The 56,076-nt window shown below is 69.0% G+C and carries 52 protein-coding genes and 1 pseudogene (1 of these 53 only partly in view); 20 read left to right on the top strand and 33 right to left on the bottom strand.

The window, feature by feature from the left end; genetic code table 11:
* Positions 1 to 490 carry the 3' portion of an ethanolamine ammonia-lyase subunit EutC gene (eutC, locus tag ASG72_RS06335; RefSeq protein WP_056710267.1) on the top strand. Its footprint begins 290 nt before the window's first position, so the window shows 490 of its 780 coding nt (coding positions 291–780); the start codon falls outside the window, past its left edge; the stop codon is at positions 488 to 490.
* Between the two features lie 29 nt (positions 491 to 519).
* On the opposite strand, the pseudogene ASG72_RS06330 reads toward eutC, so the two are convergent.
* Positions 520 to 1,497, bottom strand: a pseudogene (locus ASG72_RS06330) (anhydro-N-acetylmuramic acid kinase); the annotation flags it as partial.
* A 225-nt stretch (positions 1,498 to 1,722) separates the two neighbouring features.
* On the opposite strand from ASG72_RS06330, the gene ASG72_RS06325 reads away from it, so the two are divergent.
* Positions 1,723 to 2,574: a hypothetical protein gene (locus tag ASG72_RS06325; protein WP_056710264.1), complete on the top strand. Its 852-nt coding sequence runs from the start codon at positions 1,723 to 1,725 to the stop codon at positions 2,572 to 2,574.
* Positions 2,575 to 2,657: 83 nt separating this feature from the next.
* Positions 2,658 to 3,584 carry a LysR substrate-binding domain-containing protein gene (locus ASG72_RS06320; RefSeq protein WP_056710262.1) on the top strand — a complete coding sequence of 309 codons (927 nt, stop codon included), beginning with the start codon at positions 2,658 to 2,660 and terminating at the stop codon, positions 3,582 to 3,584.
* Between the two features lie 16 nt (positions 3,585 to 3,600).
* On the opposite strand, the gene ASG72_RS06315 is transcribed toward ASG72_RS06320, so the two are convergent.
* A complete protein-coding gene (locus ASG72_RS06315) occupies positions 3,601 to 4,581 on the bottom strand; it encodes a TerC family protein (RefSeq protein WP_056710260.1) in 981 nt (326 codons plus the stop codon).
* Positions 4,582 to 4,878: 297 nt separating this feature from the next.
* Between ASG72_RS06315 and ASG72_RS06310 the strand changes: the two genes are divergently transcribed.
* Complete coding sequence (locus ASG72_RS06310; protein ID WP_056710258.1) at positions 4,879 to 5,838, top strand: sodium-dependent bicarbonate transport family permease; 960 nt, start codon at positions 4,879 to 4,881, stop codon at positions 5,836 to 5,838.
* Between the two features lie 98 nt (positions 5,839 to 5,936).
* Positions 5,937 to 6,380 (top strand): DUF3429 domain-containing protein, encoded by a 444-nt coding sequence (locus ASG72_RS06305; protein WP_056710255.1) that lies wholly within the window; start codon positions 5,937 to 5,939, stop codon positions 6,378 to 6,380.
* A gap of 28 nt (positions 6,381 to 6,408) precedes the next feature.
* Here the strand turns inward: ASG72_RS06305 and ASG72_RS06300 are convergent, their stop codons facing one another.
* Positions 6,409 to 7,080 carry a helix-turn-helix domain-containing protein gene (locus ASG72_RS06300; RefSeq protein ID WP_056710253.1) on the bottom strand — a complete coding sequence of 224 codons (672 nt, stop codon included), beginning with the start codon at positions 7,078 to 7,080 and terminating at the stop codon, positions 6,409 to 6,411.
* Positions 7,081 to 7,482: 402 nt separating this feature from the next.
* On the opposite strand from ASG72_RS06300, the gene ASG72_RS21395 reads away from it, so the two are divergent.
* Positions 7,483 to 7,617 (top strand): hypothetical protein, encoded by a 135-nt coding sequence (locus ASG72_RS21395; RefSeq protein ID WP_280137739.1) that lies wholly within the window; start codon positions 7,483 to 7,485, stop codon positions 7,615 to 7,617.
* Positions 7,618 to 7,751: 134 nt separating this feature from the next.
* Here the strand turns inward: ASG72_RS21395 and ccoS are convergent, their stop codons facing one another.
* The 9 genes from ccoS to ASG72_RS06255 form a co-directional block, all read right to left on the bottom strand.
* Positions 7,752 to 7,931: a cbb3-type cytochrome oxidase assembly protein CcoS gene (gene ccoS / locus ASG72_RS06295; protein ID WP_056710250.1), complete on the bottom strand. Its 180-nt coding sequence runs from the start codon at positions 7,929 to 7,931 to the stop codon at positions 7,752 to 7,754.
* A gap of 1 nt (position 7,932) precedes the next feature.
* Positions 7,933 to 10,131, bottom strand: a complete 2,199-nt coding sequence (locus ASG72_RS06290; RefSeq protein WP_056710248.1) for a heavy metal translocating P-type ATPase — start codon at positions 10,129 to 10,131, stop codon at positions 7,933 to 7,935.
* Positions 10,132 to 10,135: 4 nt separating this feature from the next.
* On the bottom strand, positions 10,136 to 10,684 hold the full coding sequence (locus ASG72_RS06285; protein WP_082540139.1) for a FixH family protein: 549 nt from the start codon (positions 10,682 to 10,684) through the stop codon (positions 10,136 to 10,138).
* Between the two features lie 9 nt (positions 10,685 to 10,693).
* The gene (ccoG, locus tag ASG72_RS06280) at positions 10,694 to 12,130 is read right to left on the bottom strand and encodes a cytochrome c oxidase accessory protein CcoG (protein WP_056710245.1); all 1,437 of its coding nucleotides are present in this window, start codon (positions 12,128 to 12,130) and stop codon (positions 10,694 to 10,696) included.
* A 4-nt stretch (positions 12,131 to 12,134) separates the two neighbouring features.
* Entirely contained in the window at positions 12,135 to 13,016 is an 882-nt protein-coding gene (gene ccoP / locus ASG72_RS06275) for a cytochrome-c oxidase, cbb3-type subunit III (RefSeq protein WP_056710242.1), read from the bottom strand.
* Between the two features lie 3 nt (positions 13,017 to 13,019).
* Positions 13,020 to 13,175 (bottom strand): cbb3-type cytochrome c oxidase subunit 3, encoded by a 156-nt coding sequence (locus ASG72_RS06270; RefSeq protein ID WP_056710240.1) that lies wholly within the window; start codon positions 13,173 to 13,175, stop codon positions 13,020 to 13,022.
* 11 nt (positions 13,176 to 13,186) lie between these two features.
* On the bottom strand, positions 13,187 to 13,957 hold the full coding sequence (gene ccoO, locus ASG72_RS06265) for a cytochrome-c oxidase, cbb3-type subunit II (protein WP_056710239.1): 771 nt from the start codon (positions 13,955 to 13,957) through the stop codon (positions 13,187 to 13,189).
* A gap of 12 nt (positions 13,958 to 13,969) precedes the next feature.
* A complete protein-coding gene (ccoN, locus tag ASG72_RS06260; protein ID WP_200939912.1) occupies positions 13,970 to 15,553 on the bottom strand; it encodes a cytochrome-c oxidase, cbb3-type subunit I in 1,584 nt (527 codons plus the stop codon).
* Positions 15,554 to 15,907: 354 nt separating this feature from the next.
* Positions 15,908 to 16,630 (bottom strand): cyclic nucleotide-binding domain-containing protein, encoded by a 723-nt coding sequence (locus ASG72_RS06255; protein WP_244488726.1) that lies wholly within the window; start codon positions 16,628 to 16,630, stop codon positions 15,908 to 15,910.
* 150 nt (positions 16,631 to 16,780) lie between these two features.
* Here ASG72_RS06255 and ASG72_RS06250 point away from each other — a divergent pair, with 150 nt between their 5' ends.
* The 5 genes from ASG72_RS06250 (at position 16,781) to ASG72_RS06230 (ending at position 21,978) form a co-directional block, all read left to right on the top strand.
* Positions 16,781 to 17,233, top strand: a complete 453-nt coding sequence (locus ASG72_RS06250; protein WP_162246200.1) for a hypothetical protein — start codon at positions 16,781 to 16,783, stop codon at positions 17,231 to 17,233.
* Positions 17,234 to 17,291: 58 nt separating this feature from the next.
* Positions 17,292 to 18,647 (top strand): oxygen-independent coproporphyrinogen III oxidase, encoded by a 1,356-nt coding sequence (gene hemN, locus ASG72_RS06245; protein WP_056710233.1) that lies wholly within the window; start codon positions 17,292 to 17,294, stop codon positions 18,645 to 18,647.
* A 79-nt stretch (positions 18,648 to 18,726) separates the two neighbouring features.
* Entirely contained in the window at positions 18,727 to 20,070 is a 1,344-nt protein-coding gene (locus ASG72_RS06240; RefSeq protein ID WP_082540138.1) for an efflux RND transporter periplasmic adaptor subunit, read from the top strand.
* Positions 20,067 to 21,293 carry an ABC transporter permease gene (locus ASG72_RS06235; protein WP_056710231.1) on the top strand — a complete coding sequence of 409 codons (1,227 nt, stop codon included), beginning with the start codon at positions 20,067 to 20,069 and terminating at the stop codon, positions 21,291 to 21,293. Before ASG72_RS06240 ends, ASG72_RS06235 begins: the two co-directional genes overlap by 4 nt.
* Complete coding sequence (locus ASG72_RS06230; protein WP_056710229.1) at positions 21,286 to 21,978, top strand: ABC transporter ATP-binding protein; 693 nt, start codon at positions 21,286 to 21,288, stop codon at positions 21,976 to 21,978. The genes ASG72_RS06235 and ASG72_RS06230 overlap by 8 nt, the downstream gene beginning before the upstream one ends.
* A gap of 7 nt (positions 21,979 to 21,985) precedes the next feature.
* On the opposite strand, the gene ASG72_RS06225 is transcribed toward ASG72_RS06230, so the two are convergent.
* From ASG72_RS06225 to ASG72_RS06215, 3 genes are all read right to left on the bottom strand, one after another.
* Positions 21,986 to 22,789 (bottom strand): ATP-binding cassette domain-containing protein, encoded by an 804-nt coding sequence (locus ASG72_RS06225; RefSeq protein ID WP_082540193.1) that lies wholly within the window; start codon positions 22,787 to 22,789, stop codon positions 21,986 to 21,988.
* A 69-nt stretch (positions 22,790 to 22,858) separates the two neighbouring features.
* Positions 22,859 to 24,748, bottom strand: coding sequence for a heavy metal translocating P-type ATPase (locus tag ASG72_RS06220; protein ID WP_082540137.1), 1,890 nt, complete (start codon positions 24,746 to 24,748; stop codon positions 22,859 to 22,861).
* A complete protein-coding gene (locus ASG72_RS06215) occupies positions 24,745 to 25,143 on the bottom strand; it encodes a hypothetical protein (protein ID WP_056710228.1) in 399 nt (132 codons plus the stop codon). The genes ASG72_RS06220 and ASG72_RS06215 overlap by 4 nt, the downstream gene beginning before the upstream one ends.
* A gap of 277 nt (positions 25,144 to 25,420) precedes the next feature.
* On the opposite strand from ASG72_RS06215, the gene ASG72_RS06210 reads away from it, so the two are divergent.
* A complete protein-coding gene (locus tag ASG72_RS06210; RefSeq protein ID WP_244488725.1) occupies positions 25,421 to 27,157 on the top strand; it encodes an alpha/beta fold hydrolase in 1,737 nt (578 codons plus the stop codon).
* A gap of 37 nt (positions 27,158 to 27,194) precedes the next feature.
* Here the strand turns inward: ASG72_RS06210 and ASG72_RS06205 are convergent, their stop codons facing one another.
* Positions 27,195 to 27,860: a GntR family transcriptional regulator gene (locus ASG72_RS06205; RefSeq protein ID WP_056710225.1), complete on the bottom strand. Its 666-nt coding sequence runs from the start codon at positions 27,858 to 27,860 to the stop codon at positions 27,195 to 27,197.
* Between the two features lie 170 nt (positions 27,861 to 28,030).
* Between ASG72_RS06205 and ASG72_RS06200 the strand changes: the two genes are divergently transcribed.
* The 6 genes from ASG72_RS06200 (at position 28,031) to ASG72_RS06175 (ending at position 34,184) form a co-directional block, all read left to right on the top strand.
* Positions 28,031 to 29,068 (top strand): 4-hydroxythreonine-4-phosphate dehydrogenase PdxA, encoded by a 1,038-nt coding sequence (locus ASG72_RS06200; RefSeq protein WP_056710223.1) that lies wholly within the window; start codon positions 28,031 to 28,033, stop codon positions 29,066 to 29,068.
* A 65-nt stretch (positions 29,069 to 29,133) separates the two neighbouring features.
* On the top strand, positions 29,134 to 30,129 hold the full coding sequence (locus ASG72_RS06195) for a tripartite tricarboxylate transporter substrate-binding protein (protein ID WP_056710222.1): 996 nt from the start codon (positions 29,134 to 29,136) through the stop codon (positions 30,127 to 30,129).
* A 109-nt stretch (positions 30,130 to 30,238) separates the two neighbouring features.
* Positions 30,239 to 30,727 carry a tripartite tricarboxylate transporter TctB family protein gene (locus ASG72_RS06190; protein ID WP_056710220.1) on the top strand — a complete coding sequence of 163 codons (489 nt, stop codon included), beginning with the start codon at positions 30,239 to 30,241 and terminating at the stop codon, positions 30,725 to 30,727.
* Between the two features lie 22 nt (positions 30,728 to 30,749).
* On the top strand, positions 30,750 to 32,261 hold the full coding sequence (locus ASG72_RS06185) for a tripartite tricarboxylate transporter permease (protein ID WP_056710218.1): 1,512 nt from the start codon (positions 30,750 to 30,752) through the stop codon (positions 32,259 to 32,261).
* A gap of 149 nt (positions 32,262 to 32,410) precedes the next feature.
* Complete coding sequence (locus tag ASG72_RS06180; protein WP_056710216.1) at positions 32,411 to 33,328, top strand: dihydrodipicolinate synthase family protein; 918 nt, start codon at positions 32,411 to 32,413, stop codon at positions 33,326 to 33,328.
* 88 nt (positions 33,329 to 33,416) lie between these two features.
* On the top strand, positions 33,417 to 34,184 hold the full coding sequence (locus ASG72_RS06175; RefSeq protein ID WP_056710214.1) for a 5-oxoprolinase subunit PxpA: 768 nt from the start codon (positions 33,417 to 33,419) through the stop codon (positions 34,182 to 34,184).
* Between the two features lie 6 nt (positions 34,185 to 34,190).
* Here ASG72_RS06175 and ASG72_RS06170 read toward each other — a convergent pair whose 3' ends face one another.
* Together ASG72_RS06170 and ASG72_RS06165 are read right to left on the bottom strand one after the other, a co-directional pair.
* Positions 34,191 to 35,189, bottom strand: a complete 999-nt coding sequence (locus ASG72_RS06170; protein WP_056710212.1) for a biotin-dependent carboxyltransferase family protein — start codon at positions 35,187 to 35,189, stop codon at positions 34,191 to 34,193.
* Entirely contained in the window at positions 35,186 to 35,914 is a 729-nt protein-coding gene (locus ASG72_RS06165) for an allophanate hydrolase subunit 1 (protein ID WP_056710210.1), read from the bottom strand. Before ASG72_RS06165 ends, ASG72_RS06170 begins: the two co-directional genes overlap by 4 nt.
* A 190-nt stretch (positions 35,915 to 36,104) precedes the next feature.
* Here ASG72_RS06165 and ASG72_RS06160 point away from each other — a divergent pair, with 190 nt between their 5' ends.
* Positions 36,105 to 38,441, top strand: coding sequence for a xanthine dehydrogenase family protein molybdopterin-binding subunit (locus ASG72_RS06160; RefSeq protein WP_082540135.1), 2,337 nt, complete (start codon positions 36,105 to 36,107; stop codon positions 38,439 to 38,441).
* A gap of 24 nt (positions 38,442 to 38,465) precedes the next feature.
* Here the strand turns inward: ASG72_RS06160 and ASG72_RS06155 are convergent, their stop codons facing one another.
* From ASG72_RS06155 to treY, 4 genes are all read right to left on the bottom strand, one after another.
* Positions 38,466 to 38,783 carry an NIPSNAP family protein gene (locus ASG72_RS06155; protein WP_056710207.1) on the bottom strand — a complete coding sequence of 106 codons (318 nt, stop codon included), beginning with the start codon at positions 38,781 to 38,783 and terminating at the stop codon, positions 38,466 to 38,468.
* Between the two features lie 78 nt (positions 38,784 to 38,861).
* The gene (gene glgX, locus ASG72_RS06150; RefSeq protein WP_056710205.1) at positions 38,862 to 40,952 is read right to left on the bottom strand and encodes a glycogen debranching protein GlgX; all 2,091 of its coding nucleotides are present in this window, start codon (positions 40,950 to 40,952) and stop codon (positions 38,862 to 38,864) included.
* A gap of 143 nt (positions 40,953 to 41,095) precedes the next feature.
* A complete protein-coding gene (locus ASG72_RS20265; protein WP_056710202.1) occupies positions 41,096 to 41,545 on the bottom strand; it encodes a DUF2934 domain-containing protein in 450 nt (149 codons plus the stop codon).
* 77 nt (positions 41,546 to 41,622) lie between these two features.
* Positions 41,623 to 44,232: a malto-oligosyltrehalose synthase gene (gene treY / locus ASG72_RS06140; RefSeq protein WP_082540133.1), complete on the bottom strand. Its 2,610-nt coding sequence runs from the start codon at positions 44,230 to 44,232 to the stop codon at positions 41,623 to 41,625.
* 153 nt (positions 44,233 to 44,385) lie between these two features.
* On the opposite strand from treY, the gene treZ reads away from it, so the two are divergent.
* On the top strand, positions 44,386 to 46,149 hold the full coding sequence (gene treZ, locus ASG72_RS06135) for a malto-oligosyltrehalose trehalohydrolase (protein WP_244488724.1): 1,764 nt from the start codon (positions 44,386 to 44,388) through the stop codon (positions 46,147 to 46,149).
* Between the two features lie 16 nt (positions 46,150 to 46,165).
* Here treZ and ASG72_RS06130 read toward each other — a convergent pair whose 3' ends face one another.
* The 11 genes from ASG72_RS06130 to ASG72_RS06080 form a co-directional block, all read right to left on the bottom strand.
* Complete coding sequence (locus ASG72_RS06130) at positions 46,166 to 46,435, bottom strand: hypothetical protein (protein WP_056710196.1); 270 nt, start codon at positions 46,433 to 46,435, stop codon at positions 46,166 to 46,168.
* A gap of 9 nt (positions 46,436 to 46,444) precedes the next feature.
* Complete coding sequence (locus ASG72_RS06125; RefSeq protein ID WP_056710194.1) at positions 46,445 to 46,681, bottom strand: hypothetical protein; 237 nt, start codon at positions 46,679 to 46,681, stop codon at positions 46,445 to 46,447.
* Positions 46,682 to 46,828: 147 nt separating this feature from the next.
* Positions 46,829 to 47,884, bottom strand: coding sequence for a DNA topoisomerase IB (locus ASG72_RS06120; protein WP_056710192.1), 1,056 nt, complete (start codon positions 47,882 to 47,884; stop codon positions 46,829 to 46,831).
* Positions 47,885 to 47,886: 2 nt separating this feature from the next.
* On the bottom strand, positions 47,887 to 48,363 hold the full coding sequence (locus tag ASG72_RS06115) for a DUF3833 family protein (RefSeq protein ID WP_056710190.1): 477 nt from the start codon (positions 48,361 to 48,363) through the stop codon (positions 47,887 to 47,889).
* Positions 48,364 to 48,431: 68 nt separating this feature from the next.
* Positions 48,432 to 49,856, bottom strand: a complete 1,425-nt coding sequence (locus ASG72_RS06110; RefSeq protein WP_056710188.1) for an ATP-binding cassette domain-containing protein — start codon at positions 49,854 to 49,856, stop codon at positions 48,432 to 48,434.
* Positions 49,853 to 50,677, bottom strand: coding sequence for an ABC transporter permease (locus ASG72_RS06105; RefSeq protein ID WP_056710187.1), 825 nt, complete (start codon positions 50,675 to 50,677; stop codon positions 49,853 to 49,855). Before ASG72_RS06105 ends, ASG72_RS06110 begins: the two co-directional genes overlap by 4 nt.
* Positions 50,674 to 51,618, bottom strand: coding sequence for an ABC transporter permease (locus ASG72_RS06100; protein ID WP_056710185.1), 945 nt, complete (start codon positions 51,616 to 51,618; stop codon positions 50,674 to 50,676). Before ASG72_RS06100 ends, ASG72_RS06105 begins: the two co-directional genes overlap by 4 nt.
* On the bottom strand, positions 51,615 to 53,150 hold the full coding sequence (locus ASG72_RS06095) for an ABC transporter substrate-binding protein (protein ID WP_056710183.1): 1,536 nt from the start codon (positions 53,148 to 53,150) through the stop codon (positions 51,615 to 51,617). Before ASG72_RS06095 ends, ASG72_RS06100 begins: the two co-directional genes overlap by 4 nt.
* A 120-nt stretch (positions 53,151 to 53,270) precedes the next feature.
* Complete coding sequence (locus tag ASG72_RS06090; protein ID WP_200939904.1) at positions 53,271 to 54,050, bottom strand: transporter substrate-binding domain-containing protein; 780 nt, start codon at positions 54,048 to 54,050, stop codon at positions 53,271 to 53,273.
* Positions 54,050 to 55,015: a 2-hydroxyacid dehydrogenase gene (locus ASG72_RS06085; protein WP_056710181.1), complete on the bottom strand. Its 966-nt coding sequence runs from the start codon at positions 55,013 to 55,015 to the stop codon at positions 54,050 to 54,052. The genes ASG72_RS06090 and ASG72_RS06085 overlap by 1 nt, the downstream gene beginning before the upstream one ends.
* Before the next feature lie 37 nt (positions 55,016 to 55,052).
* Complete coding sequence (locus ASG72_RS06080) at positions 55,053 to 55,877, bottom strand: creatininase family protein (RefSeq protein WP_056710971.1); 825 nt, start codon at positions 55,875 to 55,877, stop codon at positions 55,053 to 55,055.
* Positions 55,878 to 56,076 lie beyond the last annotated feature (199 nt).

Below are 56,076 nucleotides of genomic sequence, written 5' to 3'. Positions count from 1 at the left end.
GGGGCGGAATGCGCTGTCGGCGGCGCAGCGCCCCTGCGACCTCGCGATCATCCTGGCGGATGGGCTGTCGGCGACGGCCGTACATCGCCACGCCGCGCCGTTGCTCGCCGCGCTGCTGCCGCTGCTCGGCGGCCATGCGATCGCGCCCGTCGTGATCGCCTCGCAGGCGCGGGTGGCGCTGGGCGACGAGGTCGGCCTGCTGCTCCAGGCGCGGCTGGCCCTGGTGCTGATCGGCGAGCGGCCAGGACTTTCGGCGCCGGATTCGCTCGGTGCCTACCTCACCTATGCGCCGCGGCCGGGGCTGACCGACGAGGCGCGCAACTGCGTCTCCAATATCCGCCCGGAAGGGCTGGGCTATGCGCAGGCGGCGGCGCGGCTCGGCTGGCTGATCGAACAGGCGCTGGCCCGCGGGCTCTCGGGCATCGCGCTGAAGGACGATAGCGAGCGCGCTAAGCTCGCGGGCCAGAACGCGCCGCCCGGCATCGGGTAGGGCACGCCGGTCGTGGTCGGCAGGCTGAGCGGCAGGCCCAGCCTGGAGCGCACGGCGAGATAGCCGAAGAGCTGTGCCTCGATCTGGTCGCCGTCCCAGCCCTCCGCCTCGACCGGATCGACGGCGACACCGAGCGCGGCCGCGAGGCCCGCCATCAGGCTGCGATTGTGCCGGCCACCGCCGCCGACGAGCCAGCGCTGCGGCGGTTCCGGCACATGCTTCACGGCCGCGGCCGTGGCGGCGATGGTGAAGGCGGTCAGCGTGGCCACCGCATCCTCCGGCGCGAGCCCCGCGACCAGCCCGGCATGCGCATGAAAAGCCTGGCGATCGAGCGATTTCGGCGGCGGCAGCGCGAAGAACGGATGATCCATCAGCTGCGCCAGACAGCCGGAATCGACCGTCCCCTGCGCCGCGACGGCGCCATCGGCGTCGAAGGCGCGCCCGTAATGGCGCTGCATGAAATCGTCGATCAGGGCGGAGGCCGGACCGGTGTCGAAAGCCAGGATGCTGTCGCTGCCGACATAGGTGACATTGCCGACCCCGCCCCAGTTCAGCACCATTACCGGCTTGGGCAGCCGCGCGACCATGGCGGCGTGGTAGAGCGGCGCCAGCGGCGCGCCATGGCCGCCGCTCTTCACATCCGCCTGACGGAAGCCGTCGACGACGGCGATGCCGAGCTGCCTGGCCATGATGTCGCCGCGGCCGAGCTGCCGGGTGAAGCGGCGTTCGGGGCGGTGGAACACCGTCTGCCCGTGCAGGCCGATGAGGTCGACCGAAGCGGGCGCGATCCCCTCATCCGCCATGAAGCGCGCGATCGCATCGGTGAAGGCTAGGGTGACGCGCTCCTCCAGCGCGGTCAGCGGCTCGCGTTCGGCGATCGACGGGTCGGCCAGCAGAGCCTGCAGCTCGGCGCGCAGCTCCGGCGGATAGGGCAGGGTGCGGCCGGGGCCGGGGCGCACCCTGTCCCGCCCATCGGTCTCGATCAGGGCGATGTCGATCCCGTCCATGGAGGTGCCGCTGATCGTGCCGATCGCGGTGGTCAGCCTGTCCGTCATGCGAAGCGCTCCTGCCCTGCTGCCTTAGCCGCCAGCGTGCCTGCGCTGTCAAGCGTGCCCTCGAGCATGGAGGCTGGCTCGGCGCGCGGTTGAGGCGGCGGCGCAAGAGCGTCTAAGCTCGGGCGGTGGCGCAGCCGCTGCGACGCCGTCGCCCTCTCGCGCAAAGGATCTTCCGATTTGGCCCAGCACGAGCTCATCGTCGCCCTCGGCGACACAAGCTACCGCATCGAGCGGCCCTTCGGCTCCTGGCCCGCCAATGCGGGCTTCGTCACCGATGTCGCGGTGGACGGGCGTGGCCATGTCTTCGTGATGCTGCGCCAGGATCCGCTGGTGCAGCCGGCGGATCCGCGCATCGTCGAGCTGTCGCCGGACGGCACCTATCTCGGCGGCTGGGGCGGCGAGATGATCGCGGATTCGCATATGATGACCGTCGACGCCGAGGGGCGCCTGCTGGTGGTCGATCGCGACATGCATGAAGTCATCATCTGCTCGCTCTCCGGCGAGCGGATCGGCGGGCTGGGGCGAAGAGGGGAGCCGCTCTCTCCGTTCAATCATCCCACCGACGCGCATCTCTCGGCCTGGGGCGACATCTATGTCGCCGATGGCTATGCCGCGAGCCGGGTCCACCGCTTCTCCGGGGACGGCATCCTGATCGGCGGCTGGGGCAGCCAGGGCAGCGAGGCCGGGCAATTCGGCTGGCCGCATGCGCTCTGGACCTTTGCCGATGGCCGCGTCGTGGTGGTCGACCGGAGCCTGAACCGGGTGCAGGTCTTCGACAGGGACGGGCGCCACAGGCAGAGCTGGGACTGGTTCTACCAGCCGGTCGGGATCTGGGGCGACGAGGACGGCCATGCCTATGTCACCGACATGGTGCCCAGCCTGCAGAAGATCGGTCCGCAGGGCGAGAGGCTGGGGCGCTGCCGGCCGGTGCTGAACGGCGCCCATGGCCTGTTCGGCACGCCGGAGGGCGATATCCTGCTGGCGGAGGGCAATCCCAGCCGCATCACCCGCCTGAGACGGCTCGGCTGACGGCCGGCCGCCCGCAAGTTTGGCTGGCCAGGCGGAGAGCGACAGGGCAATCTCGGCAACCCAGCGTCAACCCGCGAGCCCCGATGCCGACCCCGCCGCCGCCCTTCGATCTCGACCTGCTGCGCAGCTTCGTCGCCATCGTCGACAGCGGCGGGTTCTCCCGGGCCGCGGACCGGGTGTCGCGCACCCAGTCGACCATCTCGCTGCAGATCAAGAAGCTGGAGGAGGGGCTCGGCAAGCGCGTCTTCGACAGGGTGGGGGGACGCGGCGGCGAGACCCATCTGACGCCGGATGGCGAGATCCTGCTCGGCTATGCCCGCCAGGTGCTGCATCTCTGCGACGAGGCGCGCTCGCGCATCATGGAGCCGGGGATCGACGGCGCGGTCCGGCTCGGCACGCCCGAGGATTTCGCCACCTTCCATCTGCCGGACGTGCTGGCGCGTTTCGCCAGGGCGCATCCGCGGGTAGCGCTCGACGTCAATTGCGACTTCACCGTCAACCTGCTCGATGGCTTCGCCAAGGGCCAATATGATCTGGTCCTGTTCAAGCGCGAGCCCCAGGGCGGCGGCAGCGGCCGTGCCGCTTCGGCCAAGGGCGTCGGCGTCTGGCGGGAGGTGCTGGTCTGGGTGGCGAGCCCGAGGCTGGTGATCGACGCGGAGGAGCCGCTGCCGCTCGTGCTGGCGCCGATCCCGGACGTCTATCGCCGCCGGGCACAGGCCGCGCTCGACCAGGCTGGCCGGGCGTGGCGCGTGATCTATACCAGCCCGAGCCTGATGGGGCTGCAGGCCGCGGTCCGGGCAGGGCTCGGCGTGACGGTGCTGCCCCGCGAAATGGTGCCGCCGGGGCTGATCGTGCTCGGCGAGGCGGAACGCCGGCTGCCGCCGCTGCCCGATACCGAGATCGTGCTGTACCAGGCGCCGGGGATATCGCGGGCCGCGGCGCTTCTGGCCGAGCACATCGTGCATTCGCTGGAGGCAGCCGGCGGGCCTGCGCCTGCGCCGGCTGCGTGAGGGTAGGCCCGCCGGCTCAGGCGGTGGCGGTGCTCCGCGTCTTCCAGAGCGAGACGCCGACGCCGCCGGCGATCAAGGCGAGGGTGACGCCCAGCGAGAGCGCGGGGTCGACCTTGCCGAAGAAGTAGCTCCAGAAGATCTTCAGCCCGATGAAGACCAGCACCAGAGCGAGCGCGTATTTGAGATAGGCGAAGCGGTGCACCATCGCCGCCAGCGCGAAATACAGCGCCCTCAGGCCGAGCACGGCCATGATGTTGGCGGTGAAGACGATGTAGGTGTCGGTGGTGATCGCGAAGATCGCCGGCACCGAATCGACCGCGAAGATCAAATCGGCGATGTTGATCACGACCAGCGCCAGGAACAGCGGCGTCGCCCACAGCACCAGCCGCCCCGTCGCCGGATCGGGCTGGCGCACGAAGAAGCGCTGGCCGTGCAGCTCCGGGGTCACCCGCATGCGCTTCGACAGGAAGCGCAGCACGGGGTTCTTGGAGATGTCGGTCTCGCCCTCCTTGACCAGCAGCATCTTGACGCCCGTGGCGAGGAGGAAGGCGCCGAAGAGCAGCAGAATCCAGTCATAGCTCTGCACCAGGGCGGCGCCGGCGCCGATCATGATGCCGCGGAGCACCAGCACGGCGAGAATGCCCCAGACCAGGGCGCGGTACTGGTATTTCGGCGGGATCGCGAAATAGGCGAAGATCATCGAGATGACGAAGACATTGTCGATCGAGAGCGCCTTCTCGATCGCGTATCCCGTGAAATACTGCATGCCGCTGGTCGGCCCCATCGACCACCAGATCCAGCCGCCGAAGGCGATGGCGACGAGAATGTAGAAGGCCGAGAGCTTGAGGCTCTCGGCGATGCCCATCTGCTTGTCCTCCTTGTGGAGGACGCCGAGGTCGAAGGCGAGCAGCACGATGACGATGCCGAGAAAGGCCAGCCAGAGCCAGGCCGGCTTGCCGACGAAATCGGACATGAGTAGCGACAGGACGGTGTCCATGGGTATGCGGCCCTCTGGTTGAGCGCTCCACGACGGGATTGCGCTTCGCGATGGATGCGATTGGTCCGACATCACGACCATGGGTCGCCAGAGGGGCCCGGACCGGCTGGTGCGGGGGATATTGTGGCGAGAAGGCGGTGAGACAAGGGGGCCGCCCTCAATCGATGCGATTGAAAGCGTCAATGCCGCCGGGCGACGATTGCATCGAATTATTTAATCGTATCATTCGATACTATTGGGTTTATGTTGTGCGGTCGTGAGGCTAGAGCCGCCCCGGTCCCTCGTCCGGAGCGCACAATGTCCTCTCTCTCCCTCGCCGCCACGCATCTGTTTTCGCCGATGACGCTGTGTTTCGTCCTCGGCGCCGTGGCCGCGGCCCTGCGCAGCGACCTCAAGCTTCCCGACGCCGCCTTCACGACCCTGTCGATCTATCTGATGCTGGCGATCGGGATGAAGGGCGGGGCCGATCTGGTCTCCGCACCCGCCGGCGACATCCTCTGGCCGGCGCTGCTCGCCATCGGCCTGGCGCTGCTGATCCCGCTCTGGGCCTATGCCGTGCTGCGCCGGGTGCTGGGCCTCGGCACCATCGACGCCGCGGCGCTGGCGGCGCATTACGGCTCGGTCTCGGCCGTCACCTTCCTGGCGGTGCTGGTCTATCTCGACGGCGCCGGCATCGGCTACGAGCCCTATGTCACGGCGCTGCTCGCGATCATGGAAGTGCCGGCGATCATCGTTGCCCTGCTGCTGGCAGGCTCCGGCACCAGCCGGCAGGGGCTGGGTCACGTCATCGCCCGCACCTTGACCAGCAAGAGCGTGGTGCTGCTGGTCGGCGGCCTGTGCATCGGCGCCATCGTCGGGCGGGAGGGCCTGCAGCCGGTGAAGCCGCTCTTCGTCGATCTGTTCCGCGGCGTGCTGTGCCTGTTCCTGCTCGATCTCGGCATCCAGGCGGCGCGGCAGATGGGCACGCTGCGGCGCGCCCATGCCGGCATCGTGCTCTTCGCCCTCGCCGCGCCGGTGCTCAACGGCGGGCTGGGCCTCGCTGCGGGCTGGCTCGCGGGCATGTCGCAGGGCGGGGCGGTGGTGCTGGCGACGCTCAGCGCCAGCGCCTCCTACATCGTCGCCCCGGCGGCCGTGCGGATGGCACTGCCGGAGGCCAATCCGGCGCTGTATCTGACCGCGCCGCTGGCCATCACCTTCCCCTTCAATCTGGTGCTGGGCATCCCGCTCTTCATCGCCCTGGCAGGCTTCCTCTATTGAGCGCGCCCGCGATGAATCGCCGGGACGCCGGGGTTTTCCCTTGTGGTCGCGCCGGGCTGCGCTAGGTCTGGCGCGATCAGAGGGAAATCAGCACAGCCATGTCATCGTCGAACAGGATCCCCACCAGCGCCCTTCTTCTCGGTTGCGCGGGCCTTCTCCCCTTCCTGGCCTGCACCGCAGCGCTGCATCTCGGCATGGCCCTGCCCGGGATCGGCGAGCCGCGCCGGGCGCTGATCGTCTACGCGGTCGCGATCCTCTCCTTCCTCGGCGGCGTGCGCTGGGGCGTGGCGCTGGGCTATGAGAACCAGCAGCAGGCGGGGCGCGACTATGCGCTGGCGGTGATTCCGGCTCTGGTCGGCTGGGCCGCGGCGCTGATGTCGGCGCCCGCCGATCTCTGGACCCTCGCCGTCGCCTTCCTGCTGGTCGGGCTGCTCGATTACGGGATGAGCTGCCGCACCGTCGCCCCCGAATGGTATGGCAATCTGCGGCTCGCGCTCTCCGCCGCGGTGACGCTGGCGCTGGCCGCGGCGGCGCTGGCCTGAGCCGCCAGCGCCGCGGCGTTCGCGCGCCTCAGCTATGGGCGAGCGCGGTCAGCTTATCCATGTCGGTGATCCGCATGGTCTTGCCGTCGAGATCGACGCCGTGATCGCGGATGACGTTGAACAGGCGAGAGAGATTGGCCGGCGACATGCCGAGCTCATAGGCCAGGGCCCGCTTGGAATAGGTGATGTTGAAGCTGCGCGTCGCGCCGTGCCGCTCGATCTCGGCGAGCACCCATTGCGCGAGGCGCTGCTCGGCCGTGCGCAGCTTCTGGTCGAGCAGGCGGTCGATCATGATCAGATTGACCTCGGAGGCGTGAACCAGGGCGGCGTGGCACAGTTTCGGATCGCTCTTGACCGCCTTGAGGAAGGCATTGGCGGTGATCGCCAAAGTCTCGGCCGGCTCGCGGGTCACGATGGAGATCTGCGAGGGGTGGTTGGTCATCGCGCTGGTGACCTCGAAAACCATCGGCGCGCAGGCCGTAGCGACGATGGTTTCTGCGGTCTTCAGGCGGCTCCAGCCTTCGATCGAGCCCGAGCGCAGGCAATAGATGAAACGCGGCACCTCGCCCACCCGGTTGATCTCGATGCCGGCCGAAAAGGCCTGGAAGATGCAGGTCGGGGCGAGTTCCGCGAGCGTCTCCTCCTGGGCGGTGGCGAAGAGCGGGATGCTCTTCAGGACGTCGATGATCGATTCAGGCATGATGGCTCACTCTCCGGACTGAGTTAACGGTTGCTCGTGAACGCGCGATCGCAGTTTTCGGATCGAAATCTGCGGCGAGCTTGGATTTTCAGCTTCTACTGTTGACTTACCGTGATCGTCCGAGAGTCGCCTGTCGCTTTCAGGAAAGGTTCCATCCAGAACAAAACTCACTCAAGGGCTGCATTGACCGTGGCCGATTTTCAATTTGCTGTAAATGCCCCTGCGTCATGCGCAGAGCCCACGTCAGTCGCGCAGCGGTAATTTCAGCCGGCCGCGAATGACATCTTAGAATCGCTATAATAAGAGAAGAAAATTCTATAAACCGGGCGAGACGGGCGGCTCAGAGGCAGGTTCGATGCGTCGGAGCGGCTGCTGCGAGAACCGGCTGCCGCGGAACCCATCATGACGAATTATCTGGAATTTACTTATATGCATCCCGCCTCGAGCAAGATGAAAACAATTCATACTGCGCTGAAGCGCATCGATGGCCGTCAAGAGCGCGGCAGCGCGCCCGGCGACGAGCTTCACCCGTGTTGAAACGCCTTGCGGCAGGGGCGCGGCATGGAGACGGCAGTCGCTCGCGAGCGCGGCTCGCCGATAGAGAAGCGCTGTCGAAGGCCGTGAGCCTACCCTGCGCCACGGCGCCGGGTCGGACGCGCCTGTCTCGCGGCTCAGCGCGGTTCGTGCGGCTCCGCCCGGGGATCCGCCCGGAGATCCTCATCGGACAGGACGCGCCAGCCCGGGCCTTCGAGATCGACGAACTGGCCGCTGCGCATGCACCAGAAGAAGGCCGCGAGCCCGGTGAGGCCCAATCCCAGAGCGAGCGGGAAGAGGATGACGAGAATGTCCATGTCAATCCTCCCGCTTGCCGGCTACGCCCCGGCCGGCGCGCAGCGCGTTCAGGGTCACGACCAGCGAGGAGCCCGACATGGCGGCCGCCGCGACCAGGGGCGTGGCGAAGCCGGCGACCGCGATCGGTACGGCCACGAAGTTATAGGCCACCGCGAACCATAGGTTTTCCAGCATCAGCGCCCTGGCCTTGCGCGAGAGGGCGACGCTCTCGGCGACAGGGCCGAGCGCATCGCCGAGAAAGACGATGTCGGCCGCGGCCTGCGCCAGATGGCTGGCGCTGATCGGCGAGATCGAGACATGGGCCCCGGCCAGCGCCGGCGCGTCGTTGAGCCCGTCGCCCACCATCAGCACCTTGCGCCCCGCGCGCGCCAGCTCTTCCAGCTGCTGCAGCTTCTCATCCGGCTTCAGCCCCGCCTGGAACTGGGTGATGCCGAGCGCAGCGGCGACGGGTGCCACGGCCTCCAGGCGGTCGCCGGAGACGATGCGCAGTTCGAGGCCGAGCTCGCGCAGCCGCTGCACGGTCTCCACCGCGCCGGGCCGCAGCCGCTGGTCGACGGCGAAGACGGTGCATTCCGCGCCATGGCGCCAGGCGATCAGCGAGGCCGTCGGGTGCTGCGCCGCGACGCGCGCAGCTTCGGCCTCGGCGGCGCAGAAGGCGATGCTGCCGAGCCGCATCTCGCGGCCGTCCAGGAGGCAACTGAGGCCGAGGCCGCGATGTTCGGTGACGGAGCCGGCCGGGGCCGGGGCGCCGGCCGCCTGCGCGATGGCGCGGGCGAGGGGGTGGTGGCTGGCGGCGGCGAGCGCGCCCGCTTTGGCGAGCCGGTCGGCCGGGATCGCGCCGCGGTCGATCAGCTCCGGCTCCGGCAGGGTCAATGTCCCCGTCTTGTCGAAGACGACGAGATCGGCCTCGGCCAGGCGCTCGAGCGCATCGCCCTGCTTCAGCATCACCTTGCGCCTGAACAAGGCGGATGCCGTCACCACCTGCACGGCGGGGATGGCGAGGCCGAGCGCGCAGGGGCAGGTGATGATCAGGACGGTGATGGCGATGATCAGGGCCTGCTGCCAGGCGAGGCCGAAGGCGATCCAGCCCAGGAAGGTCGCCAGGGCTGTCGCGTGGACGAGCGGGGCGTAGAGCCTGGCGGCGCGGTCGGACAGTTTGACGTAGCGCGAGCGGCTTTCGACGGCGCGCGCCATCAGCCTGTCGATCTCGTCGAGCAGCGTCCCCGTCGCAGCGGCCTCGACGCGCACGGTCAGCGCCCCGGTCAGGTTCATCGTGCCGGCATAGAGGCGGCCGTCGCGGGCGATCGGCTGCGGCGTGGTCTCGCCGGTGACGAGGCTGGCGTCGATCTCGGATTCGCCGGTCTCGACGATGCCGTCGACGCCGACGCGGTCGCCCGGCTGGATCAGCACCCGGTCGCCGGGCTGGATCGCGGCGATCGGCATCACCACCGTGCTGCCGTCGGCCAGCAGCCGCAGCGCCGTCTCCGCCTTCAGCGCCGCGAGATTGCCCGCGAGGTCGCGGGTGCGGCGGCGCATCAGCTGGTCGAGATAGCGGCCGATCAGCAGGAAGAAGATCAGCATGATGGCGCCGTCGAAATAGGCGTGCTCGGCGTGGTTCCAGGTTTCGACGACCGACATGCCGAGCGCCAGCAGGATGCCGAGCGTGATCGGCACATCCATGTTGACGGCGCCGGCGCGCAGGGCGCGGATGGCGCTCTCGAAGAAGGGACGGCCGGCGAAGGCGGCGGTCGGCAGGGCGATCAGCGCCGAGAGCCAATGGAAGAAATCGCGCGTCGTCGGATCGATGTCGCTGGCATTGCCGGACCAGACCGACACCGACAGCAGCATGATGTTCATCGCGGAGAAGCCGGCGACGCCGAGATAGCGCAGCAGCCGGCGCTCCTCCCGCGTGTCGCTGTCGCGCTCGCCGTCGGGGAGGAAGGGATAGGCCGTGAAGCCGAGCTTCGCCAGCCGCTCGATCACCGCCTCGGGCCTGAGAACGCCGTCCTTCCACTCCACCGTGACCCGCTTCAGCGCGAGGTTGACCCGCGCGCCCAGAATGTCGCGATCGGCGGCGAGGCCGTTTTCGATGGCGTGCATGCAGCCGGCGCAGCGCATGCCCTCGACGGCGAGTTCCATGCCGGCGACGCCGCCGGCGCCGTGGCGAACGAAGACCGAGAGGTCCTGGTGGACCGACATGGCGTCAATCCTTCAACAGAATGCGGCTGCGCGAGACGAAGAGCAAGTCGGCGCCGCGATGCGCCTGGAAGGCGAGCGTCCAGCCGCCGCCATGCAGATCGGCGAGGCTGGCCTCATAGCGGCCGGGGGCGGTCTCGATCAGCGCGGCGGTGCGGTCCTCGGCGCGGGTGGCCGGGTGCTGGAGCGAGGCCGCGACGCGCAGGCCGCGCACCGGCCTGCCGCCCTTGTCGGCGAGCGACAGCACGATGTCGGCATCCGCGCCGTTGCGCTGGACGCTGGCCTCGGCGTGCCAGCCGCGCTCGGCCTGGGCCTGCATGCGGGCGATCTCGTCATTGTAGCGCTGGCTCGCCTCATAGGCGCTGCGCGTATCGACGCCCGACATGGTGCGGATGGCGACGGTCATCATGATGGCGTTGACCCCGGCGACGACCAGGAAGAAGGCGATCATGCCGAACAGCACCATCCGCCCGGTGAGCTCGAAGGGGCGGGCCGGCGGCGGCGCGACGGGGGCTCGCAGGTCGATCGGCATGATGAAGGCTCCACAGCAGGACATGGCCTGTTCCTAGGGCGCGAAGAAGTGCTCTCGCACGCTGACCACCTCGCCCGCGAAGAGATCGGAGGCGGTGAAGGTGATGTTCTGAGACTTGTCGATCGCGGTCCCCGCCGGCACGGTGACGAGGGCGCGGACCTCGCGCGAGGCATCGGGATCGACGGTCACGATCGGGCGCAGATCGGCGGTGGCGGGCAGGCCCACCGTCTCGATCCTGATGCCGGGAATGCCCGAGACGGTCAGGGCGAAGGGCCGGGAATCCGGCCGCTTGTTGAGCAGGCGCAACGTGTAGGCGTTGCGGATCGAGCCGTCGCTCAGCGTCACGAAGAGCGGCGCGCGATCGTGCAGGATCGACATCTCCGCCGTGCGCCTCGTCGCCAGCTGGAAGATCATCGCGCCGCCGACGATGACGATCAGCCCGGCATAGATGAAGGTGCGGGCGCGCAGCGGCTGGTAGACCGGCGTCTCGCCCTTGATCCGGCGCTGGACATTGTCGTCGGTGTCGTAGGCGATCAGCCCGAGCGGGCGCTCGATCTTGGCCATGACGTTGTTGCAGGCGTCGATGCAGAGGCCGCACTGGATGCAGCCGAGCTGCGAGCCGTCGCGGATATCGATGCCCGTCGGGCAGACGGCGACGCATTGGTTGCAGTCGATGCAGTCGCCCGCCGGCTTGTTCTCGGCCCGCAGCCGCTGCGCCTGCTTGACGGAGACGCGCGGGTCGCCGCGGTCGTAGCGATAGGTGACGTTGAGCGCGTCGTCATCGGTGAGCGCGGCCTGGATGCGCGGCCAGGGGCACATATAGAGGCAGACCTGCTCGCGCATGATGCCGGCGAGCGAATAGGTGGTGAAGGTCAGGACACCGATCCAGACATAGGCGGTGATCGGCGCGGTCAGCGTCGCGAGCTGCTTCACCAGGGTCGGCGCATCCGCGAAATAGAGCACCCAGGCGCCACCGGTCCACCAGGCGATGAGGAGCCAGACGGCGTGCTTGCCGGTCTTGCGCAGCAGCTTGTCGGCGGTCCAGGGCGCCTCGTCGCGCTTGATGCGCTCGCGCCTGTCGCCTTCGAAGAAGCGCTCGACGGCGAGAAACAGATCCGTCCAGACGGTCTGGGGGCAGAGATAGCCGCACCAGACGCGCCCCGCGACGGCGTTCATCAGGAACAGGACGAAGGCCGCCAGGATCAGCAGCCCGGTGAAATAATAGACCTCCTGCGGCCAGATCTCGATGAAGAAGAAATAGAAGCGGTTATTGGCGAGGTCGAGCAGCACCGCCTGGTTCGGCAGGTTCGGGCCGCGGTCCCAGCGCAGGAAGGGCAGGAGGTAGTAGACACCGAGGCAGAGGGCCAGGATGACCCATTTCGCGCGGCGGAAGCGGCCCTTCACGCTCTGTGGATAGACCTTCTTCGTCGGAGCGAAGAGCGGCAGGTCCTCTGCATCGACGCTGGACATGGCGCTACTGGCCTCCGCCCAGCGAGTGGACGTAGACGGTCAGGGCCTTGATGGTGACCGGGTCGAGGCGCTGGCCCCAGGCCGGCATCACGCCGTTGCGGCTGTTGGCGATGGTCTCGGTGAGCGAGGCCATGTCCATGCCGTAGAGCGAGATCGCATCGGTCAGGTTCGGCGCGCCGAGCTCCTTGTTGCCCTTGCCGCCATCGCCATGGCAGGCGGCGCAATTCTCCTGGAACAGCTTGGCTCCGAGCGCCTTGTCGGCCTTCGGCTCCTGCGACAGCCCGGCCAGGCCGCGAACATGGCTGGCGACGGCGGTGATCTCGTCGCGCTTGAGCACGCCGTCGCGGCCGAAGGCCGGCATCTGGCTGATGCGGGTGTCGTTGTTGCCGGCGACGCGGATGCCGTTCTCGAGCGTGGTGTGGATGGCGTCCAGCGAGCCGCCCCAGAGCCAGTCGTCGTCGTTGAGGTTGGGATAGCCCTTGGCGCCACCGCCGCCGACGCCGTGGCAGGCCGCGCAATTATCGCCGAAGGCCGCCTTGCCCTGGGCCATGGCGATGCGGAACATCGCGGGATCGGATTTGATCTGCTCCAGCGTGGCGTCGGTCAGCCCGCTCGCCTGGGCGGCGCGCTGCTTGGTCAGGGCCGCGAGATCCTCCTTGATGGTGAGGCGCGAGGCATAGCCGATGACGCCTCTGGTCGCGTCGCTGACCAGCGGCCAGGCGGGGTAGACGATCCAGTAGCCGAAGGACCAGACTATGGTGACGTAGAACAGGCTGAGCCACCAGCGCGGCAGCGGCGTGTTCAGCTCCTTGATCCCGTCCCATTCATGGCCGGTGGTGCTGATGCCGGTGACGGCGTCGACGTCCTGGATGTGCTTGCTGTCCATCGCTCAGTCCTCCTGCAGCGGAGTACGGGCGGCCTCTTCGAAACGATCGCGATTGCCGGGCCAGAAGGCGTAGCAGCAGACGGTCAGGAAAATGCCGACGAAGTAGAGAAGTCCGGCCGATTGGGCGAAGCCCGCCAGCCATTGATAGGTGGTGTCCATGGCGCCCTCGCTCAGCGGATATTGGCTTTGTCGTCGTAGAGCTTGAAGTCGACCAGGGTGCCCAGGACCTGGAGATAGGCGATCAGCGCATCCGCCTCGGTCAGGGTCTTGGGGTCGCCGTCATAGTCGCGCGACTGGGCCTTGGGGTAGCGCTTCTCGAGGTCGGCCTGGCCGGGATCGTCCGGCGTCGCCTGGGCGACGAGGTCGCGCCTGGCCTGGGCGATCATCTCGTCGGTATAGGGCACGCCGCCGACACGGTTCGCCTTGAGCTGGCTGTCGATATCCTCGAATTTCAGCTCGGTCTTCGCCAGGAAGGGATAGCCCGGCATGATCGAATCCGGCACCAGCGAGCGCGGCTGGGCGAGGTGCTGGCGCTGCCATTCGTCGGAATACTTGCCGCCGACGCGGGCGAGATCGGGACCCGTCCGCTTCGAGCCCCATTGGAAGGGCTTGTCGTACATGCTCTCGGCGGCAAGCGAGTAATGCCCGTAGCGCTCGATCTCGTCGCGCAGCGGCCGGATCATCTGGCTGTGGCAGTTGTAGCAGCCCTCGCGGACATAGATCGACCGGCCCGCCAGTTCGAGCGGGGTATAGGGGCGCATGCCCGTGACCTTCTCGATGGTGTTCTTCAGGTAGAAGAGCGGGGCGATCTCGACGAGACCGCCGACCGAAACCACCAGCAGAACGCCGAGGATCAGGATGATCGAGTTGGTCTCGAAGATCTTGTGCTTGGACCAGAGCGACTTGCGCGGCTGCGGCGCGGAGGTTTGGATTGTCGACATGGTGCGCGTTCCTCAGACGGCGGGGACGAGCTGCGGCTGCAGCTTCGGCTGGGTCTCGGCCTCCGGGGCGCTCTCCGCCCCGTGCCGTACCGTCATCCAGAGATTGAAGACCATGATCAGCGCGCCGGCGAGGAAGAGGCCGCCGCCCATGGCGCGGATCACGTAATAGGGCTTCATCGCCGCGACCGTTTCGATGAAGGAGTATTCGAGGAAGCCCAGCGAGGTGTAGGCGCGCCACATCAGGCCCTGCATGATGCCGGAGACCCACATCGCCGAGATGTAGAGGACGATGCCGAGCGTCGAGACCCAGAAGTGCCAGTTCACCAGCTTGAGCGAATACAGTCCCTTGCGGTTCCACAGCCAGGGAACGAGGCAGTAGATGGCGCCGAAGGAGATGTAGGCGACCCAGCCGAGCGCGCCGGAATGGACGTGGCCGATCGTCCAGTCGGTGTAGTGGGACAGCGAGTTCACCGCCTTGATCGACATCAGCGGACCCTCGAAGGTCGACATGCCGTAGAAGGCGAGCGAGACCACCATCATCCGCAGCACCGGGTCGGTGCGCAGCTTGTCCCAGGCGCCCGACAGGGTCATCAGCCCGTTGATCATGCCGCCCCAGGAGGGCATCCAGAGCATGATCGAGAAGGTCATGCCCAGCGTCTGCGCCCAATCCGGCAGCGCGGTGTAGTGCAGGTGGTGCGGGCCGGCCCAGATATAGAGGAAGATCAGCGCCCAGAAGTGAATGATCGACAGGCGGTAGCTGTAGACCGGACGCTCGGCCCGCTTCGGCACGAAGTAATACATGATCGCGAGGAAGCCGGCGGTGAGGAAGAAGCCGACCGCGTTATGGCCGTACCACCACTGGAACATCGCATCCTGCACGCCCGACCAGAGCACATAGGATTTCGGCGAGAAGATCGAGACCGGGACGTTGAGGTTGTTGCCGATATGCAGGACGGCGATGGTCAGGATGAAGCCGAGATAGAACCAGTTCGCCACATAGATGTGGGGTTCCTTGCGCTTGGCCAGCGTCAGCAGGAAGACCAGGAGGTAGACCACCCAGACGATGGTCAGCCAGAGATCGGCATACCATTCCGGCTCGGCGTATTCCTTGCCCTGGGTGATGCCCAGGAGATAGCCGGTGCCGGCGATGACGATGAACAGGTTGTAGCCCAGGATGACGAACCAGGGGGCGAGCTCCCCCGCCAGCCGGGCCCGCGAGGTGCGCTGCACGACGTAGAAGGAGGTCGCGAGCAGCACGTTGCCGCCGAAGGCGAAGATCACCGCCGAGGTGTGCAGCGGCCGCAGCCGGCCGAAATTCGTCCAGGGCAGGTCGAAATTCAGCGCCGGGAACGCCAGCTGCAGGGCGATCACCAGCCCCACGGTGAAGCCGGCGATGCCCCAGAACATGGCGGCGACGGTGCCGAACTTGACCGGGCCCATATTGTAGTTGGGCTTGCCGTCGATTTCCTGCGGCGGGTTGCCGGGCTGGCCGCTGAAGCAGCGGTTGGCAATCAGGAAGATGGTGATGGCTGCGGCCACGACACCCAGGCTCACATGGAATGCATAGCCCGGATCGGTCGTCAGCGCGGCGATCATGATGAGCGGGAGGATCGATGCCCCCGCGATCAGGATGCCGGCTATCTCGCCCGTTGTCGCCTGCCTGATCGGATACCCCGTCGCGGACATGCGTCGTCCCTCATCGTTTGCCGCGGCGCACAATCCGCCCGGCTCAACAGGACGGTTACCGACACGGGCATCCCCCAGCCTTGATTCAGGTCAAGGTAGAGGGGGCGCGGAGGCTGGCATTGTGATCTCAGGCCGGGGGGCTGCAGCGCCGAACGCGGCGGGGACGTTCGGTGCTGCAGCGCCGCCGCGCGCGGCATCGCGCCGTTCAGGCGGCGTGCCTGCCAGGAATCGCCGTGGCGCAGGTTCGGCTTTGGGAGGTATGGCTCAGGCGGCGGCCATGTTCGCCATGCGCTGCGTATCCATCAGGCGCACGCCGTCCGGCACGATCAGGATCGTCTTGGTCTTGGCGAGCCTGGTCAGGGTCCGGCTGACGGTCTCGATCGTCAGGCCGAGGAAATCGGCCATGTCCTGCCGGCTCATCGGCAGCTCGATGGTCACGGAATCGCGGCCGATCTTGCTCCAGCGCTCGCGCATGGCGAGCAGGAAGCAGACGATCCGCTCCTCCGCGGTGCGCCGGCCGAGCAGCATCATCTGCTCCTGGGCGAGCGTCAGCTCATGGGTGGCGTAGTCGTGCAGCCGGCGCAGGAGATGCGGCTTGGTGTCGATCAGCGCGGAATAGGCCGCCCGCGAGAAGGAGCAGGCGGTGACGGGGGTGATCGCATCGGCGGAGAAACCGAAGGCGTCCCGCATGGCGAGGCCGAGAAAATCCCCCGGCATGGCGAAGCCGACGATCTGGCGGCGCCCATCGGGCAGCAGCTTGTAGAGCCGCACCATGCCGTCGGTGATGTTGTAGACGGTCTGGGCCGTGTCGCCCTGGGAGAAGATCGTCTCCTTGGGGGCGAAGCTCGTGGGATGCGCCAGGGAATCGAGCAGCGCCAGCTCGTCAGGCGCGAGCGAGGCGCAGACGCTCGCCAGCCTGACCTTGCAGGACATGCAGCGCTCGCCCGGATGTGCGGCGGTGGTGCAGCTCGGTCTGTTGCAATCCACGAAAATCACCTCGATCTGGCGCGCGCGTGTCGATGTCCGGCACCGGGGTGAAGCAACGTCCAGAACGCGGGCCGCATCATTGATCTGAATCAATGCAAAGCAACTTGTCGACGGCGCCCCATAGCCTCTGACCCGGAGGCCTGTAGCGACGTGACAGCGGAATTTTTCAGGGCCCAGCGCGTGACCTCTGCGGAAGCGGAGATCGCCTACAGCCTTGTCGCGATGTCCCACCCCCATGTCGGCCCCGCCGCCTGGGCGCGCTATCTGCGCGCCCATGGCCGTCACGCCAGCCGCGAGCGCGGCCTGATCGCGCTCAAGGACAGCCGTGGCTGCATGCATGGGCTGTTCGCCTTCACCGTGGTGCATTCGCTGGCCGGGGAGGCGACGCTGCATGTCACGGAGCTCGCGGCCGCGCGGCTGCCGGGCACGATGCTGATCGATTCGCTGGTCAGCTTCGCCAACAAGCTGGCGCTGGAGCTGGAACTGCCGGCGATCCAGCTCGACCTCCAGCCCTCGGCCGTCTGGGAGCAGGACCGCGAGGTGATGGCGGAGTCCGGATTCACCCTCGACCGGGTCACGATGCGCGGGCGCGCGACCGGCTAGGCGGGCAAGGTTTGCGCCAGATCAAAGCGCGGCGCGAGCCCTGCGCCATGCTGGTGGGATGAGCAGCACAGCCTCGACCGCACTCTATGAATCGCGCCGCGTCCCGCGCTTCACCAGCTATCCGACGGCGCCGCATTTCGGCGACGAGGTCGGGCCGGAGCTGCATGCGGCATGGCTGGCGGCGCATGATCCCGCGCAGCCGCTGTCGCTCTACGCCCATGTGCCGTTCTGCAGCGAGCTCTGCCTGTATTGCGGCTGCCAGACCACGGTGGCCCGCGGCTATGGTCCGGTCGCTGCCTATGTCGCGCTCCTGCACCGCGAGCTCGATCGCCTGGCCTCGCTGCTGCCCGCGCGGCCGCGCGTGTCGCATCTGCATTTCGGCGGGGGCACGCCGACCATGCTCGCCCCCTCGGATTTCAAGGCGCTGGTGGCGCGGCTGCGGCGGGACTTCGCCTTCGACGCCGATGCCGAGATCGCGGTCGAGATCGATCCGCGCACGCTGACGCCGGCCCATGTCGAGATGCTGGGGGATAGCGGGGTCACCCGGGCCAGCCTGGGCGTGCAGAGCTTCGATCCGCTGGTGCAGAAGACGGTGAACCGGCTGCAATCCTTCGCGCTGACGCAGCGCCTGACCGAATGGCTGCGCCATGCGGGGATCGAGGCCCTCAATCTCGACCTGATGTACGGGCTGCCGCACCAGACCGTGGCCAATGTGGTGGACTCCACGCGACAGGCGCTGGAATTGTCGCCCGACCGCGTCGCGGTCTTCGGCTATGCGCATGTGCCGTGGATGAAGCGCCACCAGGCGGTGCTGCCGGAGGATGCGATGCCGGATGCGGCCGGCCGTGCGGCGCAGTTCGAGGCTGCCGCCGCCGTGCTCTGCGATGCCGGCTATGTCCAGATCGGCCTGGATCATTTCGCCCGGCCGGACGATGCGATGGCGCTGAAGCTTGAGGCCGGGGCGCTGCGCCGCAATTTCCAGGGCTACACCACCGACGAGGCGTCGACGCTGATCGGGATCGGAGCCTCCGCCATCTCCAGCTTCCCGCAGGGCTATGCGCAGAACCAGGCGACGGTAGGCCCCTATCGACGCGCTCTGGAGGCGGGGGATCTGCCGACGGCGCGCGGTGTCGTCATCACCCGGGCCGACAGGCTGCGGGCCGCGATCATCGAGCGGCTGATGTGCGATCTCTCCGTCGATCTCGAGGCGATCTGCGCGGCGCACCGGGTCGATGCGGCGGAGCTGACACCCGATCTCGGCCGGCTGGCGCCGCTATTGGCCGATGGGCTGGCGGTGCGGGACCGGCATCGCATCGTCATCCCGCTGGAGGCCCGCCATCTGGTGCGGGTCGTCAGCGCCGCCTTCGATGCCCGCTCCGCCGCGGCGCAGGCGCGCTATTCGGTCGCGCTCTGAACCGGCCCCGCTTGCGCTGGATCAAGTCATTGCCGGCGGCCCGGCCCGATGATGGCGCAGGACAGCGTGCCCGGAAGCCATGACCGACGCCATTACATCGACGCAGGCGACGCGCGGGGCGGATGCCACCGATCTCGTGCCGCTGACACCGCCCGCCGTCCAGCGCGCCCGGAAGGAGCCGCCCGGCCGGTCCGGCGTGCCGGGCCCGCGCAGCCGGCTGGCCGTAATCTGGTCCTATCGCTGGTTCGTGCTGGTGGCGCTGGCGCTGACCGGTCTCGCCGGCTGGCAGGCGATGCGGAGCCTGGCCGGGCCTTCCGTGGCGGTGGATGTGGTGAAGCGCGGCGACCTCGTCCAGACGCTCGTCGCCAGCGGCCATGTCGAGACGCCGTTCCGGGTCGAGATCGGCAGCCAGATCACGGCCACGGTCGAGGATGTGCTGGTCGAGGAAGGGCAGGCGGTGGTCCAGGGCCAGCCGCTGGTGCGGCTGGAAGCGCGCGAGCTCGCGGCCGCGCTGAGCCAGGCCGAGAGCGCGGTCGAGCAGGCGCAGGCCAGGCTGCGGCAGATCGAGGAGCTGGCGCTGCCCGCCGCCCGCGAGACGCTGTCGCAGGCGCGCGCCGTGCTCTTGAACGCCGAACGCTCGCATGAGCGGCTCGATGCCCTGCAGCGGAGCGGCGCGGCGACGCAGGCGGCGCTCGACGAGGCGGTGAAGGCGCTCGACGTGGCGCGCACGCTGGCCCGGCATGCCGAGCTGCAGGTGCGCGCCTCGAGCCCGTCGGGCGTCGACCATGTCGTGGCGCAGACGCAGCTCGCCCAGGCCGTGGCGGCGAGGCAGAGCGCGCAGTCGCGGCTCGGCTATGCCGTCATCGCGGCGCCGCGCAGCGGGGTGCTGATCTCCCGCAAGGTCGAGCGCGGCACCGTGGCGCAGCCGGGCCGGACCCTGCTGGTGCTGGCGCCGCAGGGCGAGACCCAGCTCGTGATCCAGCTCGACGAGCGCAATCTCGGGCTGGTGTCGATCGGCCAGCCGGCGCTCGCCTCGGCCGATGCCTATCCCAACGAGCGGATGCAGGCCGTCGTCTCCTACATCAATCCCGGGATCGACATCGCCCGCGCGGCCGTCGAGATGAAGCTCGTCGTGCCCGATCCCCCGGCCTATCTGCGCCAGGACATGACCGTCTCGGTCGATATCGAGGTGGCGCGGCGGGACGATACGCTGATCCTGCCGGTGCGCGCCGTGCATGATGCGGCGAGCCGGCCCTGGGTGATGCTGGTCCGCGACGACCGCGCCCATCGCCAGCCGGTGCGGATCGGCCTGCGCGGCGTCACCCAGTTCGAGATCCTCGAGGGGCTGCGCGAGGGAGACCGGGTGGTCCCGGTCAATGCCGGGCTCGTAACCGGACAGAAGCTGCGCCCGGTGCCGCCGTGACGCGGCTTCTGTCCTTCGTCTGGATCGGCGCGCTGCGCTTTCTCTGGGAAGGCCGGCTGCAGACGCTCTTCATCATCGGCGGAATCACGATCGGCGTCGCCGTCATCGTCTTCATGTCGGCGATGCTGGCCGGGCTGGAGGCGAATTTCATCAAGAGGGTGCTGACCTCGCAGCCGCAGATCCAGCTGCTGCCACCCGACCAGGTCGCCCGGCCGCTGCGCGACGAGCCCGGCACCGTCGCCGATGCGATCGTCCAGCGCCCGAGCCAGCGCATCCTCTCCATCGACCAGTGGCGCACCATCCAGCGCCGCATGCTGGCCATGCCGGAGGTGACGGTGGTCGCGCCGGTGGCGTCCGGCTCGGCCCTGGCGGTCCGCGGCAGCGCCAGCCGCTCGGTCACCGTCACCGGGATCGAGCCCGACAGCTATCTGCAGATCGTCAAGCTGCCGGATTATCTGGTGGCGGGACGGCTGCGCCTGTCGAGCGACGACATCATCATCGGCGTCGAGCTGGCGCGGAATCTGGGCGTCGGCCTCGGCGACAAGATCGTGCTCAGCGCCGCCAATGGGCCGAGCCGGGTGCTGACGATCACCGGCCTCGTCGATTTCGGCAACAAGCCGGTCAACCAGCGCAATACCTATGTCGCGCTGCGCACCGCGCAGTCGCTGCTGAACATGATCGGCGGCGTCACCACCATCGATCTCGCCGTGCGCGACATCTATGCGGCGGAGGCGACGGCCCAGCAGATCCAGGCCTCGACCGGGGTGCAGGCCGATAGCTGGATCAAGACCAACGCCCAGTTCTTCACGGCGGTGCGGGCCCAGAAGAACACCAACACGCTGATCCGCGTCTTCGTCGGCCTGTCGGTGGCATTCGGCATCGCCGCCGTGCTGATCGTCTCGGTGATCCAGCGCTCCCGCGATATCGGCATCCTGCGTGCGATGGGCGCGACCAGGGGTCAGGTGCTCAGGCTGTTCCTGCTGCAGGGCGGGCTGCTGGGCTTTCTCGGCTCGATGATCGGCGCGACCCTCGGCGCTTCGGCGCTGGTCTATTGGCATTCGGTGACGCGGCAGGCGGATGGCAGCGAGATCTTTCCGCTGATCATCGAGCCCCGCCTGTTCCTGGCCACCGCCGTGCTGGCGACCCTGACCGGGGTGCTGGCGGCGATGGCCCCGGCTCTGCGCGCCGCCGGCCTCGACCCCGTGGAAGCGATCCGTGGCTGAGCCGGTCATCCGCCTGGAGCAGGTCCGCAAGGCCTATCAGATCGGGCTCGCCGCGGAGACGGAGGTGCTGCACGGCATCGATCTGCGGCTGGAGGCCGGGGAGTTCCTGGCGCTGGTCGGCCCGTCCGGTTCCGGGAAGAGCACGCTGCTCAACATCATCGGCCTGCTCGACCGGCCGACCAGCGGCCTCGTCGCGATCAACGGCCACGACATCGACGCGCTCGACGATGCCGGCATCACGCATCTGCGCGGCCATACCATCGGCTTCATCTTCCAGTCGCATCTGCTGATCTCGGCCTTCACGGCGCGGGAGAACGTGATGATGCCGATGCTGGTGGCGAAGGGCCGGCGGGACGCGGAGATGGAGCAGCGCTCGGCCGAATTGCTGGAACGCGTCGGGCTGAGCCATGTCGCCGACAACAAGGCGACCAACATGTCGGGCGGGCAGCAGCAGCGCGTGGCGATCGCGCGGGCGCTGGCGATGCGGCCCGATCTCGTGCTCGCCGACGAGCCGACCGGCAATCTCGATACACGCTCCGCCGAAACCGCCTTCCAGCTGATGCGGGACGAGAACCGCCAGTTCGGGACGAGCTTCCTGATCGTGACCCACAACATGGCGCTGGCCCGGCGCTGCGACAGGATCATCGCGGTGGTCGACGGGCAGATCGCGCCCGGGGTCGCGTAGCGCGCTCTCAGCCCGTGCCGGCCAGCCTGTCGGCGAAGATGGTGCGGCCGCGCTCGCCGTGGAAATAAGATTTGACCCAGGGGTGCTCCGCCTCGAGCAGGAGCTCGGGCGGGCCCGCCACCACCACCTTGCCGCCGGCGATGGCGGCGATCCGGTCGCAGGTGGTGTGCAGGCTGTTGAGATCATGCGTGATCATCATCACCGTCAGCCCGAGGCTGGCGCGCAGGGTGAGGATCAGCGTGTCGATCTCCCCCGCCGACACCGGATCGAGGCCGGAGGTGGGCTCGTCGAGGAAGAGGATTTCCGGATCCAGCGCCAGCGCCCGCGCCATGGCGGCGCGCTTGGTCATCCCGCCCGAGAGTTCCGAGGGGTATTTGGTCGCGGCATCGGCGGGCAGGCCGACCATCTCGATCTTCAGCATGGCGAGCTCGTCCAGCAGCGCGGGCGAGAGATCCAGGCATTCGCGCATCGGCATCTGGATGTTCTGGGCGACGGTCAGCGACGAGAACAGCGCGCCGTGCTGGAACATCACGCCCCAGCGTTGCTCCATGCGCCGGCGCTCGGCCGCCGAGAGATTGTCGACATCCTGGCCGAACACCTCGATCAGCCCGGCGCGCTTGCCGATCAGGCCGATCAGGGTGCGCGCCAGCACGGATTTTCCCGAGCCCGAGGCGCCGATGACGCCGAGGATCTCGCCGCGATAGAGGTCGAGGTCGAGGCCGTCGAGCACGAGCTTCTCGCCGAAGCCGACCTCCAGCCCGCGGATGCGGATCACGGGCTCGCCATTGGAAGGGGGTGAGAAGGCTCGCATGCGGATCATCCGGTGAAGCGCGACTGTCGCATGCCGGCGGCGGGAGCGGCCTTGCGCGACATCAAGCGGTCAGGCCTCGCCCAGCGCCCGCAAAGCGTTGAGGATGACGGCGACGTCGATCACCTCCTGCAGCAGCGCCCCCTGGACCGGGGAGATCAGGCCGAAGGCCGCGGCGATCATGCCGATCACCGACAGCAGGATGCCCGCGACGACGCTCTGCAGCGCGATGGCGCGGGACTGCCGGGCGATGGCGAGGGCGTTGACCACGCGGTCGAGCCTGTCGACCAGCAGCACCACATCGGCCGCTTCCGCCGAGGCGGCCGAGCCGCGCGCGCCCATGGCCATGCCGATATCGGCGGCCGCCAGCGCCGGCGCGTCGTTGACGCCGTCGCCGACCATCATCACCGGGCCGTGGCGGCGCTCCTGCTTGACCAGGTCGACCTTGCGCGCCGGGGTCAGATCCGCGAGGACGAGGTCGATATCCAGGCCCTGGGCGATGTCCCTCGCGACGGCCTCGCGGTCGCCCGTCGCCAGCACCAGGCGATGCACGCCCTGATCGCGCAGGCTTGCGAGCAGCTTGTCCGTACCCTCCCGCAACCGGTCCGAGAGGAGGATGCTGCCGGCATAGCGATCGTCGATCGCCACCGCCACGACCATCCCGCCCGCGGGGCTGTCCGCCGGCGCCTGGGCGGAGCGGCAGCTGCCGAGATGGCTGAGCACGAAATCATAGCTGCCGACCACGACGGCGCGTCCCGCCACCGAACCGCTCAGGCCCTCGCCCGGCGTCTCCTCGGTGTCCTCCGGCATGGAGAGGGTGATGCCGCGCCCCTGCGCCTCCGCCACCAGGGTCTGGGCCACGACATGCTGCGAGGCCTGGTCGAGGGAGGCGGCCATCGCCAGGACGAGCCCGGGGGTGAAGCCGGGCTGGGCCAGCACCTTTTCGATCTGCGGGCGGCCATCGGTGAGCGTTCCCGTCTTGTCGAAGACGATGGCGCGGATCCGGGCCAGCGCCTCCAGCGCGCCCCCGCCCTTGATCAGCACACCCTGTTTGGCGGCGCGCGACAGGCCGGCGACGAGGGCGATCGGCACGGCCAGAAGGAGCGGGCAGGGGGTGGCGACGACGAGCACCGCGACCGCGCGGATCGGGTCGCCGCTCACGGCCCAGGCGGCGCCCGCGAGCGCCAAGGTCACTGCCAGGAAGACGATGGCGTAGGTGTCCGCCAGCCGCGCCATCGGCGCCTTGGACCGCTGGGCCTCGTCGACCAGCCTGACGATGCCGGCATAGGCGCTGTCCGCGGCGCGCCGCATTGCCACGAGATCGAAAGCATCGCCGAGATTGCTTGCGCCGCTGGCGATCTCGGCGCCGGGGCCGAAGCGCCGGGGCAGGGCCTCGCCGGTCAGGGTCGATTGATCGAGCACGGCCACGCCCGATGTCACGATGCCGTCGACGGGGGTGACGTCGCCGCGCCTTATCATCAGGCGGTCGCCCGGCAGCACGGCTTCTGTCGCGATCTCGCGCAGCCCCTCCGGCTGGTGGCGCAGCGTGGTGCGGGGCGTGCGGTCGAGCAGCGCCGTCATCTCGCGGCGCGCACGCCGCCCGGCGAATTCCTCGAGATGCTGCCCGCCGGCATACATCAGGGCGACGACCGCCGCCGCCAGGCTCTCGTCGAAGATCAGCGCGGCGCTCATCGAGAGCGCCGCCACGATGTCGAGGCCGATCTCGCCGCGCCTCAGGCTGGAGACGATGTCGATGCAGAGAAAGGCGAGGACCGGCAGCGTCGTCGCCGTCCACGAGGTCGCGGCCCAATCCGGGTGGCCGAGGGCGAACAGCACGCCGCCGCCGGCGAGACCCGAGAGCGGGAAGAGCAGGATGACCCGCCGCAGGGAGCGATCGAAGCCGAGCCGGCGCCGCGCGTCGTCGCGGGCTGCGCCGGACCGCGCGATCGCCGGGGTGGTCAAGCGGCCGCCTTGGCCAGTTTGCTGGCGCCCTCCACGGATTGCGCCAGAACGCCCTGAACGGTCGTCATTTCCTTGCGCATGAGTTCGGTCAGCTGGCCGAATTCATTGCTGTAGTCGCTGGCGACGCGCTCGCTGAACTTGCGCTGCGCCTCGACGGCCTCGGACAGCTCATGGCACTGGCTGAGCGCGCCGAAGAGTTCGGCCTGGGCCTTCATCCGCTGTGCGATGAAGCTCATCAGCTCGGAGCCGAGGGTGAGCTGCGCCTCGATCAAAGCATGGGGCAGGGCGGCCGCCGTGGCGAACTGCGCCTGAAGGGATTTGCCGATGCCGTCCAGCCCGCCGAGCGGCGCGCTGCCGGAGGTGTCGCGGGGGGAGTTCTGCCGTGTGGTGGACATGGTCAAAGGCCTCCTGTGCCGCAGCGTCTTGAATTGCGCTGTCCGGCCAGCCTGCGCGGCACACGCCCGCAGGGCATTGATCCCTGTCAAACCTAGCGGTTTTCGACGGTGTTACTTTCGTATCATGTCCCAAACCAAGCCCCTCCGCGCCGCCGCCATCCCCGTCCTGGAGCCGCGTGAGCCCGCGTCCCCGCCCGCGTCCGCGCCAGCGCCAGCACCTCCCCCGCCAGCACCTGCCCAATCAGCACCTGCCCCGTCAGCACCTGCCGCGACGCTCGTGCCGGTGCCCGTTCCGGAGGACGAGCAGCCCGCGCCGGAGCCGCAGCTGGATCGCGCCTTGCACGCCGCCATCGGCCGGCTCTCGGCGGGGTTCTCGCCGATGGGGCTGGCGGAGGCGTGGTTCGACTGGGCGATCCATCTCTCGGTCTCGCCGGCGCGGCTCGCCGAACTCGGGCTCGCCGCGGCGGCCGAAGCGTCCGGCCTGGCGCGGCTCGCCTTGCACGCGGCGAGCCAGCAGGGGATCACCACGCCCGGCGACCACGGCCTGCCGCAAGACAAGCGCTTCCGCCATGCATCATGGCAGCGCTGGCCGTTTTCGGCCTATGCCGAGACGCTGCTGGCGGCGGAGCGGATGCTGGACGAGGCGACCCACGACATCCATGGGGCGAGCGGCCACCACCTCGCCATGCTGCGCTTCGTCGGCCGCCAGGCGCTCGACCTGGTCGCGCCCTCGAATTTCGTCGCGACCAATCCGGAGGTGCTGGAACGCAGCGTGAGCGAGCGCGGCTTCAACCTGCTGCGCGGGGCCGCCTTCGCGATCGAGGATTGGCAGCGGCTGATGGCGCGGGAGAAGCCGGTCGGTGCGGATGCCTATGTGCCGGGGAAGACGGTCGCGCTGACGCCGGGGCGGGTGGTGCATCGCACCGAACTGGCCGAGATCATCCACTATGCGCCGACGACGGCGGAGGTCGAGGCGGAGCCGATCGTCATCGTGCCGGCCTGGATCATGAAATACTACATCCTCGATCTGCAGCAGCAGAACTCGCTGGTGAAGCATCTGGTCGATGCCGGCTTCACCGTCTTCATGATCTCCTGGAAGAACCCGGATGTGCGCGACCGCGATGTCAGCTTCGGCGATTACCGCAGCCAGGGCGTGCTGCCGGCGCTGTCGACCGCGCTGCGGCTCAGCGGGGCGCGCCGCGCCCATCTCGTCGGCTATTGCATCGGCGGCACGCTGCTCGCAATCACCGCTGCGGCGATGGCACGGGATCTCGACGACAGGATCGAGACCCTGACCTTCCTGGCCGCCCAGACCGATTTCACGGAAGCGGGCGAGCTCAAGCTCTTCGTCGACGACAGCCAGCTCGCGATCCTCGACGACATGATGGCGGAAAGCGGGGTGCTGGAGGGGGCGCGCATGTCCGGCATGTTCCATCTGCTGCGCTCGAACGACCTGATCTGGTCGCGGATGATCCGCGCCTATCTCCTGGGCGAGCGCGAGCGGGTCACCGATATCGCCGCCTGGTCGCAGGACGCGACGCGGATGCCGGGGCGGATGCACAGCGAATATCTGCGCTCGCTCTATCTGCGCAACGATCTCGCCGAGGGGCGCTTCCTGGTCGAGGGGCGGCCGGTCTCGCTGCACGACATCAGCCGGCCGATCTTCGCCGTCGGCACGGAATGGGACCATGTCGCGCCCTGGCGCTCGGTGTTCAAGCTGCACGGCCTCACCGATGCGGAGATCACCTTCGTGCTGACCAATGGCGGGCATAATCAGGGGATCGTCGCGCCGCCCAGCCGGCTGGACCGGCATTACCGCAGCGCGACGGCCCGGCGGCAGGACCGCCATCGCGGCCCCCGGCACTGGCTGGAGCTCGCGACCTATCACGAGGGCTCGTGGTGGCCGCTCTGGGTCGATTGGCTGCGGCGTCATGGCAGCGGGAGGGTGAGACCGCCGGCGCTGACGCAAGGCGATGATCTCGGGGCGGCGCCGGGACGCTATGTGATGCAATGATCCAAGCGGGCCTGCCGCGCCGGGATCCGGCCGCGGCTCACAGGACCTCGCGGACCCGGACCAAGGTCGCGTCCATATGGCGGCCGATCACCTCGGCCAGCGCCGCGCCGTCGCGCTTCAGCAGGGCCGCGATCATCTCCTCATGCTCCGCCACGGCCCCGGCCCATTTGACCGGGCCCTCATTGCCGATGAAGCGCAGGCGCTTGATGCGGGATTGCAGCGTGCCGTGCATCTCCATCAGCACGGCATTGTCGGAAGCGGCGACGATGGCGCTGTGGATCGCCTGGTTGATCTTGAAGTATTCGAGGCGGTTGCGGGTCTCGTAGAGCGCGATCATGCGCTGGTGGAGGGCGTTGATCGCCTCGATCGTCGCGTCGCTCGCCTGGGCACAGGCCATGCGGCCGGCCAGCTGCTCCAGCGTCTTCAACACCTCGAGGATCTGGTAGAGGTCCTTGGCGCTGAATTTGCGGACGATCGCGCCCTTGGCCGGCAGGATCTCGACGAGACCTTCGCTAGCCAGCGTCTTGATCGCCTCGCGCAGCGGCGTGCGGGAGACGCCGAGCTGTGCGCCGAGCTGGCCCTCGTTGATGCGCTGGCCGGGCTCCAGCCGGCCCTCGATGATCATGTCGCGGAGCCGCTCCAGCACCTCGTCGTGAAGGGTGCGCCGCATGATCCTCGGATACTCTGCGATCGCCTCGCTCATGGTGCCGTCACCCCTCCTGTCCAGCGAACCCTTACGGCATGTGGCCCCGGCGCTGTCAAACCGGCGGCGACTGCCCGATCCACGGCGCGATCATTATGCTGCATACAGCATACTTGCCGCTCGAAAGCCAGCGTGTTAGCTCTGCTGCAGCGTTGGATGGAGGATGCCCGATGAACAGCCAGGCGCAAGGCGCGTTGCCGGTGATCGCGGTCGCGATGGGCGACCCGTCCGGCATCAGTCCGGAACTGGCGGCCCGGATCCTGGTCGAGCCGGATCTGCGATCGGCCGCGCGCTATGTCGTCTTCGGCGACAAGCGCCTGCTCGATCTCGGGGCCGCGGACGCCAAGGTCGATCCGGATGTGCAGGTGATCGCGGAGGGTGCGCCGCTGCCGGCCGCCGGCGAGAAGCCGATCTTCATCGACCTCGCCAATCATGATCCGGCGGAGCTGAAGCGCGGCGTCGCCACGCTGGCGGGTGGCAAGGCGGCGACCGAGAATTTCCGCCGCGCGCTGCAATTCGCGGCGTCGGGCCAGGCCGATGCAGTGTTCTTCACGCCCTTCAACAAGGCGGCGATGCGCTTCGCCTATCCCGGCTATGACGACGAGATCCGCTTCGTGCGCGACGCCATCGGCTTCGAGGGGCCGGCCAGCGAGTTCAACATTCTCGACCGGCTGTGGAACGCCCGCGTCACCTCGCACATCCCGCTGTCGGAGGTCGCGGCCAACATCACGCAGGAGCGCATCCTGCGGGCGCTGACCCTGGCGGACGCCAATCTGCGCGCCGCCGGCTTCGAGCCGCCGCGCATCGCGGTGGCCGGCATCAACCCCCATGCCGGGGATGGCGGCAATTTCGGGCGCGACGAGATCGAGACGATCGAGCCCGCGGTGAAGGCCGCCAAGGCCAGGGGCTTCACGGTGGAGGGGCCGTTTCCCTCCGATACCGTGTTCCTGCGCGCCAGGAACGGCGATTTCGACGCGGTTCTGACGATGTATCACGATCAGGGGCAGATCGCGATGAAGCTGATCGGCTTCGACCGCGGTGTCACGCTGATCGGCGGCTTCCCCTTCCCGATCTGCACGCCCGCCCATGGCACGGCCTATGAGATCGCCGGCAAGGGCATCGCCAATCTCGGTGCGACGCGCGCCGCGCTCGCGCTCGCCATCAAGATGGCGAAGGACGGAAAGGGCGGGCGCAGAGCCGCCGCCTGAGACGATTTCCAGCAAGGCGGCCGCGAAATGAGCCGCCTTACCAGCAAACCCAAGGGAGACAGACGATGATGAGGACAACACGGCTCGCGGGCTTCGCCGCTTGCTTCATCCTGGCCGGCGCCGGCGCGGCGCAGGCCTGGCAGCCGACCAAGCCGGTGGAATTCGTGGTGACGTCGGGCGCCGGTGGCGGCACCGATAATTTCGCCCGGATGATCCAGTCGATCATCACCAAGAACAAGCTGATCGACCAGCCGATCGTGGTGGTGAACAAGGGTGGCGGATCGGGCGCGGAAGGCTATCTGCACGGCAAGGCCGGCAAGAGCGACCCGCATCGCGTGATCTTCGGCACCAACAACGCCTATCTCCTGCCGCTGGTCGCCAAGCTCGGCTATCGCCTCTCGGATCTGACGCCGGTCTCGGCCCTGGCGCTCGACGAATTCATCCTCTGGGTGAAGGGCGACGCGCCCTATGCCGACGCGAAATCCTATCTGGACGCCGTCAAGGCCAAGCCGATGGGCTTCAAGATGGGCGGCAGCCAGTCGAAGGACACCGACCAGACGCTGACCTCGATGATCCAGGACGCCACCGGCGCCAAGATGATCTATGTGCCGTTCCAGGGCGGCAGTGCCGCCGCGGTCCAGCTCGCCGGCGGGCATATCGACTCCAACGTCAACAATCCCAACGAGAATATCGGCCAGTGGAAGGCCGGTGCGGTGAAGCCGCTCTGCGTGTTCTCGCCGGTGCGGCTGGCCAAGGGCGAGCCGGTCTTCGACGGCAAGGGCTGGGGCGATATCCCCACCTGCAAGGAATCCGGCTTGCCGATCGAGACCTTCCAGATGCCGCGCACGGTGTGGCTGCCGGCCGATGTGCCGGCCGATGCGGTGGCGTTCTACGAAGGGGTTCTGGAGAAGGTCAGCCAGTCGCCGGAATGGCAGGAATTCGTGGCCCGCACCGCGCAGACGGGCCGTTTCCTGAAAGGCAAGGAACTGGCCGATTTCGTCGCCAAGGACGAGGCCGCCAACCGCAAGGTCTTCGAGAACGAAGGCTGGATCGTCAAGTAAGACCGGCTCGCCTGCGCGGGGCGCCGTCCCCGCGCAGGCGAGACCGCCCAGGCGCTCGCGACCGCTTTAAGCGCGGCGGGGCCTCCGGGACGACGAAAGGACACGCCGGATGATCACGCGCTTCTGGGCCGAGACCGCCACCGCCCTGGCGACGCTGCTGTTCGGCGTCGTCATCATCTACGGCGCGCTGGAATTCGGCGTCGGCTGGGACAGTTCGGGCCCGCAGCCCGGCGCCTTTCCCTTCTATATCGGCTGCCTGATCGCGCTGGCGAGCCTCGCCACCCTCGTCTCCACGGTCTCGAGGCGCGTCGCCGGCCATGCGGCGCTCGAAGCCGCCTTCCTCGATCCGCCGCGGGCGCGCCGTGTCGCCGCCTTCCTGCTGCCGCTGATCGGCTTCGTGCTGATCAGCGTCACGCTCGGCATGTATGTCGCGACCATCCTGTACCTGGTCTTCGCGATGCGGTTCCAGGGCGGCTATGGCTGGATCCGGACGCTCGCCACGGCCTTCGGCACGGCGGCGGCCTTCTATCTGGCGCTGGAGCGCTTCTTCCAGATCGGCCTGCTCAAGGGGCCGCTCGAGCCCCTGCTCGGTCTCTGACCCAACCGGAACGGCGCGCCCGATGGACAATGTCGCCTCCCTGATGCACGGCTTTTCCGTCGCGCTCACCACCCACCACATCCTGCTGATGATGGCCGGCGTGCTGCTCGGCATCCTGGTCGGCGTGCTGCCGGGGCTCGGCGCGCCCAATGGCGTCTCGCTGATGCTGCCGCTGACCTTCAGCATGGACCCGGTCTCGGCGATCATCCTTCTGACCTCGCTCTATTGGGGCGCGCTGTTCGGCGGCTCGACCACCTCGATCCTGTTCAACATCCCGGGCGAACCCTCCTCGGTCGCGACCACCTTCGACGGGCATCCCATGGCCAAGCAGGGCCGGGCGACGGAGGCACTGTCCTTCGCCTTCCTCTCGGCCGGCTTCGGCGCGATGGCCGGTGTCGTGCTGATCACGCTGCTGTCGGGCTGGGTCGCGAGCTTCGCCCTGCGCTTCTCCTCGCCGGAGTATTTCGCGGTCTATTTCATGACCTTCGCCAGTTTCATCGGGCTCGGCGGCGCCTCCCCCTTCAAGACCATCGTCTCCATGGGCATCGGCTTCGCGCTGACCTCGGTCGGGATGGATTCGGTCTCCGGCAATATCCGCCTGACCTATGATTTCGACATCTTGCTCGGCGGGATCAGCTTCCTGATCGCGGTGATCGGCCTGTTCGGCATCGGCGAATTGCTGCAGACCATGGAGGAGGGGCTCAAATTCGACGGGGTCGCGGCCAAGGTGCGGGTGCGCGACGTGCTTTCCACCGCCGCGAAGATGCCGCGCTACTGGTTCGCGCTGCTGCGCTCCAGCCTGATCGGCATCTGGATGGGGATCACGCCCGGCGGGCCGACCGCCGCCTCCTTCATGAGCTATGCCATGGCCAAGCGCTCCTCGCGCAGCCCGGAACGCTTCGGCAAGGGCGAGCCGGAGGGCGTGATCGCGCCCGAAACGGCCGATCATGCCGCGGGCTCCGCCGCCATGCTGCCGATGCTGGCGCTGGGGATCCCCGGCTCGGCCACCGCCGCGGTGATGATGGGCGGGCTGATGATCTGGGGGCTCAACCCGGGCCCGACCCTGTTCACCGACCGGCCGGATTTCGTCTGGGGGCTGATCGCCTCGATGTATCTCGGCAATGTTGTCGCGGTGATCGTGGTGCTGGCGACGGTGCCGCTCTTCGCCTCGATCCTGCGCATCCCCTTCGCGATCATCGGGCCGATCATCGTGCTGGTCTGTTTCACCGGCGCCTTCACCGTCGGCAGCAAGGTCTTCGACATCTGGCTCGCCCTGCTGTTCGGCCTCGTCGGCTATGTCTTCAAGAAGCTCGATTACCCGATCGCGCCGCTGGTGCTCGCCATGGTGATCGGCGACAAGGCCGAGGACGCCTTCCGCCAGTCGATGATCTTCAGCCAGGGCTCGCTGTCGATCTTCTGGTCCAATCCGCTGGTCTCGACGCTGATGGCGATCGGGCTGGTGCTGCTGTTCGCGCCGCTGATCGGTATGGCCATCCGCCGCCTGCGCGGCCGGGAGGTCACGCGCGCCGCCTGAACGAACCGCGCGAGCGATTCACGCTGGGGCAGATCGCGGTCCTGATGGCGCGCGGGGGTCGGCTCTTGACGGCACCGGTCGCGAGCGAGATCGAAAGGCTGTGTCGGCCCGGCCGATGGATAGACGACCGAGGACCAAGCGAGGAAACCATGAGTGAAGCCTATAGGGGCATCCTGCCGATCGCCCCGACCGTGTTCCATGAGAATGGCGACCTCGATCTCGACGGCAACCGCCGGGTGATGGATCTGATGGTCGACCAGGGCGTCGACGCGATCTGCATCCTCGCCAATTTCTCCGAGCAGTTCCTGCTGACCGATGCGGAGCGGCACCAGGTGATGCGGCTGTCGCTCGAGCAGGTGGCCGGGCGCGTGCCCGTGATCGTCACCACCTCGCATTTCTCGACACGGATCGCCGCCGAACGCGCCAAGGCCGCGGCCGATGCCGGGGCGAAGATGCTGATGATGATGCCGCCCTATCACGGGGCGCTGCTCAAGGCCGACGAGCAGGGGATGATCGAGCATTTCAAGCAGGTGGCGGATGCCTGCGGCCTGCCGATCATCCTGCAGGATGCGCCGCTGTCGGGCGTGACGCTGAGCGTCGCCTTCATGGTGAGGCTGGCGAAGGAGGTTCCGCTCGTCCGCTATTTCAAGATCGAGGTGCCCGGCACGGCCGGCAAGCTGCGGGCGCTGATCGAGGCCGGCGGCGCGGCCGTGGCGGGGCCCTTCGACGGCGAGGAGGCGATCACGCTGATGGCCGATCTCGACGCCGGCGCCACCGGCACGATGACCAGCGCGATGATCCCCGACCTGATCAAGCCGATCCTGACCGCCTATTTCGCGGGCGACCGCAAGCAGGCGATGGCGCTCTATGCCAAAGTGCTGCCGATCATCAATTACGAGAACCGGCAATGCGGGCTGCGCTCGGCCAAGGCGGTGATGAAGGAGGGCGGCGTGATCAGGAGCGAGGCGGTGCGCCACCCGCTGACGCCGCTGCACCCCGAGACCCGCAAGGGGCTGATCGAGCTGGCCCGCGAGCTCGATCCGCTGGCGCTGCGCTGGGGCAAATAGAGGAGAGCCATTGCCGCGCGTTGTGCTCGCCATGGCGGCGACGATAGGCTAGGCGGGGCGGACCGGCCGCCAGCCTTCGGATCACGCCATGAATATCGACCTGAACGCCGATCTCGGCGAAAGCTTCGGCCCCTGGACCATGGGCGACGACGCGGCGATGCTCGACATCGTCACATCGGCCAATGTCGCCTGCGGCTTCCATGCCGGCGATCCCGAGATCATGCGCAAGACGGCGGAGCTGGCGCGCGCGCGCGGCGTCGGCATCGGCGCCCATCCCGGCTTCGCCGATCTGATCGGCTTCGGCCGGCGGCGCCTGCCCGGGCTGACGACGCGGGAGGTGGAGAACCTCGTCGCCTATCAGGTCGGGGCCTTCCAGGCGATGGCGTCGCTGGTCGGCTATCCCATGACGCATGTGAAGACGCATGGCGCGCTCGGCAATATCTGCGCCGAGGACGATGCGCTGGCGCTCGCCGTCGGGCGCGGCATCAAGGCGGCGGCGCCCGACGCGCTGTTCCTGGTGATGCCGGGGATGGCGACGGAGCGGGCGGCGCAGAAGCTCGGCCTGGCGCATTTCCGCGAGATCTATGCGGACCGGACCTATGACGACAGCTTCAACCTGACCGACCGCTCGCTGCCCGGAGCCGTCATCCACGATCCGGAGGCCGCGGCCGCGCATGTGCTGCGCATGGTGGAGGAGGGGGCGGTGACCACGACGAGCGGCCGGAGGCTCGAGGTCGGCATCGATTCCGTCTGCGTCCATGGCGACAATCCGCAATCCGTCGCGCTGGCACGGCTGCTGCGCCAGAGGCTCGAAGCGGCGGGCGTCACGGTGCGGCGCCACGGAGCCGCCGGCTAGCCTGGCTCAATCGGCCGGCTGCGCGCTCGTCACGCCGCCGATCAGGTTGAGGGCGAGCAGCCTTTCGCTGGTCAAGGGCGCGGCCAGGGGCTGGCAGGCGCCGACGAGCCCCTCGATCCGCGCGTCCAGCCGCGCCGCCGCGGCGATCGCCTCGTCCAGCGTGACGATGGCGAAGCGGACCGGCTCCCCCGGCGGTATCTGGGCGAAACGGCCAATATCGGCGCTGATAATGGTGGCGATCTTGGGATAGCCGCCGGTCGTCTGCCGGTCGCGCAGCAGCACGATCGGCTGGCCGTCTCCGGGCACCTGGATCGACCCGTCCACGATGCCGTCGGAGACGATGTTGTAGCCGTCGCGATGCGCCAGCACCGGCCCCTCCAGCCTGACGCCCATGCGATCGGCCTGGGCGCTCAGCCGGTAGCCTTCACCGCACAGGGTCGCCAGCGCCTCCGGCGGGAAGAAATCATCCTGCGGGCCCGGCAGGATTCGGATCGGCCCCGTCTCATGGCGTGGCGGCTCGACGAAGGCCAGGGGTTCGGGCCCGCCGCCCTGCGCAGGCAGGCGCGTTCCCGGGGCGAGTGGCGCGCCGCCGATGCCGGAGCGGCGATGCATCGAGCGGCTGCCCATGTCGGGCGCCGTGGCGAGCCCGCCTTCCAGCGCGAGATAGGCATAGGCCGCGCCGGGATCGATCCTGGCCACGATCTCCGCGCCCGCCTCGGCGCGGGCGGCGGTGAAGGGCGCGATCTTCTGCCCGTCGACGCTCAGGCTGCAGGACGGACCGGCCAGCGCCACCAGCAGCGTGCCTTCCGCCGTGAAGCGCGCGCCGCCGAGGCCGAGTTCGATCGCCGCCGCGTCCGGCGCCGCGCCGACGAGGAGGTTGGCGGCGGCGAGGAACAGCCTGTCCATCGCGCCGGCGGGCGAGACCCCGTAGCGCTGATAGAGGAAGCGGCCGCGATCCTGGATCGAGGTCGCGGGGCCGCAGGATCTGACGATTAGCTTCGTCATAGCCGCTCCAGCCGCGCCACCGGCTCGCCCGCGGCGGCGCGGGCATCGAGCCCGTTCCAGGCCTCCTCGGCGATCGGCTCGAAGCGGATCTCGTCGCCGGGCTCGTAGAGGAACACCGGGTCGAGGCCGGGCAGGAAGGCGCGCATCGGGGTGCGGCCCATCATGTGCCAGCCGCTCGGACCTTCCACCGTCATGATCGCCGCCTGGGCGCCGCCGATCGAGATCGACTGGGCGGGCACGCGCATGCGCGGCTGCAGCCGGCGCGGCGTGGCGAGCTGCGGATCGAGCCCGCCGAGATAGGCGAAGCCGGGCATGAAGCCGATCATCGCGACATGATAGGTCGCCTCGCAGAAGCGCGCGACCAGCGCCTCCACACTCATCGCGTGGCGCACGGCGAGATCGGCGAGATCCATGCCGAAATCGCCGCCGAAGACGACCGGCACGAGCCAGCGCCGGGGCTGCGGCCGCTGCGCCGGGGGCCGGGCGCAGAGCGACAGGATATGCGCCTCCAGCGCCGCGAAATCGGTGCGCAGCGGGTCGAGCTGGACGAGCAGCGAGCGATAGGTCGGCACGGTCTCGATCACCCCCGCGACCGGCTCCGCCGCCAGAGCCGCATCGAGCGCCAGCACCTGCGCGTTGAGGGCGGGATCGGTGGTGCTGCCGAATTCGACCGAGATGGCCGCATCGCCGCAGCGGAGCAGGCGGGGGCTGGCGGCAACAGGCATGTCCGGCGGAGCCTCGGGGATCTCGTGACGCGTCACGCGAGCATCTGCCAGCGTCGGGCGCGATTGTCACCCAGGCTCTGGCGGCGGTTCAAGGCAAAAGCGCACGCTTCCCATGCCGGCATGTCTGTTGCTCCGCCCTACGAATAGGGCATGACAGAAGGCGTCAGCGAACGCAGCGGGGCAGGCAGGCATGAGTGACGGCGATTTGGTCCCGCAGCAGGCGCCGCCAGGCGCGCCCTTCGACGATCCGCGCTCGCTGAGGCGGCGCGAGGACCACCGCTTCCTGACGGGCGCCGGCGATTATCTCGATGATCGCCCCGCCGACGGCATGCTGCATGCGGCTGTGCTGCGCTCGCCCCATGCCCATGCCCGGATCGTCGCGATCGATTCCGAGGCCGCCGCCGGCCTGCCGGGCGTGGTCGCGATCTACAGCCATGCCGATATCGCCGCGCTCGGCCCGATGCCGACATCGCTGGCGCTGAGCACAGGCGCGCCTCTCCACGTGCCGGAACGGCCGGTGCTGGCCGGCGGGCATGTGCGCCATGTCGGCGACGGCGTCGCCTTCGTGGTGGCGGAGAGCGCCGATGCGGCCCGCCTCGCCTGCGAGGCGATCATCGTCGATTACGACATCCTGCCCGCGGTCACCGATCTCGCCGCCGCCGCGGCGCCGGGCGCGCCGCAGCTCTGGAGCCAGGCGCAAGGCAACATCGCCTATCGCTACGAGCGCGGCGATGCGCAGGCGGTCGCCGATGCTTTCGCCGTGGCCGACGAGATCGTCACGCTCGATCTGGTCAACAACCGGATCGTCGCGGCGGCCCTCGAGCCCCGGGTCGCGATCGGCCGCTTCGATCCGGCGACGGCGACCTATCATCTCGCGATCTCGGCGGCTTCCGTCCATGCGATCCGGCAGGAGCTGGCGCAGGGGGTGTTCCGCCTGCCGCTCCACCGCCTGCATGTCTCCAGCCCCGACGTCGGCGGCGGCTTCGGCATGAAGAACGTCACCTATCCGGAATATGCGCTGGTCCTGTGGGCGGCCCGTCAGCTCGGCCGGCCGGTCCGCTGGGTGGCGGACAGGATCGAGGAGTTCACCGGCGGGGCTCATGCCCGCGACAATCTCACCACCGCCAGCCTGGCTATCGACCGGAAGGGGCGCTTTCTGGCGCTGTCCATGCAGACGCTCGGCAATGTCGGCGCCTATGTCTCCTCGCTCGGGCCGGGCAGCGCCACCAACGCCGCCGCCAATGCGATGGGCGGGCTCTATGCGATTCCGGCGATCCGCATGGAGGTCACCGGCGTGTTCACCAACACCGCGCCGATCGACGCCTATCGCGGCGCCGGCAAGCCCGAGGCGAATTATCTGCTGGAGCGGCTGGTCGACGAGGCCGCGCACCGGCTGAAGCGCGACCCGGCGGCGCTGCGCAAGCTGAATTTCATCACGAGTTTTCCGTATCGCAGCGCCTTCGGCATCACGATCGATTGCGGGGATTTTTCGGGCAATCTCGACCGGGTGCTCGCGGCGGCGGACCAGGCGGGCTTTCCGGCACGCCGCCGGCAGGCGCGCAAGCGCGGGCGGCTGCGCGGTTTCGGCATAGGCTGCTTTCTCGAAACCTCGCGCGGGCCGCCGAACGAGGAGGCCTGGCTGACGGTGCAGGCCGATGGCACGATCGAGATGGCGGTCGGCACCCAGTCGAACGGGCAGGGCCACGAGACCAGCTTCGCCCAGGTGCTGGCGGCGCGGCTGGGGCTTTCGGTCGACGCCTTCAGGCTGGTGCAGGCCGATACGCAGCGTGTGCCGCGCGGCGGCGGGCATGGCGGGGCGCGCTCCCTGCATCTCGGCGGCGGGGCGCTGGTGCTGGCCGCGGAGGACCTGCTCGCGAAGGCGCTGCCGGTCGCGGCGCAGCTGCTGCAGGTGAGGCCGGAGGCGCTGCGCTTCGAGGCCGGTCGCTTCGTCTCTCGGGAGGAGCCGCTGCGGGAAATCGGGCTCCTGGCCGTGGCGGCGCATGTGCGGGAGAGCAGCGGCGCGCCCCTGTCCAGCCATGGCGATCATCGCTGCGATCTGATGACCTTTCCGAACGGCGCCCAGGTGGCGGAGGTCGAGGTCGATCCCGAGACCGGGCTGGTCAACGTGCTGCGCTATGTCGCCGTCGATGATTACGGCACGCTGGTGAACCCGTTGCTGACGGAGGCGCAGGTGCATGGCGGGCTCGCCCAGGGGCTGGGCCAGGCGCTGATGGAGGAGGCGGCCTATGATGCCGATTCCGGCCAGCTGCTGAGCGCGAGCTTCATGGATTACGCGATGCCGCGTGCCGCCGACCTGCCGGATTTCGAGCTCGCCATGGTGGAGATCCCGACGCGGTCGAACCCGCTCGGCGTCAAGGGCAGCGGCCAGGCCGGCTGCATCGGCGCGCCGCAGACGGTGATGCACGCGATCCTCGACGCGCTGCGCCCGCTCGGCGTGCGCCATCTCGACATGCCGGCGACGCCCGCGCGGATCTGGCATGCGATCCGCCAGGCGCGCGGCGGCTGAGCAGGGGCAGGGCGCCCCGGCGCATCATTGCAGCGGCGAGAAGAAGGCCGGTTTCACGATGCGGTTTTCCATGCGCTCGATGAAGGCGCGCGTCTTGGGGATGAAGGCGAGCCAGCCGGGATCGGCATAGAGGCGCTCGCGGCGCTCTTCCCGGTCCTGATGGCTGTCATAGCGCCAGATCATGATGACCTGGTTCAGCTCCCCCACCTCCGAGCAGAACCAGGCGACGGAGGGACCGAGGAAGCGGCAGTGAATCGCGTGCCCTTCCGCGTGGTAGAGGTTCAGATAATCCTGCAGCAGCCCGACCCTGATGGTGTAGGTGCGCATTTCGAAGATCGCCATTCGGGCCTCCCGGGGGGCGCGGATGATCCGCTGCCGCCCGGAAGGCTCGGCCGGTGCGAAGCCGGCGTCAACCCGCTGCTACATCAGGACGATCAGCGAACGCGGGACCAGGTTCAGGACATCGTCCGCCTCCAGCCCCTTGCGGCCCTCATCCGATTGCGGCCCCGTCTCGGTATCGAGCACCACCGACCAGCGGCCGGCCTTGACCCGGGGCGGCAGCTTGAACGGCACCTCGCCGTCGAAGCTGTTGAACAGGATCAGCGCCTCGTCGCCGCCGACATCGACATCGGGCATGTGCAGCAGCAGGCCGATGGCGCGCAGGCCGGGATCGTCCCAATGCTCCTCCTGCTGCTCGCCGCCGGCCGGGTTGACCCAGCGCAGCAGGCAGCCGTCGCGGAAGCTGGCGCGGCGGAAGATCGGATGGTCCGCCCGCAGCTTGGCCACGCGCCTGACGAAATTGGTCAGCGCCTTGTCCCGCCCGGTCAGCTTGTCCCAATTGATCCAGGAGAGCTCGTTATCCTGGCAATAGACGTTGTTGTTGCCGTTCTGGGTATGGCCGAGCTCGTCGCCGGCGAGCAGCATCGGCGTGCCGTGCGAGAGCAGCAGCGTCGCCAGCAGATTGCGCTTCTGGCGCTCGCGGGCGGCGATGATGCCGCCATCCTCGGTCGGCCCCTCCACACCGAAATTGAAGGAGAGGTTGTGGCCGTGTCCGTCCTTGTTGTCCTCGCCATTCGCATCGTTGTGCTTCTCGTTGTAGGAGACGAGATCGTTGAGGCAGAAGCCGTCATGGGCGGTAATGAAGTTGACCGTCGCCCAGGGCCGGCGCCCACGCAGATCATAGACATCCCCCGAGCCGGTGATGCGGGCGGCGAGATCGCGAACCACCCCTTCCTCGCTCTTCCAATAGGCGCGGATCGTATCGCGGTACTTGTCGTTCCACTCGGCCCAGCCAGGCGGGAAGCCGCCGACCTGGTAGCCGCCGGGGCCGATGTCCCAGGGCTCGCCGATCAGCTTGACGCGGCGCAGCACGGGGTCCTGGCCGATCGCGTCGAAGAAGCCGCCGCGCTGGTCGAACCCATGCGGCTCGCGCCCCAGAATCGTGCCGAGATCGAAGCGGAACCCGTCGACCTCCATGACCTCGACCCAGTAGCGCAGCGAATCCAGGATCATCTGCAGGACCCGCGGATGGCTGGTGTTGACGGTGTTCCCGGTGCCGGTGTCGTTGATGTAGAAGCGCGGCTCGTCCGGCATCGTCCTGTAATAGGAGAAATTGTCGATGCCCTTGAAGGACAGGGTCGGGCCCAGCTCATTGCCTTCGGCGGTGTGGTTGTAGACCACGTCGAGGATCACCTCGAGCCCGGCATCGTGGAAGCGGCGAACCATGTCGCGGAAGGAGCGCAGGCCGGCGCGACCCTTGTAGCGGGTCTTCGGCGCGAAGAAGCCGATGGTGTTGTAGCCCCAGTAATTGTTGAGGCCCTTCTCGAGCAGGTGGTGATCGTCGCAGAAGGCGTGGACCGGGAGAAGCTCGACCGAGGTCACCCCCAGGCTCTTGATGTAATCGACGATCGCCTGCTCGCCGAGGCCGTCGAAGGTGCCGCGCATCGGCTCGGGCACCGCGGGGTGCAGCTTGGTAAAGCCGCGCACATGGGTCTCGTAGAAGATGGTGCGGTCCCAGGGGATGCGGGGACCGGGCGGCGGCGCGCGCTCCGACGCCATGTCGGTGACGACGCATTTCGGCATGAAGGGCGCGCTGTCGAGCGTGTTGAAGCTGAGATCGCGATCGGTCTCGGCATCCTGCTCATAGCCGTAATGCGCCGCGTTCCAGCTCAGGTCGCCGGCGAAGTCGCGGGCATAGGGATCGAGCAGCAGCTTGTTGGGGTTGAAGCGGTGGCCCTCCTCGGGGGCGAAGCGGCCATGGACACGGTAGCCATAGAGCTGCCCCGGCTTCACGCCGGGCAGATAGCCGTGCCAGATCTCGTTGGTGTATTCGGGCAGCGGGATGCGGGCGATTTCGGTGGTGCCGCTCTCGTCGAACAGGCAGAGATCCACGGAATCCGCCCAGGCGGAAAACAGGGCGAAATTGGTCCCCTCGCCATCATAGGTCGCACCGAGATCGTGCGGGTGGCCAGCCTCCACCGCGTAGGTCGCCGTCTTCGTCCTGTCGAGCATCGTCGCATCATCCCCGGACAGGCCGGGGCGAGGCGGCGGGCCATTCCGCACCTTCTGCCGCCGAAGCTTCACATCACCTGCCGCGGAGCTTCAACGTGTCGCGCGCTCGCGTGTTCCTGACCGGCGGCGCTGCTTTGCGCGGACTAGCTGCTCTTGCGCGGAGTCGAGCTGCGGGCCGTCCCGGCGGCGGATTTGGCCGTGCCGGAGCCGGATTTGTCCGAACCGGACTTGCTCGCGCTGACCTTGCTCGCGCCGGACTTGCTCGTGCTGGATTTGCCCGGGCCGACCTTGGTCGCGGCGGCTTTCGCGGGCGGCTTTTCGGCCGCGGCCTCGCCTGCGCCGGCTTTGGCGTCCGCCGAGCTGCCCGAGGCCTTCGCCGAGGCCTTGCCCGACGCCTTCCCGGCGCTCTTGCCCGAACTCTTGTCCGCAGTCTTGGCCGAGGTCTTGGCAGAGGATTTGGCGCCCGCCTTCTTTTCATCCGCCGCCAGCTGCTGCTCGGCGCGCTGCCAATGGTCGGAATCGCGCCCTTCCGGCCGGCCTTCGGCCTCCCAGATGGCGTAGGCCTTGTCGCGGACGATCTTCTCGCGGTTCATTACGGGTCTCCTTTCATGACACAGCGAATAACCGGACGCTGCGAAGCCGGTTCCGATGGCGCCGATCTGCGATTCCCTCAGCAGGCGCCGCGCCAGACGCCGACCGGGCAGCTGCCGAGCGCCGTCCCGACCAGGATGTCGCCCTCGCCCAGGGCGGCGCCGATCACGGGCTGCAGATCCCGCAGACCGGCGGGCCGCACGAGTTGCGTATCGGCCCACCATTCCGGTTGCGGCGCGATCGCATCGGCGTCGCACATCCCCGTCTCGGCATGGATCACCGCGCAGACGAGGACGGCGCGGCCCTGATGGCGTCGCAGGAAGGCCAGGATATTGCCCGTTCCCTCGCCGGTCACCGTGACGGGCTCGTAGCGTCCGGCGGCGAAGAGCGCCGGCTCCTGCCTACGCAATTGCAGCAGATCGCGCAGCAGGCGTTGCTTGACCCGGCCGTCGCGCCAGGATCGGCAAAGCTCGGCCAGCGGCGCATCCTCCGCCAGAGCGGTCTCCCGCGCGGCATAATCCACCGGGCGCCGGTTATCCGGGTCGACCAGGCTGAAATCCCAGAATTCCGTGCCCTGATAGATGTCTGGCGCGCCGGGCAAGGTGCATTTCAGCGCCATCTGGACGATGCCGTTGAGCGCTCCGGCCGGGGCGATCCGGTTCTGCAGCCGGTATAGCGACGCCAGGAACGCCTCGGAGCGGGCGGGGTCGAGCAGCGCCTCCAGGAAGCCCTGCGCCTGCGCCTCGTAATCCTCGTCCGGCATCGCCCAGCCGCTGTGCAGCTTGGCCTCGCGCAGGGCCTTGCGCCACCAGCCGCCGACGCGCTCCGCCAGCATCCGCAAGCCGGCGCCATCGCCCGGATCGAGCTCCAGCGGCCAGGCCCCGAGCAGGGTCTGGTAGAGCATGTATTCATCGCCCGCCGCCAGCGCCTGCGGCCGCAACGCCTGGTTCAGCCCGCGCCATTCGCGCACGGCCTCGTCCCATTCCTGGGGCATCTCGCTGATCACCGCGAGCCGCGCCCGCAGATCCTCGCCACGCTTGTGATCATGGGTCGCGGTCGCCAGCAGCGCGCGCGGCCAATCCGCGGCCCGCCGGCGCATCCTCTCGTGGAATTCTCCGGGGCTCATCGCGAATTCCGCGGGGTCGAAGCCGACATCGTTGCGCGAGAGCAGGCGGCCATAGCGATAGAAGGCCGTGTCCTCCACCGCCTTGGCGGCCAGCGGCGCACTGAGCTGGTGGAAGCGCCGGATCAGCCCGCTTCGCAGCCCCGCGCTGGCGGCGGAGACCGGCCCGGCCAGCATCTCGCGCAGCAAGGTCAGCGCCTGCCGATCGGCATAGGGCTGGGCAAGCGCTGCCGCCAGGGCCTTGTCCAGCGCCGGCTCCAGCGCCGCCTCGTCTTTCTCGCCGGTGACATAGCTGCGATAGACGCGCAGATGCACCAGCACATCGGTCAGGCCACGCCTCAGCGCGGCGCGGGTGATGGTCGCGTCCGGCCGCTCCGCCGCGGCCAGTTCGGCCAGCGCCGCGACCAGCCATTCCCGCTGGCCGTCGAAGCCATGCTCCAGGATCTCGCGGCGGGCCGCGACCTCCTCATCCGCGAAGCTCGGGCTGCGGCCGCTGATCCCGGCCCAGCTCCGCGCCAGAGGCTGCGCAGCGGCTTCGAGATGCTGCAGCGCCGAGACCTCGTTCATGAAATCATAGCCGGTGGTGCCGTCGACGTCCCAATCGGGCAGCTCCTCACCCGCCGCGAGAATCTTCTCGACCAGCAGCAAGGCGCGGCCGGGAGCGGCGTCCTCGGGGCGGCGGGGCTGGCGCGCATCGAGCTCGAGGCGCAGCTCCCTGCAATAGCGGGCGGGGTCGGCGAGCCCGTCGATATGGTCGATCCGCAGCCCGTCGATCAGCCCCTCCTCATAGAGGCGCAGCGGGATCGCATGGGCGGCCGCGAAAGCCGCCGGCTCGTCCATCCGCACCGCGCCGAGCTGGGTGACGTCGAAGAAGCGCCGCCAATTGATGCGGTCGCCGGCATTGCGCCAATGGTCGAGCACGAAGTTCTGGCGTGCGAGCAGCGCCCGCAACGCGGCCGGATCGCGGAAGGCGTCCTGCCCCTGCCCGTCGATCCCGGCCTGGTCCTCGGGCCGGATCGGGAAGAGGTTGTCGCCGTAGCGCAGGGCATAACCCGTCTCGCCTTGTCCCTTCTCCAGCGCGAGGCCGCCCTGCGCCAGCACGGCCTGCAGCGGTTCGCCGAGGAAGGGGGCGTGGACCTTGCCCTTCAGCACGGGGTCGGCGCTGTCGAAATCCACGTCGAACCAGCCGGCATAGCGGCTGGCGGGCCCGAGCCGCAGCAGGTCCAGCCACATCGCATTGTCGTCGCCGCCGACCGCGACATGGTTGGGGACGATGTCGAGGACGATCCCGATCTCGTGCCGGCGCAGGGCCGCGGCCATGGCGCGGAACGCCTCCTCGCCGCCGAGCTCGGGATTGACCGCGTCATAGGCGATGACGTCGTAGCCATGCAGGGAGCCGCGGCGGGCGGTCAGGATGGGCGAGGTATAGACATGGCTGATCCCGAGCCGCGCCAGATAGGGAGCCAGTGCCGCCCCCTCCGCGAAGGGAAAATCCTTGTGGAATTGCAGGCGATAGCTCGCGCGCAGGGCCACCGGGGCGCTGGGCTGGGGCTGCGATGTCGGCATGGTTCAGCTCGGTTGGCGCCGCCTGTCGCGGCGGTTGCTGAACCTGAGGCGGTGCCTCTTGTTCCCGCGGCTTTGTGCAGCGCAGGAGGGCGGGAACAGCGGCCGGCGCGAGCGGGTTGCGCTGGCGACGATCGACCCGCCCGGAGATGAGACGTGTCCCTTCCCGTTGAGACGATGCCGGCCCGGCGCGCTGCGCATTTCGGCCCGGAATTCCTGGCGGATGGCCGGGTGAGGTTTCGTCTCTGGGCTCCGGGGCTGAGTTCGGTCTCGCTCGCGATCGAAGGGGCGGCGCCCCGGGCGATGATGCCGATGGCGGAAGGCTGGTTTTCCCTCGCCTGCGAGCCGGAGAGCCGGCGCTACAGGTTCCTGCTGCCCGACGGCACGGCCGTTCCCGATCCCGCCTCGCGGGCGCAGAGCGGCGACGTGCATGGTTGGAGCGTGCTCGTCGACCATGACGCGCATCGCTGGCAGGATCGCGGCTGGTCCGGCCGGCCATGGCCGGAGATGGTGATCTACGAGCTGCATGCCGGGTTGGCGGGCGGATTTTCCGGCATCGCGGCCGAGCTGCCGCGCCTGGCCGAGCTCGGCGTCACCGCGGTGCAGCTGATGCCGATCGCCGATTTTCCGGGCCGCCGCAACTGGGGCTATGACGGCGTCCTGCCCTTCGCGCCGGACGAGGCCTATGGCACGCCCGAGGATCTGAAGCGTCTGGTCGAGGCGGCGCACAGCCTGGGGATCTGCGTCTTCCTCGACGTGGTCTATAATCATTTCGGGCCGGAAGGGGCCTATCTCCATCTCTATGCGCCCGCGGCCTTTCGCGAGGACATCCACACGCCCTGGGGCGCGGCGATCGATTTCGAGAACCGCCATGTCAGGGATTATTTCATCGAGAACGCGCTGATGTGGGTGCGCGACTACCGTCTCGACGGGCTGCGCTTCGATGCGGTCCACGAGATCGGCAGCCGCGACTTCCTGCTCGAGCTGGCGCGGGAGATCCGGGCGGAGGCGGGTCCCGGCCGGCATGTCCATCTCGTCGTGGAAAACGAGAACAACGATGCCGGCCTGCTGGAATCCGGCTTCGACGCGCAGTGGAACGATGATTTCCATCATTGCCTGCATGTGCTGCTGACCGGCGAGAGCGAATCCTACTATGCCGGCTTCGCCGAGCGGCCTGCGGAGAAGCTGGCGCGCTCGCTGGCGGAGGGCTTCGTCTATCAGGGCGATCTCTCGCGGCATCGCGGCCGGTCCCGCGGCCAGCCGAGCGGGCATCTGCCGCCCACGAGCTTCATCAATTTCGTGCAGAACCACGACCAGATCGGCAACCGCGCCTTCGGCGACCGGCTGACGGCTCTGTGCCGACCGGAGCCGGTCAAGCTGGCAACGGCGCTGCTGCTGCTGACGCCCGCCATCCCGATGCTGTTCATGGGGGAGGAGGTCGGCTCCGCCTCGCCCTTCCTGTTCTTCACCGATTATCACGATGCGCTGGCGGATGCGGTGCGCGAAGGGCGGCGCAACGAGTTCGCGGAGTTCGCAGCCTTCGGCGATCCCGCCGTGCGCGACCGCATTCCCGATCCGAATGATCCGCAGAGCTTCGCGCGATCGCGTCCCGAGCCCTGCCGCGACGGGGCCGCGATCTGGGAGGATTTCTATGCCGAGCTGCTGGCGCTGCGCAGACAGCATCTGGTGCCCGGACTGGCCGGTGCCACCAGCCTCGGCGCCGAGGCGCTGGGCGACAAGGCGGTCCGCGCCGGCTGGCGGCTCGGCGACGGCCGGATCTGGTCGGTGATCGTCAATTTCGGAGAGGAGCCGGTGCCGCTTTCGATGCCGGAGGGACGAACGGTCTTTTCACGCGGCGAGGTCGGTGGCGGCGCGCTGGCGGGAGAGAGCCTGGCCGCCATCCTCGGCGGCCAGGCCTGAGACCGGGACCGGGCGGTCAGGATTTGCCCGGGCCGGTCGTCTTGCCGGTGTCGCCGACGCGGGCGCCATGGCTGCGGCTGAGGTTTTCCGTATGGGTTCCCTCGCGGCCGGGATAAGTATCGGTGCTGTCGACCTGGGCTTTGGTGATGCCGCCCTGATGGGCCGTCCGATCCTCGGGGATCTTGGCGGCCGGCGGGGCGGCCTGCTTCAATTCCAGGGCCTTCTCCATCGATTGCTGCAGGGGTGTCTTGTCGTCCTGCTCGTCGCGTCTGCTCTGATCCGACATGATGCTCTCCTATCCGTGGCCGCGGTTCTGTTGGCGGGTGCCGGCGTCCTTGTTGGCCTGGCCCTGACCCTGCTGGCGCGGCGCACCGCCGGCGCCGTCGCCGCCGCCATTCTGCGAGCTGGTGCCGTCATTGCGGCTCTCTTCGCTCTGGGGCGACTGGTGGCCTTCGCCCTGCGTGCCCCGTGAAGGACCGTCATCCTGGCCCTTCTGCTTGTAGCTCCGGTTGTCGTGATCGCGGCTGGTCATGGCGACCTCCTCCGTTCCTGCTTGCATGGCTGGAATGGAGGCAACGTCCCGGCGGCGGCTTTGTGCCGAAAGGGGGTAAAGCTTTATCGAGGCGTCGACGAAAGGCGGCGCGGATTTGGCCGCCGTCACGGGCCGCGACGCGGCGCGTCAGCGCGCCAGCAGGCCGAGCGCCCGCTCGATGCGCGAGCAGCCGGCCCGGGCGCGGGCCTTCTGGAAGCAGCGCTGCAGCTTGCCGCTGGCATAGGAGGCCACGACGATCGCATGGACATAGCTCTTGCGCACCACGGTCGGCGTGTTCACCAGCCGCTCCGAGATCGCCCGCATGATTTCGGCCAGCTGGCGCTTGCGGCCCGGCTCCGTGGTCGCGGCCTCGCCGGCCAGCAGGAGCTCCGCCGCTGCGGCGTTGGCGGCCAGCATGCGCAGATCCTTGCTGCTGATCGGCAGGCCGGAAACGCTCTTGAGATAGGCGTTGATCTCGCCGGCGGTGATGGCGGCGACGCTGCCATCCTCGCGGCGATACTGGAACAGGCGAGGACCGGGCAGAGTGGCGAGACGCGTCAGCGCGCGCGCCAGCCTCGGATCGCTATGTGCGCAGGCGATGTCCTTGCCCGCCTTGCCGCGGAACGACAATTCGATCCGGTCGCCGGTGACCTTTACGTGCCGCTTCAGCAGGGTCGAGGCGCCGTGGCTGCCATTGGTCTTGGCATAGGTCTCGTTGCCGACCCGGATATGACAGCTGTCGATGATGCTCGCCGCACAGGCGAGGGCTTTCGTGCGCGAGAGATGCCGGTCGCGCAGATCGCGCGCCACCGCAGCGCGCATGCGCGGTAGCCCGTCGATCAGCCGCTGCAGGCGGGCGAGCTTCTTTTTCTCGCGCACCTTCTCCCATTCCGGGTGGTAGCGATGCTGGATGCGGCCGGCCTCGTCGAGCCCCACCGCCTGGAGATGGGCCCGCGGATCGGCCGCGATCCGGACATCGCGATAGGCGGGCGGGATCGCCAGCGAGCGGATCCGCGACAAGGTCTCGGCGTCGCTGATGCGCGCGCCGTTCTCGTCGAGATAGGTGAAGCCCTTGCCGGCCTTGCGGCGGCGGATGCCGAGATCCTCGGATTTCACGCGGCGCAGCCGCAGCGGGCGCGACGCGGTCGGCAGCGCGGCCTTGGCAGCGGCTTTGGCGGCCGGAAGAATCGCCTGGAGGCTCATGGTCAATCCTTCCGGTAGAAGACGGAGAGGGTGGCGATCTCGATGCCGAGCTTGGTCACCGAAGCGCGGGCGACCAGCGTCCGCTCGTCCTGCAGCCAGAACCAGTCGTCGAAGCCGAGCAGCGTCTCGGAGCCGTCCTTGGCCGGGACGCTGCGGCTGTAGCGCCAATGATAGGCGTTGCCGGCCTGCTCGCCCTGGGCGACGTCCTCGATCCTGGTCTCGCGGCCCTCATAGCGATGGTCGTCGCGCTTCATGATCGTCCAGTCGAGCCTGTCGATCTGGCCATCGTCGAAATGATAGGTCTCGGTGAGGCTGAGGGTGCGGCTGGGCTCGTCCCAGCGACCCGACGCCTCGATCCGGAACTGCCGCTGCAGCGCGCCGAAGCGGCTCTGCATGATGCCCCAGCCCAGCGTGGTGCCGCTGAAATAGCGCTCCAGCAGCAGGGCCGGCTTGCGGCCTTCAAAGTCCTCGATCTTCAAGGGAAATCCTCTGTCCGCGACGCTTCAGGCAACGCGGCTTCGGGGCCGGCGGTTCCCGCGGCGGCGCGTCAGGCGGAGAGGTCGAGGATCTCGTCGGCGCTCGCGGCCAGCAGGCTGCGGTCATGGCCGATCAGGATCAGCCCGATCTGCCTTTCCATCACGATGTCGCGCAGCATCAGCATGGTCTGGCGCTGCACGAGCGGGTCGAGCCGCGAGGTCGGCTCGTCGGCGATCACCAGAGCGGGCCGCAGCAGCAGGATCCTGGCCAGCGCCAGACGCTGCGCCTCGCCGCCCGAGATCGCGCCGGCATGGCGCAGGAGCAGCCGCTCGTCGAGCTTCAGCCGCTCCAGCAGAGGCGGCAGCTCGCGCGCCAGAGCGAGATCCGGCACCACCTCGGCCAGATCCTCGAAATGCCGGCCGATCGTCCGGTGCGGCATGAAGACCGAGGCCGGGTCCTGGTGGAGCTTCTGATAGGCGCGCCGCAGCGCGGCCCTGCCCGCAGGGTTGCGATAGGGGTCGATGCCCTGCCAGGAGACGGTGCCGGAGATGGGTCTCTGCAGGCCGAGCAGGATGTTGCCGAGCGTCGACTTGCCGCAGCCGCTCGGCCCCGTCACCGCCAGGACGCCGCCGGCGGGAACATGCAGCTCGAGATCGGTGAAGAGCGGCGCCCGCCGGCGGTATCCGAAGCGCAGCGCATGGGCGGCAAGGACCGGCTCGTCGACGGCGCAGCAGCGCAGGCAGGGGCGCCACCCCGCGGGATCGGCCTCGAGCCAGGCGCGGGTATAGGGGTGGCGGGGCGCTTCCAGCACCTCGCTGACCGGGCCCTGCTCGACGATGCGGCCCTGGTGCAGCACGGCGACATCCGCCTCGAAGGCGCGGGCCAGGGCGATGTCATGGGTGATGACCAGCAAAGCGCGCCCACGCGCCACGAGATCGGCCAGCAGCGCCCGGCTCTGTCCGATCCGGGCCGCATCCAGCCCCTTGGTCGGCTCGTCGGCGATCAGCAGCGGCGCGCTGCCGACGAGCGCCGACGCGATCAGCACGCGCTGCGCCATGCCGCCGGACAGCTCGCCGGGGAAGGCGTGCCGCGTCTCAGCCGCCAGGCCGACGGCGGCCAGGGCCGCGCCGGGCGTGAGCGCCATCGGCCGCTGCGGCGCGGTGAGCTGCCGGCCGATGCGCATCGTCGGGTCGAGCGCGGCGCGCGGCTCCTGCGGCAGCAGCATGGTCTCGCGCGCCCAGAACAGCCGCAGCAGGCCGGACTGGCTGGCGGGTACCGGATCGTGGCCGTTGATGGCGATCGTCCCGGAGGCCGAAAAGCCCGGAGGCAGCAGCCCCATCACCGCCTGGGCGATCAGGCTCTTGCCGCTGCCGGTCTCGCCGATCAGCAGCGAGGCGCGGCCGGGCTGCAAAGCGAGGTCGATATCCGCCACCAGCGCGTCGCCGCGCGCATCCCGGATCGTCAGGCCGGAGAGGAGCAGGGCCGGGGCGCTCATTCCGGGTCTCCGGAGCCGGGACTCTCCGTCAGCGCCTGCCCGAGCAGGGTCGCGGCCAGCACCGTCAGGAAGATCGCGAGGCAGGGCGCCGCCATCTGCACCGGCGCCTCCGCGATATAGGGCAGGGTCTCGCTGATCATGGCGCCCCATTCCGGCGTCGGCGGCTGCAGGCCGAGCCCGAGAAAGCCCAGCGCCGAGATCGACATGATCGCCGCGCCCAAGCCCAGCGTCGCCAGCGTCATCGTCTGGCGCAGCACCGCCGGCAAGACATGGCGGCGCAGGATGGTCGAGGCCGGAAACCCGGCGAGCCGCGCCGCTTCGACATGGGGCTGCGCCAGCTCCCGCAGCGCGATGGCGCGGGCGAGCCGCGCGAATTGCGGCCAGAGCGTCAGCTTGATGCCGATCAGCATCGGCAGGATGCCGCCGCCCAGAAAGCCGGCGATCAGCAGGGCGAGCAGGATGCCGGGGAAGGCCAGCATCAGATCGGCCAGCCGCATGATCAGCATGTCCCCCCAGCGGCCGGCCTGGGTGGCGAGCAGCCCCAGCGCGAGGCCCGTGCCGGTGGCGATGGCGACGCAGGACAGCGCCAGGCCGAGCGAGCGCAGCCCGCCATGGGCCAGCCGCGCCGCGACGTCGCGGCCGAGATGGTCGGTGCCGAGCGGATGGGCGAGCGAGGGTGGCTCCAGCGCCAGCAGCAGATCCTGGGCGGTCGGATCCTGCCGCGCCAGCAGCGGCGCCAGGATCACCAGCATCGTCACCCCGGCGAGCAGAGCGAGCGGCGCCATGATCCTGCGATCCTGGCGGAGGGCCGCGCCGATCATGTCGGGCTCCCGCCGGCATGACGGGGGCCGAGCGCCAGGCAGATCATGTCGGCGCCGAGATTGACGCAGGCATAGAGCAGTTCGATCACCAGCCCCGCCGCCATGATCATCGGCACGTCGCGCGCGATCAGCGATTTGACCAGAAGATCGCCCAGGCCGGGATAGTTGAACAGGGTCTCGACGATGACGAAGCCGTCGACGACATAGGCGAATTGCAGCGCCGCGAAGGTGGCGACCGGGATCGCGGCGTTGCGCAGCCCGTGATGCAGGAAGGCCTGGCCGGCCGAGCGGCCCCGGATGCGGGCGAAGGTCATGTAGAAGGCCTGGCGCACCTCGACCACGGCGTTGCGGATGATCCGGACCGAGAAGGCGGCGAGCCCCAGGGCCAGGGTCAGCGCCGGCAGGACGAGATGCGCGCCGGTGCGGTGGCCGGCCGGCGGCAGCCAGCGCAGGCTCAGGGCGAAGAGCGAGATCAGGCCGATGCCGATCATGAAGCTCGGCATGGCGGCCAGCGCGACCGCCGCGGCGTTGGTGGCGCGATCCAGCGCCTTGCCCGGCCGGAAGGCGCAGGCGATGCCGAGCGGCAGCGCGATCAGATAGGAGAGCAGCCAGCCGAGCGCGCCGAGCCCGAGGGTGAAGCGGGCATGATAGGCGAGATCCTGCCAGACCGGCCTGCGCGAGACCAGGGAATGGCCGAGATCGAGGCTGGCGATCCGGCCGAGCCAACTCAGATATTGCCGGTAGAGCGGGCGATCCAGCCCCTCTTCCCTGCGGATCCGGTCGGCCGCTTCGGCGGTGACGCGGTCGTCGCCGAGCCGCGCCGCCGCGATGCGCAGCGCGGTATCGCCCGGCAGCGCATGGACGAAGGCGAAGCAGAGGCTGGCGAGCAGCCAGGCGGTCAGCAGCGCCTGGCTCAACCGCGATCCGATCAGGCCGATCACGCGAGCTTCATCCGCTCGACGAGATAGCGCGCCTCATAAGGGTCGATCGCGACCTGAGCGACGCGGCCGGAGACGGCGACGGAATGCTCAGACCAGGACACCGGCACGACCGGCATCTCATCGGCGAGCAGGCGGATCATCCGCCCGCGCAGCCCGTCCTTCTCGGCGTCGTCGAAGCTCGCGACATAGGCGTCCGTCAGCTGGCGCATGCGGTCGCGTCCGTCCCAGCGTACGCTGCCCCAATTCGATCGCTCGCGCGTGAAATCGGGGATGAGCGTCGCCACCGGCTCAGGCACGTTGACATAGGTGCGCGAGACCAGCGTCAGCTGCATCGTCCCGTCCTTGATCGCGGCGGGAACGCTGTTGCCGGGCCCGACCTCGATGACGATCTCCATGCCGATCTGCCGCAGCTGGGCCTGCAGGGCCGAGGCCATGACCGGCAGCTCCGGGCGGTTGGCCAGCGTCAGCAGCTTGGCCGCGAGGCGCACGCCGTCCCGGCTCCTTATGCCGTCGGCTCCGCTGCGCCAGCCGGCCTCGTCGAGAAGAGCCCGCGCCGCCGGCAGATCATGGCCGAGCGCCGGCAGGTCCTTGCGGTACCAGCTGGCGAGGATCGGCGGCAGCAGCTGCGTGGCGCGCGAATCGGGATGGCGCAGGATGGCACGCGCTATGCCGTCGCGATCGACGGCGAGCGAGATCGCGCGGCGGACCCGGACGTCGCCGAACTGGGGCAGGCCGCAATCGAAGAACAGGGCGCGGCCGCGCGGGATGGTCAGGCTCCGGACCTTCATCCGCCCCGCGGCATCGATGCGGGGGATGGCGGTCGGCGCGAGGGTGTAGACGAGGTCGGCGTCTCCGGCGATGGCGATATTGGCGCGCGTGTCGCCATTGACCACGGCGGTATAGCGGGTTCTGGCGATGGCGGGCCGGCCGGCCCAATGGCCGTCGAACCGTTCCGACTCCAGCGTCGTCTTGCCGTCGACCGAGACCAGCCGGTAGGGGCCGGTGGCGACGATGCGCCGGACCTTGCCGTCGGCTCCGTAGGAGGAGGGCGCCAGGATCACGGCGGCATAGTCGCAGAGGAAGGCGGGCAGCAGGCTGAACGGGGTGCGGGTGCGGATGACGACTTCCCCGGCTTCGACCGAGACCCGGTCGATCGGCACGGCGGAGAGGCTCTCGCCGATGAAGGCCGCCTTCAGGCTCGCGGCGACGGCCTCGGCCATCACCGGCGTGCCGTCATGGAAGAGCGCCTTGCGCAGGGTAAAACGCCAGGTCAGCCTGTCCTGCGACAGGGTCCAGCTCGCGGCGACGCCGCCGACCAGTCGGCCGTCCGGCTCGACCTGTACCAGCGTCTCGGCGATGCCCATGCGCGTCAGGATATAGCCGATGTCGGCGGGGTCGTCGGAGGTGTATTCCCAGGGCGCAACGACGCGCAGCACATCGTCCTCCGCCCCGGCGCGAGCGAGGCCGGGGAGGAAGGGCGCGGCGAGGGACCCGGCGAGCAGGGCACGGCGGGAGAGGGGCGAGCGGAACATAGGGGTCTCCTGAAGGCGAATCCGGCCAACGGCCGGACACCAACGTGTGATACATTATAACATTACACTACTGTCAATGCCGCCGGCGCGTATCCCTGCCCGGTGGCGCCCCCGCCCCGGCTAGGCGCGTTGCGCCACGCTCAGCCCCTCGATCCCGTGACGGGCGATGAGCTTCGCGACGAAGCCGGTCTCGATCGACGCCGTCACGAAATCCTGCAGAAAGGGCTGCGCGGCCGCCTTGCGCAGCGGGGTCCCCAGAGCCTGCTGGACCGCCATGAAGCGTCCCGGAAGCAGGATCGAGCCGGGCATGGCCAGGAGATCCTTCACCAGCCTGGGCCGCAGCCCGGCCAGCGCCTCGAGCCCGCGGGCCGCGAAAACCATCGCCGCTTCGTCGATCGTGCCCGTTCGCACCAGCTCGGCCTGGCGGATATGGCGGTCGAGCCAGAGCCCATAGGCGGTGCGGTCGGTGACGGCGATGCGGACGCCCGGGCCGTCGACGGCGGCCGGCGTCCGCAGCGAAGATCCGGCCGGTACGAGATAGGTCGCCTCGATCTCGGTATAGGCCGATGTGAAACCGATCACCGCGGCACGCTGCGGCTCGGCACCCAGCAGGGCGACGTCCCATGCGTCGGTTGCGGCCGCATCCGCCACCAGCCCGGGCGAATCATAGCAGATATGGTGGACCGGCAGGTCGAGCAGCGCGGCCAGCGCCCATGCCATGTCGGGCGCGACGCCGACCGGCGTGCCATCCGCTTCGCGCCCGGAGACCAGCAGGAAATTCGACAGGTTGATGCCAGCGCGCAGAACGCCGCCGGGCGCCAGCAGCGCCACCAGTTCCGGCGTCGGTGGGATCATCCGCGCACGCAGCGCCGCGATGTCGATTGGAGGATGGCTCTGCATCAGATCACGCGGTCCTGCGGCTGGACGGGTTCGCCGCGCGAGACGCGCAGGATGTTGCCGAACATCTGCAGCACCGTCTTGTCGAAATTCTCGGCGACGATGGCGGCGAGATGCGGCGTCACCACCAGATTGTCGAGGCGCAGCAGCGGCGAATCGGCCGGCAGGGGCTCGACCGAGAAGACATCCATCGCCGCGCCCGCGATCCGCCGGGTCTGCAGCGCCTCGATCAGGTCCGCCTCGACCACCACGCCGCCACGGGCGACGTTGACGAGGATGGCGGTGGATTTCATCCGCGCGATGGCCCGGCTGTCGATCAGCCCCGTCGTCTCCGCCGTCAGCGGGCAGTTCAGCGAGACGACATCGGCCGCCTCCAGCAGCTCCGGCAGGGCGGCGAAGCGCGCGCCATGGCCGGCTTCCTCCTCCGGCGTCAGCCTGTGGCGCTTGCTGTAGAGGATGGTGCAGCCGAAGCCGCGCAGCAGCCTGGCGAAAGTCTGGCCGATGGCGCCGAAGCCGACGATGCCGACGGTCTTGCCCGAGAGCATGAAGGTCTCGCCCGGCAGGCGGCCGCCGCGCCATTCGCCCTGTTTCAGCTCGGCATGGGCATAGGCGATGTAGCGCAGCGCCGCGAGGGTGAGGCCGAGGGTGAATTCGGCGACGGGCAGCGCATTGCTGCCGGCGGTGCGGGCGACCGCGATGCCGCAGGCCCGCGCCGCCTCGAGATCGAGATTATCGACCCCGACGCCCCATTTGTGGAGCAGCTTCAACCGGCGGGCCGCGCGCAGCACCGTGGCGCTGACGCCGACCTGGCCCGAGATCGCGTAATCGGCCTCGGCGATGATCTGCGCGAGGTGCTCGTCGCCGCGGGCGGTGCCATGGGTCAGCACGAAGCCCGGCGGCAGCAGGGCCCGCAGCCTTGCGGCGCGCTCCGGTGCGAGGGGATCGAGGACGACGATGGTCTCGGGCATGGCGCGGGTCCGGTGGGCGCTGGAAAGGGGGGTGCGGTCAGGCGGGCACCCGGGCGGCGAAGTGCCGGATGAAGCGCGCGCAGAGATCCGTCAGTCTCTCCGTCAGCGCGGCGCCGGTCTCGGCCGAGCTCAGCTTCGGGTCGCCCTGGCCGACGCCGAGGGTGAAGCTGTCCTCATAGCCATTGGGCATGGCGATCTCGGCGCCCTCGAAACTGGCGGTGCCCAGGCCGGTGAAGGGCAGGTCGAGCACCGGGTCCCGCTTCAGCGGCCGCTGCTCCGGAATCAGATCCTCGCGCATCAGTTCGGGGAGGAGATGCAGGCCGATCGAGGTCAGCGGATCGGCGCCGTGACCGGCCGCTTTCGCGGAGGTCTCGGCTCCGAGGATGCCGGGCAGCAGCGCAAAGCCGATGCGCCAGAGATAGAGGCTCGGCAGCAGGATGCGCCGGCTGCGATAGAGCTCCCGCGCCACCTCGGCGATCGGCTCGACATTGCCGCCATGGCCGTTGAGGACGATCAGCCGGGTCAGCCCGTTGCGATGCAGGCTCGCGACCATCTCGCCGATCACCGATGTCAGGGTCGCCTGGGAGAGGGCGATGCCGCCGGGCATGGCGCCGAAGAAATCGGCCCCGCCGAAGGGCAGCACCGGCGCGACCAAGGTGCGCACGCCGGCCTTCGTCGCGCGCAGCGCCGCCAGCTCGGCGATCTTCTCGGCGAGCAGATAATCGCCCATCGGCGCATGCGGGCCCTGATCCTCCTGGCTGCCCATGGGCAGCAGGATGACCGGGTTGGCGGCGAGGATCGCGCGGGCTTCGCCGCCGGTGATCGTACCGAGATGGACGAGCGGGTCGGTCCTGGCGGCCATCAGCCTCATTCCCTGCGACGGGGCCGGCGCGCATCGACGGCGCCAGCCTGGTTCAGGCGATAGCGGATCGCCGCGGCTGGCGCCATGCCTCTGCGGAAGAGGTCAGCCATGCCGCCAGCGGGCGGGGGCTTCATGCCGCCAGCGGGCGAGGCCTGCCTGCGCTCAATCGTCCTCGTCCGGCAGCAGCTCCCGCGCGCGT

It is taken from the genome of Allobosea sp. Leaf344 (genome assembly GCF_001426225.1).
Taxonomy (GTDB): Bacteria; Pseudomonadota; Alphaproteobacteria; order Rhizobiales; family Beijerinckiaceae; genus Allobosea.
Note: the sequence above shows the minus strand (reverse complement) of the source record. Positions and strands in the feature narration are given on the sequence as shown.

Coding starts and splice junctions, on each gene's coding strand:
- ASG72_RS06320 (WP_056710262.1), top strand. CDS start 2,658: ATGCCGACCCCGCCGCCGCCCTTCGATCTCGACCTGCTGCGCAGCTTC.
- ASG72_RS06315 (WP_056710260.1), bottom strand. CDS start 4,581: ATGGACACCGTCCTGTCGCTACTCATGTCCGATTTCGTCGGCAAGCCG.
- ASG72_RS06310 (WP_056710258.1), top strand. CDS start 4,879: ATGTCCTCTCTCTCCCTCGCCGCCACGCATCTGTTTTCGCCGATGACG.
- ASG72_RS06305 (WP_056710255.1), top strand. CDS start 5,937: ATGTCATCGTCGAACAGGATCCCCACCAGCGCCCTTCTTCTCGGTTGC.
- ASG72_RS06300 (WP_056710253.1), bottom strand. CDS start 7,080: ATGCCTGAATCGATCATCGACGTCCTGAAGAGCATCCCGCTCTTCGCC.
- ASG72_RS21395 (WP_280137739.1), top strand. CDS start 7,483: ATGACGAATTATCTGGAATTTACTTATATGCATCCCGCCTCGAGCAAG.
- ccoS (WP_056710250.1), bottom strand. CDS start 7,931: ATGGACATTCTCGTCATCCTCTTCCCGCTCGCTCTGGGATTGGGCCTC.
- ASG72_RS06290 (WP_056710248.1), bottom strand. CDS start 10,131: ATGTCGGTCCACCAGGACCTCTCGGTCTTCGTTCGCCACGGCGCCGGC.
- ASG72_RS06285 (WP_082540139.1), bottom strand. CDS start 10,684: ATGTCCTGCTGTGGAGCCTTCATCATGCCGATCGACCTGCGAGCCCCC.
- ccoG (WP_056710245.1), bottom strand. CDS start 12,130: ATGTCCAGCGTCGATGCAGAGGACCTGCCGCTCTTCGCTCCGACGAAG.
- ccoP (WP_056710242.1), bottom strand. CDS start 13,016: ATGGACAGCAAGCACATCCAGGACGTCGACGCCGTCACCGGCATCAGC.
- ASG72_RS06270 (WP_056710240.1), bottom strand. CDS start 13,175: ATGGACACCACCTATCAATGGCTGGCGGGCTTCGCCCAATCGGCCGGA.
- ccoO (WP_056710239.1), bottom strand. CDS start 13,957: ATGTCGACAATCCAAACCTCCGCGCCGCAGCCGCGCAAGTCGCTCTGG.
- ccoN (WP_200939912.1), bottom strand. CDS start 15,553: ATGATCGCCGCGCTGACGACCGATCCGGGCTATGCATTCCATGTGAGC.
- hemN (WP_056710233.1), top strand. CDS start 17,292: ATGAGCAGCACAGCCTCGACCGCACTCTATGAATCGCGCCGCGTCCCG.
- ASG72_RS06240 (WP_082540138.1), top strand. CDS start 18,727: ATGACCGACGCCATTACATCGACGCAGGCGACGCGCGGGGCGGATGCC.
- ASG72_RS06225 (WP_082540193.1), bottom strand. CDS start 22,789: ATGCGAGCCTTCTCACCCCCTTCCAATGGCGAGCCCGTGATCCGCATC.
- ASG72_RS06215 (WP_056710228.1), bottom strand. CDS start 25,143: ATGTCCACCACACGGCAGAACTCCCCCCGCGACACCTCCGGCAGCGCG.
- ASG72_RS06205 (WP_056710225.1), bottom strand. CDS start 27,860: ATGAGCGAGGCGATCGCAGAGTATCCGAGGATCATGCGGCGCACCCTT.
- ASG72_RS06200 (WP_056710223.1), top strand. CDS start 28,031: ATGAACAGCCAGGCGCAAGGCGCGTTGCCGGTGATCGCGGTCGCGATG.
- ASG72_RS06195 (WP_056710222.1), top strand. CDS start 29,134: ATGATGAGGACAACACGGCTCGCGGGCTTCGCCGCTTGCTTCATCCTG.
- ASG72_RS06190 (WP_056710220.1), top strand. CDS start 30,239: ATGATCACGCGCTTCTGGGCCGAGACCGCCACCGCCCTGGCGACGCTG.
- ASG72_RS06185 (WP_056710218.1), top strand. CDS start 30,750: ATGGACAATGTCGCCTCCCTGATGCACGGCTTTTCCGTCGCGCTCACC.
- ASG72_RS06180 (WP_056710216.1), top strand. CDS start 32,411: ATGAGTGAAGCCTATAGGGGCATCCTGCCGATCGCCCCGACCGTGTTC.
- ASG72_RS06175 (WP_056710214.1), top strand. CDS start 33,417: ATGAATATCGACCTGAACGCCGATCTCGGCGAAAGCTTCGGCCCCTGG.
- ASG72_RS06170 (WP_056710212.1), bottom strand. CDS start 35,189: ATGACGAAGCTAATCGTCAGATCCTGCGGCCCCGCGACCTCGATCCAG.
- ASG72_RS06165 (WP_056710210.1), bottom strand. CDS start 35,914: ATGCCTGTTGCCGCCAGCCCCCGCCTGCTCCGCTGCGGCGATGCGGCC.
- ASG72_RS06160 (WP_082540135.1), top strand. CDS start 36,105: ATGAGTGACGGCGATTTGGTCCCGCAGCAGGCGCCGCCAGGCGCGCCC.
- ASG72_RS06155 (WP_056710207.1), bottom strand. CDS start 38,783: ATGGCGATCTTCGAAATGCGCACCTACACCATCAGGGTCGGGCTGCTG.
- glgX (WP_056710205.1), bottom strand. CDS start 40,952: ATGCTCGACAGGACGAAGACGGCGACCTACGCGGTGGAGGCTGGCCAC.
- ASG72_RS20265 (WP_056710202.1), bottom strand. CDS start 41,545: ATGAACCGCGAGAAGATCGTCCGCGACAAGGCCTACGCCATCTGGGAG.
- treY (WP_082540133.1), bottom strand. CDS start 44,232: ATGCCGACATCGCAGCCCCAGCCCAGCGCCCCGGTGGCCCTGCGCGCG.
- ASG72_RS06130 (WP_056710196.1), bottom strand. CDS start 46,435: ATGTCGGATCAGAGCAGACGCGACGAGCAGGACGACAAGACACCCCTG.
- ASG72_RS06125 (WP_056710194.1), bottom strand. CDS start 46,681: ATGACCAGCCGCGATCACGACAACCGGAGCTACAAGCAGAAGGGCCAG.
- ASG72_RS06120 (WP_056710192.1), bottom strand. CDS start 47,884: ATGAGCCTCCAGGCGATTCTTCCGGCCGCCAAAGCCGCTGCCAAGGCC.
- ASG72_RS06110 (WP_056710188.1), bottom strand. CDS start 49,856: ATGAGCGCCCCGGCCCTGCTCCTCTCCGGCCTGACGATCCGGGATGCG.
- ASG72_RS06105 (WP_056710187.1), bottom strand. CDS start 50,677: ATGATCGGCGCGGCCCTCCGCCAGGATCGCAGGATCATGGCGCCGCTC.
- ASG72_RS06095 (WP_056710183.1), bottom strand. CDS start 53,150: ATGTTCCGCTCGCCCCTCTCCCGCCGTGCCCTGCTCGCCGGGTCCCTC.
- ASG72_RS06090 (WP_200939904.1), bottom strand. CDS start 54,050: ATGCAGAGCCATCCTCCAATCGACATCGCGGCGCTGCGTGCGCGGATG.
- ASG72_RS06085 (WP_056710181.1), bottom strand. CDS start 55,015: ATGCCCGAGACCATCGTCGTCCTCGATCCCCTCGCACCGGAGCGCGCC.
- ASG72_RS06080 (WP_056710971.1), bottom strand. CDS start 55,877: ATGGCCGCCAGGACCGACCCGCTCGTCCATCTCGGTACGATCACCGGC.